This is a genomic window from Lichenifustis flavocetrariae, assembly GCF_026130545.1.
Lineage (GTDB): Bacteria > Pseudomonadota > Alphaproteobacteria > Rhizobiales > Beijerinckiaceae > Lichenihabitans > Lichenihabitans flavocetrariae.
The window spans coordinates 1-56,528 of sequence record NZ_JAMOIM010000003.1; the positions used below are offsets into that span (position 1 = coordinate 1).

Genomic DNA, 56,528 nt, shown 5'->3' on the forward strand with positions numbered 1-56,528 from the left:
GACCTCGGCCGCGCCCTCGGCAAAAGCACCTACGGCCAATACCTCCTGCGCCTCGCCGAAACACCCGCAAACTGAGCTGGTGAGGCCGGTCAGCTCAAGGACGACCGACGACAGTTCGAGCAATCAGGCGGAGCTGTAAGCAGATTTCAGGGAGCCTCGACTTCGGTCCAAATGCCCCCGGCCGTCGATGAGCGAACGCAAGCCGCGATGAAGGCCATGCCCTTGAGGCCGTCCTCGATCGTCGGATAAGTGACGGCGGCGTTCGGTGTCGTGCCGGCTTCGGCTGCGCCGATCGCCTCGGCGGCCTCGCTGTAGATCGTCGCAAAGCCTTCGAGATAGCCCTCGGGATGGCCTGGCGGCAGGCGGGACACGCGCCGGCCCGCCTCCCCGGTGCCGGCACCGTTGCGGGTGAGGAGCTGTTTGGGCTCACCGAAACGCGTGAACCAGAGCTGGTTCGGATTCTCCTGATGCCATTCGAGACCCGCCTTGTCGCCGTAGACCCGCAGACTGAGACTGTTCTCCTGCCCGACCGCGATCTGGCTCGCCCACAACATGCCCTTGGCGCCGTCCGCGAAGCGCAGCAGAACCTCCACATTGTCGTCGAGCCGCCGCCCCGGCACGAAGCTCGTGAGATCCGCCAGGACCCGGTCGAGCGTCAGGCCGGTGACGAAGCTCAGCAGGTTGTAGGCATGCGTGCCGATATCTCCGATGGCGCCGCCCGCGCCTGAACGTTCGGGATCCGTGCGCCATTCGGCCTGCTTGGAGCCACTCGTCTCGGCCGCATTGGTCAACCAGTCCTGGGCATATTCGGCCTGGACGTAGCGGAGGCTGCCGAGCTCGCCCGCCGCGATCATCGCGCGAGCTTGCCGGATCAGCGGATAACCGGTGTAGTTGTGCGTGAGGATGAAGAGTTTCCCAGACGACTTCACCGCGCGGGCCAGCGCCCTGGCGTCGTCGGTCGTCGCCGTAAGCGGCTTGTCGCAGATGACATGGATGCCGGCGTCGAGAAAGGCTTTGGCGGCCGGGTAATGCATGTGGTTCGGCGTCACGATCGCGACAGCCTGGATGCCATCGGGCCGCGCGGCTTCCGCCTTCGCCATCGTTGCGAACGAGTCGTAGATGCGGTCCGGGGCGAGACCCAGCGCCGCGCCCGACTCCCGTGACTTCTCTGGTGTCGACGAGAGGGCCCCGGCGACGAGGTCGAAGCGGTCGTCGATCCGAGCGGCGATGCGATGAACGGCGCCGATGAAGGCCCCTACTCCGCCTCCCACCATGCCGAGGCGGATCCTGCCGCCAGCGGTCGGGGCGGCGCTTGCTTCGATGGCCATGCGGATCTCCCTAGATGCCCAGAATGCGACGGTTGGCGGCCTGATCCGTGCCCCCGGAGGCAAAATCGTCGAAGGCCTTGCCGGTCACGGGGATGATGTGGGCCGCAATGAACTCCGCTCCCTCACGTGCCCCGGTCTCGGAGTCCTTCAAGGCACATTCCCATTCGAGCACGGCCCAGCCATCGAAATCGTTGGCGGCCATCTTGGCGAAAATGGCGGCAAAGTCGACCTGACCGTCGCCCAGGGAGCGGAACCGGCCGGCCCGGTCGACCCACGAAGCATAACCCGAATAGACGCCCTGGCGCCCGGTGGGATTGAACTCGGCGTCCTTCACATGGAAGGCCCGGATGCGCGTGTGATAAATGTCGATGAAGGCCAGGTAATCGAGCTGCTGGAGCACGAAGTGGCTTGGGTCATAGAGGATGTTGGCCCGAGGGTGATTGCCGACGGCTTCGAGGAAACGCTCGAACGTGGCGCCGTCGAACAGATCCTCGCCCGGATGAAGCTCGTAACAGGCATCGACGCCGTTTTCGTCGAAGGCGTCGAGGATCGGACGCCAGCGCGTCGCGAGTTCTTCGAAGGCGGTGTCGATCAGTCCGGCCGGACGCTGCGGCCACGGGTACACATAGGGCCAGGCGAGCGCGCCCGAGAATGTGGCATGCGCCTTGAGGCCGAGCCGGCCGGACGCCTTGGCGGCGGCTTTCATCTGCGTCACGGCCCAGGCCTGGCGCGCCTTTGCGTCGCCGCGCACGCGCTCAGGCGCAAAGCCATCGTACATCGTGTCATAGGCGGGATGGGTGGCGACCAGCTGGCCTTGGAGGTGAGTGGAAAGCTCGGTGATCTCCAAACCATGCGCCGCGACCCGACCCTTGATGTCGTCGCAATAGCCCTGGCTTTCGGCTGCTTGGTCGAGGTCGAACATTCCCGGCACGAAGGTGGGGATCTGCACGCCCTTGTAGCCGAGTCCCGCCGCCCATCCGCACAGGCCGTCGAGCGTATCGAACGGCGCAGCCGCGCCCGCGAACTGCGCCAGGAAGATGCCCGGTCCCTTCAAGGTCTTCATGTTTTCCATTCCTCCCTCGGGTTGTGTTCAGCCCTTTACGGCGCCGGCCGTCAGTCCGGCAACCATCCATCGCTGCGCCGCCACGAAGATCACGATGGCGGGCAGGATGGTCAGCGTGATGAAGGCCAGGACCAACTGCCAAGCGGTCGAATACTGGCCCTGGTAATCCATCAGGCCGAGCGGCCACGGATAGAGCGCAGTGCTGTTGAGCAGAATCAGCGGCACGAGATAGTTGTTCCAGCTGCCCACGAAGGCGATGATACCGACCGTCGACAGGATCGGGCGCGACAGCGGCAGCGTGATGTAGAGGAAATAGCGGATATAGCCGCAGCCATCGATGCGGGCGGCATCGAGCAGTTCCGACGGCAGCTGACGGAAACCGTTGCGCAGCAACAACGTCGCCATGGCGAGGCTGAAGGCCACCTGGGGCAGCACCACGCCCGTATAGCTGTCGAGCAGCCCCAGGTCTCGCACCTGGATGAAGAGCGGCAGGATGGCCGCGGCAGCCGGGAACATCAGGCCGAGCGTCAGATAGGTCAGTAGGAATTGCTCGCCGAAAAAGCGCAAATGCGCGAACGCGAAAGCCGCCATGCTGGAGAGCCCGAGCGTGAGGGCGACAGTGGCGGCCGCGACGATCAGCGAATTGCCCAGCACCTGCCAGTAGCGCGCACCCGACAGGATCGCCCAATAGTTCTCCCAATGCCAGACATGGGGAAGCCCGAGCGGGTTGGTCCGCAACTCACCGACCTCCTTGAAGCCGCCAAACGCGGTGGCAAGCAGGGGCAGCAGCACGATTGCGGCGACCAGGAGTAGGACGGTCAGGCGGAAGGGAGGGTACAGGTCGAGCGTTGCCCATCGGCGCGGCTTGGCATCGCGACCGACGAGCCCGTAAGGGGACTGAAGGGTACGAAGCTCACTCATGGCGCATCAGTAGCCGCTGGTAGCCGAAGGCGAACAGCACCGAGACGGCGAACAGGACGACGCCGACGGCCGAGCCGAAACCGATCCGCATGCGGCCCATTCCGAAGCTGTAGAGAAACGACACCATCGTATGGGTCTGGTCGAAGGGTCCGCCTCCGGTCAGCGGGATCACCATGTCGAAGAGCTGCAGTGCGCCGATGATCGAGAAGAACACCGACAGCTTCAGCATCGGCGCAAGCTGCGGCAGCGTCACATGCCAGAAGCGTTGCCGCGCCTTGGCGCCGTCCATGGTGGCGGCTTCGTAGAGCGAACGATCGATGCCTTGCAGGCCGGCGATGTAGAGCATCATGTGAAAGCCGAAATATTTCCAAACGATGACGATGATCAGCGCCGTGAAAGCCGTGCCGGGGGCGGCCAGCATGTAGAGCGGCCCGAAGCCGAGCTGCTGGGCAAGGCTCGAGACGGGGCCGTAGTCGCCGTCAAAGATGAAGCGGAAGATCAGGCCGGCCGCGACATCGGCCAGGATGTAGGGCAGGAAGAAGATCATCCGGAAGGCCACGGAGCCGATTTCCCGCCGCGCCAGCAGCAACGCCATGCCGAGCGCGAGCGGCAATTGAATGCCGATCGAAGCCACGATGATGAGCAAATTGTTGAGGGCCGCCTGGCGGAACGTCGCATTGGCGAAAAGCTGGAGGTAGTTCTTGACGCCGATGAAGGCCTTCGGCACCCCGTAGCCGTTCCAGTTGTAGAAACTGTAGCGCGCCGCCTCTCCCATCGGCACCACGACGAAGAGCGTGAAGAGCAGAACGGCCGGCGGCACAAAGACGGCCGCAGTGACCAGCATGGCACGTGGTCGCCTCGGACGGCGCCGGGGAAGCACGAGGGCCGTCACGACCTCACTGCTCGTCGAAGGCTTGCTGCAGGGCCTTGGCGCCATCTTCCGGCGTCATCTGGCCGGCTGGGATCGCCACCGAGATGTCGTTGACCACCCGACCCACGGACGGCCCGAGATCCTGATCGAAGAAGATCTGCAGGGCGGTCGCGTGGGCGAGATCCTCTGCGACAGACTTGGTCACGGGGTTGGACACATCCGCGCCCGTGCCCACGATCGCGGGAATGTAGTAGCCCTTCGCGGCCGCCTCTTTCTGGTATTTCTCCTGGCTGAAGAAGCGAAGGAAGTCCTCGGCCTCCTTGGGCGCGTTCTTGCTTACCAGGAAGCCGTTCACCCCGCCGAGCGCGTCGGTCGCCAGTCCCTTGCCGCCTGCGACGGTGGGGAACGAGAACGTACCGATGTTGTCGTCGGAGAGGCCCTTGCTGTCGGCCGCGTTGTTCTTTTGCGTGTTGACGAGCCAGTTGCCCATGAGTTGCATCGCGCCCTTGCCGTCACCGAACAGCCCGGCCGCTTGGAGGTGCAGCGTCCCCTGGTAACCCGGCTGGAACGGATCGAGCTTCGCCAGTTCTTGCAGCTTCTTGCCGGCATCGACGAAGACCGGACCCGTGAATCCACCGTCCTCACCCGCCTTGGCCCGTTTCAGGATGTCGGCTCCGCCCTCGCGGAGGACCAGATAGGACCAGTAGAAGTGCATCGGCCATTTCTCGCCGGCGCCCACCACGATCGGGGTGATACCGGCCGCCTTGATGGTCTTCACGGCCGCCAGGAAGTCGTCCCAACTCTTGATGTCGGCGGCCTTGACGCCGGCCTTGGCGAACAGTGCCTTGTTATAGAAGAACGCCACCTTGCTCATCAGCACCGGGACGCCGAGCGTGTCACCGCCGCTCTGGAATGCCTTCGCGGCGGTCGGAACCAGGGATGCGGCGAAGGGCTGCACGGCCGCCGTGATGGGTCGGATAAAGTCGGCTTGCTGCTGCGCCAACATGACGCCGCCACCCCATGAAAAGATCAGGCTCGGCGGGTCCTTGCTTTGCAGCATGGTCGGTAGCTTGGCCTTGAAGGCTTCGTTCTCGATATACTGGAACTGAACCGTGATGTCGGGATGTTGCGCCGTGTAGTCCTTGCCGATGCGGTCCCACAACGCCCGCTCTCCGGGGTCCGTTTCGACATGAACGGCCGTCAGGGTCGTGGCGAAACCCGAGCCCGTCAGAGCCAAACACAAGGAAACGCCCAACAGCAGCGGCTTCAACATGGTTCCTCCCGAGAACAACGCGTCCGCTTTTGTTTTCTGCGGCTCACGGATTTAATCTCGCGTGGTTTTGAGAGGCAAGTCAAGTCTACAGGAGAGGATACGGCGTGTCCGAGGTGTTGATCATGATTGACAGTACCCTTTCCAAGCCGGATTAATGCGGAACCCGTAATAAAGCGGGAGTCACGCGCACCGGTCTCCATGAAAACCGCCGACCCTGAATTGATGCGCGCCATCAACCGCTTCCATGTCATGGATGCGGTGCGCCGCTTCGGGCCGATCGCCAGGGTCGAGATCAGTACCCGCACGGAGCTGAGTCCGACCACAGTCTCGGCCATCACGGCGGCGCTGCTCGAAGACGGCCTTATCGTCCCGCGCCAGATGGGCGACCTGCGGGATGCCGCGCGTGGTCGTCCCCGGGTCCTGCTGGAACTCAATCCCGAAGCCGCCCAGGTGGTGGGCGTCAAACTCGCACCCGACCGCATCACCGTGGTGCTGACCAATTTTCGCGCCGATGTCCTGGCACAGCTTGCCTTGCCGATCCGCCTCAGCCGACAGGCCGCCGCCGTGGTGGCCGACCTCGTCGAGGACGGCATTCGCCAATGCGTGGCGGATGCCGGATGTCCCCTCGAGAACGTGCGGGGCATCTGCGTCGGTCTGCCAGGGGTCGTGGAACATGGCGCAGGTATATGCCGCCAGAGCCCCGTCTTCACCGAGTCCGATGTGCCCTTCGCGACCGAGTTGAGCCGTCGGCTCCAACGTCCCGTTTCCATCGACAGCGACGCGAACCTCGTGGCCCTGGCGGAATCCTGGTTCGGCGCCGCACGCGGGCTCGACGACTTCCTGGTGGTCAGCGTCGAGCATTCGCTCGGGCTCGGCATCATGCACAAGGGCGAGCTGTTTCGCGGCGCCGGCGGCCTCAGCCCGGATCTCGGCGACATGCTGGTGCGTCCGGCGGGCCGTACCGATGGGACCCGGCTGGCCGATATCGCGTCCGAGGCGGCGCTACTCATCGAGGCGCAGGCGGTGCTGACAGCCCCCGAAGATCAACAATTATTCCGGGCCGGGCGGGGGCTTGGTCGCGTTCTTGCGCTGGCCGAGGCCGGCGATGCCCGGATGACCGGGCTGCTCGGGGAGGCCGGTGAGGCGCTCGGCTTCGCCATCGCCAACCTGATCGCGCTCTTCGCGCCGCCCAAGGTGATCCTGGCCGGAGCGTTGATCCAGGAGGGCGCACCGTTGCTTGACGCCTTGCTCCGCACTGTGGCGGCGCTGCTGCCCCCGAGCCTCGCGGGTGTGGCCGAGATCGTCACCCATCGCTCGACGGACACCATTTGGGCGCGCGGCGCCGCCGCGATGACGCTGCAGGAGCTCTACGGAGCACCTTGGAACACGACGGGCCCGGCGCTTCGGGCCTGAATCATAACGAACCTAATGAGACAGGGAGAACCATCCATGAACCGCGTCGGCATCGGCATCATCGGCTGTGGCAATATCAGCCCGGCCTATCTGAAGGCGGCCAAGACCTTCCCGATCCTGGACATCCGCGCCTTGGCGGACGCCAACCCGGGCGCCGCCGAGGCGCGCGGTGCAGAATTCGGCATCCCGGCCGTCACGGTCGAGCAGCTGCTGGCTGACCCGGCGATCGACATCGTTGTCAACCTTACCATCCCCAAGGTGCACGTCGAGGTCGGCCTCGCCGCCGTGCGGGCCGGCAAGCACATCCATTCGGAGAAGCCACTCGGCGTCACGGCGGCAGAGGCCCGCAGGCTGATCGCAGCCGCGGCCGAACGCGGCGTGCGGGTCGGCTGCGCGCCCGACACGTTCCTGGGCGGTGCGCATCAGACCTGCCGGGCGCTCGTCGACGAAGGCGCGATCGGCCAGCCGGTGGGCGGCACGGCCTTCTTTCTGTGCCCCGGTCATGAGCGCTGGCACCCGAACCCCGGCTTCTACTACGCGGAGGGCGGCGGCCCCATGCTCGACATGGGCCCCTACTACATTACGGACCTCGTCAACCTGCTCGGCCCCGTGGCCCGCGTCGCAGGCATGACGAACCGGCTGCGGAACGAGCGGACGATCACCAGCGAGCCGCAGCATGGCGAGCGCATTCCCGTTGCCGTCGCGACCCATGTGGCGGGCACGCTGCAATTCGTGTCCGGCGCGGTGGTGACGGTCGCCATGAGTTTTGACGTGCCCAAGCACAAGCACGTACCGATCGAGCTCTACGGCACGGAAGCGTCGCTCGTGGTGCCCGATCCCAACTTTTTCGGCGGCCAGATCGAGCGCGCCGCTGCCGGCGGCGATTGGACGGACGTGGAGACGCGGCATTCCTATGCCGACGGCAACTACCGGTCCATCGGGGTCGCCGACATGGCTCATGCGATCCGCTCGGGTCGCCCCCACCGCGCCAGCGGTGACCTCGCTTTTCACGTCTTGGAAGTGATGGAAGCTTTCGGCCGCTCGTCTGACGCAGGCACATTCATCGACATCGGGAGCCGGCCCAAGCAGCCCGCGCCGCTGCCGGTCGGGCTCGGGCCGGGCATGCTCGATTGAGCGTCATCAACACCACAAAAGGGAGGATCACATGCGCGAAGCCTTGATTGTCTGGGGCGGGTGGAGCGGCCACGAGCCCGAACAGGGGGCGAAAATTGTCGCCGCCATGCTCGAGGAGGAAGGGTTCAAGACCTATGTCGAGGCCACTACCGAGGCCTTTGCCGATCCCGCGATCGCGGACATGAGTCTGATCGTGCCGATCTACACCATGTCCAAGATCGAGAAGGAGGAGCTCGACAACCTCAACCGTGCCGTGCAGGGCGGCGTGGGCCTGGCCGGATACCACGGTGGCATGGGTGACGCCTTCCGCGACGCCGTCGAGTACCAGTTCATGGTGGGCGGCCAATGGGTGGCGCACCCGGGCAACATCATCGACTACACGGTCGAGGTCACCCGGCCCGACGACCCGATCATGGCCGGGATCCCGGCGAGCTTCCCATACCGCTCCGAGCAATATTACATGCACGTCGACCCTTCGAACGAAGTGCTGGCCACGACGCGCTTCACGGGCGAGCACGCCTCCTGGATCGATGGCGTGGTCATGCCCGTGGTGTGGAAGCGGCGGCACGGCCTCGGAAGGGTGTTCTATTCCTCGCTCGGCCACGTGGCGTCGGAGTTCGACGTGCCCGAGATGCGCACGATCCTCAAGCGCGGCCTGCTCTGGGCGGCGCGTCCCGCTGCGTGACGAGGCTGGCTTCGCTCTCGCGATCGAAGATGTGCAGATCGGCGGGGTCGAAGCCGATCTGCATTGGGTCGCCCAACGTGACGTCGAGACGCCGCGCAAGGGTCATCACCATGGCTTGCGACGCGACCTTCAGCTTGACGAAGGTCGTACTCCCGGTGGATTCGATATGGTCGACGACACCGTCGAACCGCGCTCCGCCCTCTTGGCTGAGGCGCAGATGCTCTGGACGCAGTCCCAAGAGCACCGGCCGTCCCGGCTCCAGAAGCATGGGGAGCGACAAGAGCGGCCCTTCTGCACCGTCAAGCCGCGCCGCCCGGCCCGACGGATCCACCGTGCCGGGCAGGATGTTCATGGCCGGAGAGCCAATGAAGCCCGCCACGAAGCGGCTGGCCGGGCGGTCGTAAAGATCGAGCGGCCGCCCTTGCTGCTCGATGCGCCCGGCTCGCATCACCACGACATGGTCGGCCATGGTCATGGCCTCGATCTGGTCATGCGTGACATAGACCGAGGTCGCCGCGAGACGGTCATGCAGGTCACGCAACTCGCCGCGCATGTGAACCCTGAGCGCCGCGTCGAGGTTCGACAGCGGCTCGTCGAACAAAAAGACCTTCGGGTCGCGCACGATGGCGCGCCCCATGGCGACGCGTTGTCGCTGGCCGCCCGAGAGCTCGCGCGGGTAGCGGCCGAGAAGCGCTTCGAGACCAAGGGTTGCCGCGGCCACCTGCGTGCGCCGCGCGATATCGGTTCTGTTGAGCCGCCGCAATTTCAGCGCGTAACCCATGTTTTCGGCGACCGTCATATGCGGATAGAGGGCATAGGACTGGAACACCATGGCGACGTCGCGTTGGCGCGGAGGTCGTCGCGTGACGTCCTCACCGGCGATGCGCAAGGTACCGGCGGAAATCGCTTCGAGGCCCGCGATGGTCCGCAGCAGCGTGGATTTCCCGCAGCCGGAGGGACCGACCAGAGCCACGAACTGCCCGGCCGGCACCGCAAGATCGATGCTCTTGAGCGCGTGATACGTCCCATAGTGCTTCTGGAGACCATCGAGGGTGATCTGCATGGCGGGACTCACTTGATGGCGCCAGCCGTGAGGCCGGCCACGATGCGTCGCTGAAGGAGCACGAAGATGATGAGGATCGGCGTCACATAGATGGCCGAATAGGTCATGATGCCGTGCCAGTCGCTCGTGTTCGGACCCAAGAAGGCCGACAGGCCGACTGTCGCGGTCTGCAGTCCGTCGTCGCTGATCATGGAACGGGCGAAGACATATTCGCCGAAACTCTGCAGGAACACGAGGACGGCGGCGACCAGGATGCCGTTGCGGGCGAGCGGCACTGCAATATGGAAGAAGGCGGCGAGGCGCGAATGCCCGTCGACGAGCGCGGCCTCCTCCAAGTCCCGCGGCACGCCCGCGAAGCTGGCCCGGCAGATCACCACGTAGAACGGCAGCGCCTTGGCGGTCTGGGCCAGGATCACGGCGAGACGCGGGGTCCCCAGAAGTCCTGCGAGGTTGAAGCCCACGAAAAGCGGTGTGACGACCAGCGAGGAGGGCAAGACCTGCATCATCAGCACGAAGAACAGGAGGGCATCGACCCAGCGGCCCCTTGCGCGACCCAGCACATAGGCGCAGCCGGTGCCGAGCACGATCACGAGGGCCGTGACCCCCACCGCCACCACGAGCGAATTCCACAGATAGGAGGGCATGTGACGGCCGAAGAAGACCTCACCGACGTTCCAGAACGGGCGTTGGGGAACGAGCGTCGGGGGATACTGGACAATCTCGGCATCGTCCTTCAGCGCCGTCGCATACATCCAATAGAGGGGAAACAAGTAGGCGCCGGTGATCCCGATCCCGATCGCGGTGAGGAGGTAACGCTTCATGCCCGCCCCTCAGCCTATTTGCTCGTGCCGCGTCGAGCGGACGTAGAGGGTCGCGACGCCGATCACGACCGCGATCATCAGCACCGCGATCGTGCTGCCGCCGGCGATGTCGTAGGTCTGGAACGACAATTGCCAGGACCAGAACTGGGCCACGTTGGAGCTGTTCGAGGGGCCACCCTGCGTCATGCCGGCAAAGAGGTCGAACTGCTGTAGGGTGAAGATGACCGACAGGGACACGAGCGCCCCGAGGGTCGCGCGCATCATCGGTAGCGTGATGGAGCGGAAACGCTCGACCGGCCCGGCCCCGTCGAGTTGCGCCGCTTCATAAAGATCCTTCGGAATGGCCGCGAGACCGACCGACAGGAGAAGCATGTTGAAGGGAATGCCGAGCCAGATGTTGGCGATCGTCACGGCATAGAGCGAGGTCGCCGGGTCCGACATCCAGAAGATCTTGGTCGGGTGCAGGTGCGTGACGGCGAGCAGGGAATTGACCACGCCGTTGTCGCCCGCGAGCATCCAGCGCCAGATCCCGCCCACCACGAGGCCGGGCATGATCCACGCGGCGAGGAAAAGGCCGCGCATGATGCCCGCACCTGGAAAGTCCTGCTGGAAGAAAAGGGCGAGCGCGAAGCCGAGAACGAGTTGGCACGCGACCGACAGCGCCACGAAAACCAGAGTATGGCGCGCCACCATGCCGGCCTCGGGGCGGGTGAGGACGTCGACGTAGTTGGCGAAGCCGACGAAGGGCCGGCTGAAGTCGCCGAGCGTGAACATGTCGACCTGCTGAAGCGACATCAACACGGTGTAGAGGATCGGCGCGAGGCCGAAGACGATCAGATAGACGAGCGTGAGCAGAACCAGCAGGGCGTCGAGGCCACGCCCGTCGCGGAATGTATCGAACACGGACAGGCGCATCGTTGATGCGGTGGGGTCTGGCAGGGCAGATACCGCAATGCGCCCCGGTCTGCTCGTCTGGCCGCTGATCTTCATGCCACCTCGCAGTATAGGTTCACCCGAGACCTGGACGGCTGGAGGGGCCTATTTCTTGAGGACCCGGTCGATCTGAGCCTGTGCGGTGTCGAGCGCCGTCTTGGCGTCGGTCTGATGCGTGAGGGCAGCCTGAACAGCGGTCTGGATGGGCTTCGAGATCTTCACCCAGTCGGGGCTCGGGCCACGCACCTTCGCGTCTTCCAAAGCCGTGGCGAAGACCTTGTAGGCCGCCGGCCATTTCGGATCGGGCACATCGACCTTGGAGGCCGGCAGGAACCCGAAGTCGTTCCACACGGTGGGCATCCGGGCATTCATGAAGGAGATCATCGCGAAGGCCTCCTTCGGATGCTTGGCCTTCGTCGGGATGACGTTGGTGCCCTCGCCGAGAGCCGAGGCACGCGGGCCGCCGGCCGTCTTGACGGGCAGCAACGCGACACGCCAATCGAACTTGGCGTCGCGGCTCATGCGCGGCAGTTCCCACGGGCCGGAGACGACCATGGCGGCGTTGCCGGCATTGAACGTGCCGGTCGAATCATACTGCCCGCGCACGAGAGTGTCGGGCGAGGCGACCTTCTCGTCGATCAGCTTCTGCCAAAACTGCAGAGCCTCGACGGCGCCCGGCGTGTTGATGTGGTCGTAATTGCCGCCCGCCATCTGCACCCAGGGCAGGAACTGGAACGTGCCCTCCTCGGAATTCGCGGCCGAGAAAGCCAAGCCGTAGACGTTCTTGGCCGGGTCGGTGAGCGTCTTGGCGGCGGCGTAGAATTCGTCCCAAGTTTGGGGCGGGTGGTCGGGGTCGAGCCCGTGGGCCTTGAACATGTCGGCGTTGTAAAAGAGCGCCAGCGTATTGGCGCCGCGCGGCACTGCATAGACCTTGCCGTTCACCGACGCGGCGCCGCGCGGGCCGGGGTAGAAGCTCTCCATGTCGATCGTCTTGTCGGCCGCGATCATGCCGGTGAGGTCACTCAGCGCCCCCCGGGAGGCGAGCAGCGCCACGTCCGGATTGTCCACGTAGCTGATATCCGGGACGTTGCCGGTCATGGCCGCGCGGGCGAGATCGTTCACCATGTCGGGAAACTGCACGCGGCGGACATTCACCTTGATGTCCGGGTGCGCCGCCTCATAGGCCTTCGCCATGCCGTAGGCATATTGCCCGTCCTGGTCGACCGACCAGAAGTCGAGCGTGAGCGGCTCCGCCCGCAAGCTCGATCCACAGACCCCCAATAAGGCCACAGCGGCCAACGCCGTCGTTTTCATCATGGTTCTCCTCCCTATAGTGTCGTCCGGCCCTCTGACGGGGCCGTGGCGGTTCGGTTCAGGCGGGGTTCGGCACGAAGCTGCCACCACGGCTGAGCTTGAGATGGTTGAGGGCCGCGACCTGCCCGGTCATCTCCAGGGCGTCACGATAAACCGGATCGTGCCAGCCTTCGATATCGATCGAGCCGCGATAGCCTCCGAGGCGCAATTCGGAAATCACATCCGTCCAATTGGTGTCGCCGAAGCCGGGCGTGCGCATGAACACGAACGGCACCTTGCCGAACACTCCGTGGCGGCGGATCACGTCCCACCGGACGGTCGCGTCCTTGCCGTGCACGTGGAAGATTTTCGTGGCCCATTCGCGGATCTGCGGCACGGGGTCGATGAGATAGACGAGCTGGTGGCAAGGCTCCCATTCGAGGCCGAGGTTGTCGTCCGGCAGCGAGTCGAACATCAGCCTCCAGGCGTCCGGATTATGCGCGATGTTCCAGTCGCCAGCGGCCCAGTTGCCATCCATGGCGCAATTCTCGAAGGCAATGCGCAAGCCGCGGTCGGCGGCGCGCCTGGCGAGATCGCCCCAGACTTCCCTGTAACGCGGGAGGCTGTCCTCGATGGGCTTGCCGCGCACCCGACCCGTGAAGCCACAGATGGTTTTGGCGCCGAACAGATGGGCATTGTCGATCAGCGCCTTCCAGCCTTCGAGGGTCTGACGGTCGAGATCCCGGTCCTCCAGCGGGTTGCCGAACATGCCGAGCGTCGGGATCGTCACGTCGCGGTCGCCGATCGCATCCTTCAGGCCGTCGGCCAGGCGCGTGAGGTCGGTCCCGCCGGTCGTCTGCCAGAAGAAGGGTTGCAGGCTCTCGAAGCCGTGCGGCAGGATCTGCCGCACGTAGCCCGCGGGGTCGGGTGCGTTGCACTTGATCATTGTGCCGATGCGGAAAGCCCTGGTATCGGCCGGTGCGGATGCGTCGCTCACGCGGAAAGCTCCATGACGTCGTTATAGGTGACCCGATGCCCCGTTTCGGCGCTCCGGATCGCGCCCAGCACCATGGCCAGGCTGCGGATGTTGTCAGTGCCCGGACATTCCGGGGTACGGCCGCCGCGAAGTGCATCGAGGAAATCACGAATGACACCCTCGTGGCCGCCGATGCGGTCGCCGGGATCAAGTGGTGGGATCTCGATCGAGGTCTCCTCCGAAAGCAATCCGGTGCGCCCGATTGGCCGTTCCGCCGCAAACCCGTCGGCGCCATCCCAGGTGAGCGTGCCGTTCTCGCCGACCAGGCGCCACACGCTTTCCCAGCTCGTGCGCAATCCTTCGGCCGCCCAGCTGCCCCGATAGGTCAGCACCACGCCACCCGACATCTCGAAGATTGCATTGGCGGCGGCGCCGGTGCGGTACCACGAGCCTTTGGGGTTGGTCTCATGGCAGTAGACCGCCTTGGGCACTGCGCCCGAGACATAGCGGGCCGCGTCGAAAGTGTGGATCGCCATGTCGAGCAGCAACACGTGATCCATGTCTTCGCGGAAGCCACCGAAATGCGGTCCAATGAAGAAGTCGCAGTGAACGGCCGTCAGCGCCCCGATGGCACCGCTCTCGACAAAGCGCCGCAAGCGGCGGATGCCTGCCAGGAAGCGGCGGTTCTGCACTACCGCATGCACGCGTCCCTTGGCGGCGGCGAGATCGATGAAGTGGCGCGCGTCGGCGAGGCTCGTCGCCATGGGCTTCTCGGTCAGCACGTGGCAGCCGTGCCCTATAGCCGTCTCGACAACCCCATGCCGCGCCGCCGGGACCGTCACGTCGAAGACGATGTCCGGATGCGTCGCTTCGAGCACGGCGGCGAGGTCCGTGCCGCAGAGGACATCCGCCAGCTCGAATGCCGCGGCCTGCCGCTTCGCGGCCGCCAGATCGAGATCGACCAGTGCCACAATCTCGAGGTCGTCGATTTTGGCGCATGCGTCGAGCCAACCACGGCTCATCTGCCCGCAGCCGACTAGGGCCACTTTCATGATCGGCGCCTCCCGTTTCGCCAGCTTTTGCCGGTCTCACTTGCGTCCGTAAACGTTTACGATGGTGGACGGCCCGTGTGAAGCTGTCAAGAACCCCGGGGGAGGAAAGTTCGTGACGGCGAATCGGACGATCGGCATTCGGAGATTGGCGGCCGAACTGGGGATCTCAATCGGCACCGTCTCGCGCGCCCTGAACGACCGCACCGATGTGAACTCCCAGACGCGGGCGCGTGTGCGCGAAGCCGCCGAACGGCTCGGCTACGTGGCCAACCATTCGGGCCGCAGCCTCCGGCAGGGGTCGACCGGCACGGTGGGGGTGCTGTGGCGCGTGTCGGAGAGCCTGGAAACCCATGGTGATCCGTTCTCGGTTGCCCTGTTCGACGGCATGCAGACGGAACTGGCCGCGCAGGGACGCGACCTTGTGCTGCTGATGACCCAACCTCATGAACAGCTCGACCGAGTGCGCCGCGTCGTCGAACGCCGCATGGTGGACGCGCTGATCCTGCCGTGGACGGAAATCGACGATCCTCGCCTCGATCACGTCGCGGCCCAGCGGTTTCCATTCGTGGCTCTCGGTCGCAGCCGTTCTGGCGGTGACCATGCCTGGATCGACTTGGACTTCGAGACCGCCGGGCGCACGACGATCGAGCGCCTGGCCGGCCTCGGGCATCGCCACATCGGCCTCATGGCGTCCAGCCGCGAGCTGATGCAGGGCGCGGTGCTGACCGAAGCCTGCCAGGCGGCTCTCGCTGCACTCGGCCTGCCCCCCGCGGCGGTTGTGCCCGACAGTCTGACCGAAGCGGGCGGCTATCTCGCGAGCGCTGCTTTGATGGAACGCCATCCCCGGCCTACCGCGCTCATCGCCAACAGTGAGCGGATGGCCGTGGGGGCCTACAGACTTGCGGCGGAGCGCGGTTTCGTCGTCGGCCAGGATGTCGCCGTGATTGCCATCGCGTCCGACAATGCCCTGTGCCGCTACCTCAGTCCCTCACTGACCTGCTTCGACCCGGCCCCCTTCTCGCTCGGGCGTCGACTCGCTGAGGTCGCCCTGGACCAGCTCGTCGCACCGCTCACCCGGAAAACAGAGCAGCTCTGGCCCATGCGGCTCATCGAACGGGAAAGCGATGGCGCGGCACGACCCAATGTGTGACCACCGTCAAGGTCGATGCTGAAGCGGCCCGGCGCGCGCAGGGATTTCTCTTCCTGGTCTCCCCGGATCAAAGCCGATGTTCCGTTTGCATGAAGCGGCGACCGGCACCTGTCATGACACTGCTGAAGGTGAGATCCGGAGCGGGCGGGACAAGGGCTCGCGTGCCGTTTCGTTGGCCAGCACAAGAAGCCGGGGAAATAGTGCTGTTCCCTTCCTACCGCCGCGCCCGGCTGACGCGCTCCGGATCTCGGGGCGAAAATGCCGGCCGACGCGAGAAGGTTCAGCGCTGTGGCTATTTGTCATCGAGGTCCGGCCGGAACGGATCTGAACCTACTCTCGATGCAGCGCCCAGCGGCGTCGGGCACTCTGGATCAAGGATTGGGCGCGATGCCGAACAGGACGACTTGCCGGCGGATCTCGGCCGCAAGGGCCGGGTCACCGACGCGCCCTTCGGGCGATGGTGTCAGGGAGAGCAGTCCGTTCGGACAAGGGCGGTCGTCGTCCCAGCCAGGATGGTCAGCAATCGGGTAAAGGCACAATCCCTCGACCGGCACGCCCGCGTGTCGAGCGGCGCGGACTTCCACCCCCATGCCGGAGAGCCAGGACGCCCGGAGGTCGCCTTCGATCCCGGTTTCCGCCACGAAGATCGGCCGTCCATAGCGGGCGTAGGTCTCAGCCAGCATGTTGCGAAACGGCTTGTAGTCGCGGTGATCCGCCGCGATGGGGCCGGTTCCGTGGATCCACTGGTTGTTGAAGTAATAGTTCACGCCGACGATATCGAGATGGCGGGGCGTGCCGCCGAGCTGAGGCCATGCGTGACCCGCGATCATGTCCCAGCCCTGGTATTGCGCCTGGTGGTGGCCCGCCGCATGGGGGCGCTCGTGCGACCTCTCGGGGTGGACGATCACGTTGATCACGGGATCGGCGTGGACGAAACGGGCGCGCGGCTCGACATTCCAGATCGCGTCCATCGCGGCGATCGCCGTGCGGGCGAGTTGCACCTTGAGCTCATGGCCGCGTCCGCGAGCGAACGGGTTGAGATAAGCGGCATCGCCCCCGCCCCATGCGAAGAACGAAATTTCGTTGACCGGAGCATAGAACGGCACCCCACCCGTTTCCTCGCGCACCACCCGGGCGGCGGCGGCGGCAAAACGAGCGAAGCGATCGACGAAAGCGGGCCGCCAGATATCGATGTCGTCCGGCCAGCCGTAATGCAAGAGGTCCCAGATCACCTGGGTCCCAGTCTCCCGTGCCGCGCGCAGCATCGGCAGAAAGCTCGACCAGTCGTAGCGCCCCGGCGCTGTCTCGATGCGGTGCCAGCGCAGACCGTCGCGGACCGTCAGGATGCCATGCTGGGCGAGGGTTCGGTAATCGGCGGCGGCATGCGTGTCGTGAGCGATCGAGGCGATCACGTCCAACCGTCGCCCGTCATGCCGCCTGTGGGTGGAGGATTCGAAGCCGCCCTGCATGAAGGAGCGGAACAGGGTCGGCGGCGGTGCCGGAACGCGCTCCTCGAGCACCGCGGCAAAAAGAGCCGTCCATTGCGACACCACGGCGTCGACCGCGTAGTCGGCTTCAACTTTTGCCCGGAGCGCGCCGCCCAATCGTTGCCGCAAGGAAGGCTCATCGAGAAGGTGAAGCATAGCCTTGGCCACGGCCTCGGGGGCCTCATGCGGGACGAACAGTCCCGAAACGCCGTCGGTGATCTGCTCCAGCGCGCCGTTGTCCGGCGTCGCGATCACTGCGAGCCCGGCAGCACCGGCCTCCGCGATCACGTGCGGCATGCCTTCGTGGCGTGACAACCAGGCCAGCATGTCGAGCCCGGCCAGCAGCATCGGCACGTCTGGACGATCCCCCATAAAGCGAAGGCGGCCGTCGAGACCCAGAAGCGTTGCCTGGCGCCTCAGGGTGTCGGCATAGTCGGGCATGAAGGCATCGGGACCGCCGATGATCACAAATCGCGCGTCGGGCCGGTCCCGCGCCACCAAAGCGGCGGCGGCCAGGAAATCCTCAACGCGCTTCTTGCGATCGAGGCGCCCGACCCAGCCGATGACCGGTACCTCGGGACCGACGTTGAACTCGGCCCGCGCAAGGGCCCGGTCGCCTGGTCGGAAGGCCTTGAGGTCCACCATGGAAGGGATGACGAGCGCCTGCGTCTCGCGCCCCGGCATGCGGCCGGCTGCGGCGTCGCGGATCGAACGGCACACGCCGACATAGCGGGCCGTGAAATGTTTAGGCCCGGCCAAAGCCTCCTCGACGAGACCGCCATGCTCGATCAGCGGCGGCCGAAGGTGCAAGCGCTCGAGCGCCGGATAGACATCGGCGACGTTCTGCGAGGAGACGACGATGTCATAGGTCGGGATCTTGCACGCAAGATACGCGACCGTATCCTCGAAGGAGAGATGGTAGGGCGTCCTGTCGACATCGACGCCAAGCGCCTCCAATTGCCGGTGCGTCTGCTCCGGCATGCCGTCTTTGCGGAAACAGGCGACGACATCGACACGGAACTTGCGACGGTCGAGCGCCTCCGCCAGGAGCCGGACCTCCGTTTCCTCACCGCCGACCACCAGCCACGCGAACACCCAGAGAATGCGGACCGGCGGCTCCGCTGGCGCAGGCGATTGTTCTGGCATCAGCCCGCGCTCTTGAACACGATCTGCAGGAAGTCCGGCCGCGTCTCGACCAGAGTCTTGATGAAATCCGGCCCTTCGTCGAACGGCACGATGTGGGTGATCACGTGTTTCTTGATGTCGTCGCCGAAGCGCTCAAGCAGCGTGATCGTCTCCAGAGCCAGGCGTCGCCGGCTCCAAGTGAACCCCAGGCCGCGCGGTACGCGATTGATCTGGGCGCAGCGGAGAGACAGCCCATTGTGATGGAACTCCTCGCCCAAGCGTACCGCATCAGCGCCGCCCTGATAGAAAGCAAGATCGATCACCACGCCCTGCGGCCGCAGCGCTTTCAGCGCTGTCTGCAGCGCATCGGCATGCGCCCGCGTCTGAAAGACGACATCGGCGCCCCGGTCCCCGCCGCCGTGATGCCAGCGGGACTTGGCCAGGGACCAGGCCTCCGCCTCGGTTACTGCCTCCAGGCCGAGCCCCGCGGCCACTTGTCGACGGAATGGAGACGGATCGGCGATCACCACCTCCGCCGCGCCACAGTTTTTCGCGAACAAGGCCGTCAGAAGTCCCACGACACCGCCCCCGATCACAAGGACCGGCCGCTCCGCGATGCCCGCACCGAGCCTGGGAACATTGGCGCCGAAGAACTCGGCATCGGCATGCAAAATGCCATTGGCCGCGATCGGTCCCATCTGCGCCACGTAGATGCCGAGGATCGGATCGAGACCTGCCGGCAGCGGCACCAGCGTGTCGTGGAACGGATCGGCCGTATGGCCACTTTTGTGCGCGTAAGTCGTCGACACAACCTGGCCCGCCTGAAATGCGGGAGTGCGCGATTCGACCACGCGCGCCACCTCCATGTAACCCAGGAACGGCACGGGGAAGTGCTGTCCGGCTTCGCCTGAGATGAACACACCGCGTTCGCCATCCCAGCGCGAATGCAAGTAGGGGTTGGTGCCCTTGAAGAAGGTCAGCTCCGTGCCGGCGGAAAAGCCGGTATAGAGCGTCTCCAGCCGAACCTGTCCCTCGCCGGGCGGCCCCTCGTCATATTCGAAGAAAAAGCCCTGGCCGGGGCGTTCCACGCCAAGCGAGCGGATGCGACGATGCTCAGACATGGGCGGCCTCTGACGTGACTTCAGTGAGATTGATCGCCTGTCCGGTCTCGGCGGAACGGCGGATGGCATCGGTGATCCACAGGGTCTGCAGCGCGTCGGCGTAGGAGCATCGAATGCGGTTCTCGCCCCCGCGCACCGCATCGATGAAATCGCGATCCTGACGCCAGACAGGATCACCCTCCGCGCCCCGGAAAGGCCGACCCCGGCCGATATCGACCATCAGATCGTGGTCGGTGAGTTCCACCGCGAGCCCGTCGGCGAAGATGTGCAGCCCGACGCGATGGTTCCAGCGCAGCAGGCAGGTCGAGCCGATGTTGCCCACCGCGCCGGATGCGAATTTCAAACTGGCGGTGCTGACGGTCGCGACGTCGAGGCCTGGAAAGTCATCGCGGCGCTTGTGGGCGGTGAGGCCGAACACCTGCGAAATCGGCCCAACGAGATATTGTGCGAGATCGATGATGTGCGTGGTCTGCTCGTTCATCTGGCCACCCGACTGGGCCTGTTTCCACCACCAGTGCGGCGGCGGGGTCGAATCGAGCCAGTAACCCGATAGGAACTGGGCAGGATTATCGCCCAAGAGCCCGCGAACTTCGTCGACCGTATCGAGGTAGCGCCAGTGATAGCCGACGCCCGTGATGAGCCCCGCCTCCTTCACCTCGCGCGCGATCGCCTCGGCGAGAGACGTATCGAGAGCAACGGGCTTTTCCACGAAGAAGGGCAACTTGTGTGCGAGCGCGGCCCGCTCGGGACGACCGTGGGCAAAAGGCGGCACGCAAATAAAGAGGGCATCGAGCGCATGGGCATCGAGCATCGCATCGGCCTCGGCATAAGCATGGGCCCCGAAGCGTTCCGCGGCCTCGCCCGCACGCTTGATCGCCGGGTCCGCGAAGGCGACGATCTCGACATCCTCAAAGGTTTCGAGCACACCCAGGTGCCGGTGCGCGATGCCGCCTGCGCCGATGAAGCCGATGCGGGTGCGAGACCCTGGGCCGCCAGTCATAGTCTGTCTTCCTTGTTGCCGCAGCGGTCGGGCGAGCATGGCGCCGTAGAGCCGGGAGGTGTCGGCCGCCATCCGGTCGGCCGTGAAGGTGTCGAGATAGCGCGCCCGTCCCGCCGCGCCCATGGTTCGCGCGAGGATCGGTTGACCGGCGAGCGATGCAATGGCCGCCGCGAGTGCGAGTCCGTCTCCCGGTGGAACCAGCAAGCCGGTTTCTCCGGGGATCACCACCTCGTCGGTGCCGCCAACGGCCGTCGCCACGATGGGCAGGTGCGCCGCCATGGCCTCGATGGCCGCGAGCGGGAGCCCTTCGAACCGAGACGGGAGCACGAACACGTCAGCGCCCGATAGCAGGTCGGGCACATCGTCGCGTTGCCCGAGGAAGCTGACGACATCGTTGAATCCGAGTGCCGCAACCTGGGCTTGAACCGCGGGTTCGGTCGGGCCGGCGCCGGCAAGCCAAAGGCGCGCTTCGGGCACATGTCGCAACGCGCTGGCGAATGCGTCGATCAGAGTGGCGTGGTTTTTCTGATCCGTGAAGCGCGCCGTCGTGATGAGGACGCGGTGACTGTCATTGCAGCCCAGGCGACTTCGCACAGTCGCCCGATCGACCGATGGGTGACGCTCGGGCATGCCATTGTGAACGACGGAGAGGCTTTCGACATCAACACAGGCCGCGGCGAAGCTCGCTCGCGCCGCGTGGGAGACGCAGATCACACCATCGACAAGCGCCAAGCCCTCCGCGTGGGCGCGACGCTGTTCCGCATCCGTGATGACATCAGGAAGATGCTCTGTCCTCAAGATCGCCCGGATGCCCGCCGCACGCCCCGCTTCCGCGAGCCCATGTCCCTCCCAGCCGATCCCGGCATGGACGTGCAGCAAGTCGAAGGCGGCGCCGGCCAGCCAGCGGCGCACGGCATCTCCATCGTCTTCCAACCGTTTGACGCCAAGCCCTAGCCGGGCGGCACGGCCCAGGAGCGCCGATCCGCCTGGGCTCGCGGGGCACGCCAGGACCAGAGCATAGAAGGGCGACAGAGCCTCGCCGAGCGCCAGCATATGCTCGCCGACGCCGGAGGGCTCCAGACTGTCTGTCGCAAGGCACACCTTGGGACGCATCGTGGCGTCAAGCCATCGCTGCCGCGTTCGGTTCGCCGCTGGCGGGCACGTCTGCCGCCTCGACCACGCCGCGCTCGACCAGCTTGCGCCAGGTGGCAAGTGCCTGTCCAACCACCTGGTCCATGTTGTAATAGCGATAGGTCGCCAAGCGACCGACGAAGCTCACATCCGGCCGTGCCAGGGCGAGAGCCTCGTAGCGTTTGTAGAGCGCCTGGTTCTCTGGGCGGGGAATTGGATAATAGGGATCACCCACGTCGCTCGGGATCTCGTAGGTGATGCTGGTCTTGGGGCCGACCTGCCCGGTGAGGTGCTTGTATTCTGTGATCCGCGTGTGGGGCACGCTCTCGTCAGGATAGTTGATCACCGCCGCCGGCTGAAAGCGCCGGACCGGATGCGTCTCGTGCCGAAATTCCAAGCTACGGTAAGGCAGCGGGCCATAACGATGCTCGAAATATTCGTCGATCGGCCCCGTGAACACGGTGTGGCGCGCGATGCGCTCCCGCATCACATCTCCAAACTCCACGCCGGTTTCGACGGTAATCCGGGGATGATCGAGCATAGCCTCGAACATCCGCGTGTATCCATCAGCCGGCATCGCCTGGAAACTGTCCGTGAAATAGCGATCGTCGGTGCTGGTGCGCGTGGGAACCCGCTGCGTCACAGCCTTATCGAGCTCCGACGGATCGAGGCCCCATTGTTTGCGCGTATAGCCACGAAAGAACATCGCATAGAGTTCGCGCCCCACCTGGGAGATGACCGCGTCCTCAGCAGTTCGAATGACCGCCACCGGCTCGGCGCGGGCGGCGAGAAAAGCGGCCGCCTCAGACTCCGAGGTGAGATTCAGGCCGAAGATGGCATTCAGCGTTGTGCGGTTGATGGGCATCGGAACCGTCATGGCGCCGACGCGCGCGAGCACTCGATGCTCATAGGGCCGCCACCGCGTGAATCGCGACAGATAGTCGACGACGTCTCGGCTGTTCGTGTGGAAAATATGGGGACCGTAGCGGTGCACCAGGATGCCGGCGGCATCGACCGCGTCATAGGCGTTGCCACCGACATGAGGGCGGCGGTCCACCACCAATACGCGACAGCCTGAGCCTGCCGCCAAACGCTCGGCCAGCACGGCACCCGCGAATCCGGCGCCCGCCACAACCACGTCGAATGGTTTGCGACGTCCGCCAGGGCGTATGAAAGGCGTCTTCAAGACTTGGCCCATGCTTGGCGTTGCCGGTCGGTTGGCCGCCTCTTCGAGGAGATCGCGCATCCGGGCAAAGGTATCGTCCCACGATCCAGCCGCCAGGACCGCGTCGGCTTCGGGCCGCCATTTGTTCGGTTCACGTGAGAGGTCAAGCATCTCGGCGCATGCGGCCGTGAAGGCGGCCGGCGTGCCCGCGATGGCAACACCGGCCAGACGCCCATAATGCCGCTCCACATCGACAATGGGTGTCGAGACCACGGGCCGTCCTGCAGCGAGGTATTCGGGCGTCTTGGTCGGACTGATGAAGCGGGTGGCCTCGTTGATCGCGAAGGGCATCAGACACACGTCCCACCCTGCAAGATAGGCGGGCAGCGCGTCGTATCCCTTGTTGCCAAGGTAGTGGATATTGTCCCGTCGCGGCAGTTGCGCCGGATCGATTTTCACGACCGGGCCGACGATCACAAGGTGCCAGTCCGGCCGCGCCGCCGCGACGGCATCCAAGAGAGCGAGGTCCATTCGCTCGTCGACCACACCATAAAAACCCAAGCGCGGACGGGGTATCGCCGCCTGATCGTCCGGCTCGGCTGTCACCAGTTCCGCCTGGGCGAAATGGGCGACATCGACGCTCGACGGGAAGACATGAATGTTGTCGTGTGCGCCGCGCTTGGCGTCGAATAGGCTATGTCCGCCTGTGAAGACGAGATCGGCCCGCTGCATCAGCTCGACTTCGAGGTTCTTGAGGGAGGACGGGGCATGCCGAAAGGCGGAGAGTTCGTCCATGCAGTCGTACACGACCGACTGTGCCGCGACATGGCGCGCAAAACCGAACATCATCGGGGTGTAGAACCACAGCACCGGAGGGATGCCGCCGCAAGTTGTGGCGATCAGCATGTCCAGAAGCTCTCTAAGCGCCGTCTCCTTGCGGGCGTCATCCCACCAATGCGGCAGGCGTGGACGCAGCGAAATCACATCCTGTTCGGGAAACGGGTGGTGCTCAAGGTAGGGACGGCCGTGGTCGCAGGGGATCGCCTCCTCGAACACAAAAACGCGGCGCTTACGGGCGAAGCGCGTCATCAGGTGCTGTGGGCGTTGGCACACAAAGTCCCACCTCAGGTGGGAGAAGCAGATGATGGTGGAAGTTGAGGGAAGCTCGAAGGCAAAGCTGGCGGCGGGATTTGGCGTAGCCTTCAAACTGATCTCCTGATGCCACTATTTGCCATATATGTGGCAGATCACTCTAACGCGCTTATTGGCGGAATGGCTGCATCGATCAGTGATCTATGTCGAAGCCGAGCGTGCGACCTTTTGGAGTGTCTGCCATGACAGACATCAAGCGTGCGACACTATGCGGCCATGTCCAGCGGGACAGCACCGTTTCGCGGGGCGAGAAAGTGGCTGCGTCCTCGACGATCCGGGCGAGGGCTTGAGCAAAAGAGGATTCGTCGGCAGTTCGGCCCGCGGCAGGGAGAATGTACTGGAGCCCGCAGCGCAACCCGGCATTCGCGAGGACAGGAAGGCCGGCCAGCATGTATTCCGTCAGGATCGCCGGAGCACCATCGTCGACGCCGCACACTACCCCGACTTTCGCGAGGTTCATCAGCCGATTGACCTCGGTGAAACCGACGCCGGGCGGCCCGACGAAGTCGACGTCGAGGTTTCGCTCCTCGGCCTGCCGACGGAGTTCATCGGCCATCTCACCGTAACCGAAGACACAAAGCGCCCGCATCCTGCGCGGCGCTTGCGCCAGGGCGTCGAAGAACAGATCGTGCCGCTTGTAGGGCTGGGCGGCGGCGACATAGACAGCATCGTAAGGCTTTTCGATCCCAAGCGGCCGAAACGTATCCGGATCTGCGAATTCGGGACCGATCGGCAGAACGGCGCACGGGACGGCAGGGTGCCGGGCGCGCACCTCGTCGGACTGCCATTCGGACGCCGTCAGCACGAGATCGAACCGGCCCGACACGGCGTCCGGTACCCGCAATGCCGGTGCGTCGATCGAGTTGTAGATCTTGAAACTGTCGGCACAGGCATCGAGCAGCGCCTCATCCACACCCAATCCCCACACGCAGAGGATGCGCGGTGCCCCGAACGCTTTGACGAAGCCACGCATGCTGTTGGAAGAGAATGGCGGATCGGTGCGGCTTATGCGGAAAGCGCGTCGCACGAGACCACAATCGTCGCGACGGGCCGTCTCAGGGTCGGCCGAAACCAGATGGTGCCACACTTCCGCCCTGTCGACGAGGCCCGCCCGGATGCATGCGAGCGGCAGTCGTTCGAGGTAGCCGCCACGCACCTCTGGGTGTGCGATCGTGTCGGGCAAGGGCTGCGGCGCTTGCCGCCAGAAATCAGCGGCAGCGTCGACGCTCGGCTCCAGGTCACGCGCCGGAGGCCAGCCTTCACGAAAATCGCTAATGGCGACGAGCGTCCGTCGAAGCGAAAAGGGCACAAAACCTCGGGTACTCGGTGTTACCTGTGTCCCTTAAGCCCAACCCGCATCTTCATAAAGGCGCCGACGTGTCGCATCCTGGTAGCGGATGCGAGCTCTTGACCACGAACCTACACTCCCTGCGCGAGCGAAAGATAACGGGATGCAAGGGACCCTGACTGGGTGAGCCCTCGATCGATCACGCGTGTTCGTTCTGGTATCAAGCTGCATTAGGTTCGACTGGGCACCCTTGGCTGGATACCGGGTTTTGCCCCTTCGCCCTGCTTGCGGCTACGGCATTCACACATCTCAGCGAAACTTCCTAGAATTCCCCTCTCCACAAGGGACCACAAGGGAGAGGGGAGAAACCGCACCAGGCCTTCAGACTATGTGTGAATCCGATAGCCGCGCGCGGGGCGAAGGGACACGCCACCGGTCGAGCCTCATACATGTTGGCATAAGCAAGATGGTGACGATCAGGCCACCTGAGCCAGCGCAGGGCCGAACTGTGCGAGATAGCGCAGGTTCACGGCGGCGAGCGGCATCACCGTGAACAGGTCGGTGGTTCCGAATTGGTGATCGACTGCGGCCTCGGTCGCGAACGTGCTTCCCATGCGCACATAGGCTTTGATCAGCGGTGGCAGGCTCGCGAGCGCTTGGCGTGGGTCGAAACTGCCCTTGTCCAGCCAATCCATCCGCGCCGCGCGGGCCGGTGTGGCCGCAACCTGCCAATCGGCCGGGCATGCGGCGTGGTGGAAGATGTAGCTCAACGGCATCGCAAGCATCTCGCTGCGGGTGCCTTTGAGGCTTGAACAGCCGATCAACACATCGGAGCCATGGTGAGCCGCGTAGCGGCCGATGCCTTGCCACAGCAGGTCGATGACCCGCCGCGACCGGAAATCCGGATGAACGCAGGAGCGGCCGATCTCCAGAAAGCGCTTATCGGCATGCCGCTCGAACAGCGGTTCGAGCAAGAACTCCGATTCACTGTAGAAGCCATCATGGTCGGCCGCCATGTCGCTTCGCAACAGACGGGTGGTGCCGACGACCTGCTCCTTGTGAAGCGGCCCCGGTCGCGACGTATCCACCACGAAGAGGTGATCGCAGACGCGGTCGAACGGACATGTGTCGCGCCGGAGCGAGGCCTGGTAGGCGTTGGGGATCGCATCGCCACGCTGGTAGAAAACGTCGTAGCGCAAGCGCTGCACCTTGCGGATCTGCTTCTTGGTTGTTGCGAGGCGGAGTTCGAGCGGTCCTGACCGGGCAAGCAGTGGAGGCAAGCCTTCGAGGTCACGAACGACCTTGGGGCCTTTGATCCACAGCCCCCGGCCTGGGACGTGAAGCCGCGGAAGATCAATGCCACTTTGATGCATGTCGGACTCTGCGTGGAGCGGCAACGCAATAGGCGGATTGCACGAAACCGACATGACGTTCAGGCGACGCTTTCGTCACATAGCTGAAGAACGACATTGCTACATCACGGCCGGCGTCGAACGGGTGGTCGGATGGCTGGTGTCCGGTTGGGACTGATTGCAGTGTGGTTGGTCGCCCTCGCGCTCGTGACCGGACCGCTGGGCTGGTTCTGCCGGGCGGGATCGCCCGTGATTGAGGGCTTGGCGCGCCGAACCTGCCGGTTTCTCCTCGCGGTATTGCGCATCAGAGTGCAGGTTCTAGGTCGACCTGGGCCGGAGCAGACGGCACGCCTTGTCGTGGCCAATCACGTGTCGTGGATCGACATCCTGGTCCTCGGCAGCCTTGAGCCGCTCTGCTTCCTGGCCAAACGAGAAGTTGGGCTCTGGCCGATCATCGGCACATTCGCGCGTCTGAAAGGAGCCGTCTTTGTCGACCGGACACGACGCCGCTCGATCCCGGCCGCCAATGCCGCGATGGCCGACCGCCTGCGCACCGGCCGAAGCGTTGTCCTGTTTCCCGAGGGGACCACGCATGATGGCACGCAGCGCGGTCGATTCCTGACCTCGCACCTCGCCTGCCTTCGGGACCGCTCTCGCTTGGAGCCAAGCCTGGACGCGTCTGAGGTCCAGGCAGTGGCGCTGGCCTATTCCGACCCTGTCGCGTCCTGGATTGGTGACGCGAGCCTTCTTCCGCATCTCTGGGCGGTCGCGAGCGGGCGAGGTTTCGCGTGTGCCGTGGTGTTCGGGGCTCCGATGACGGTTCGGCCCGGCTACGATCGCAAGGCGCTGGGCCGGGATTTGCAATCCCAGATGGAAGTGTTGGTCTCCAGGGGGTCGACCCTCAACGCCGTCGGCCGAGTTCGCACGGAGCATGAGCCCAGTCCGGCCGAGATCGGCGGTCCGGTCTTCGGGGCCATGAAGACCGAAATTCAGGACAGGATGTAGAACAGTCCCGCCGAGAGCGCGACCGTCGCCGGCAGGGTGAGAACCCAGGCGGCCCCGATCTGCCAGAGCGTGGTGCGCTGGATGCCGGCTCCCGACCCGACCATCGTGCCGGTGATCCCGCCCGTGACGACATGTGTGGTGCTGACCGGAAATCCGGAGAGACCCGCGCCCCCGATGAGGGTCGCGGCCACGAGTTCGGCGGCCGCGCCCTGCGCCGGCGCCAGATGCTGGTTGCCGAGCCGCTCGCCCAGGGTGGTCACGATCCGCTTGTAGCCGATCATCGTCCCGGCGCCCAGGCAAAGTGCGCTCAGCACGCGAACCCACCAGGGAGCATATTGCACCGAATGCATGAGATCCTCATGGATCGATTTGGCCTGCTTCTTGTCGTCTTCCGATATCCCTTTGGCTTCTTCCACGGTCTTCAGTTCCGACATCACGCGGTTCAGGTCGTTGCGAATGGCCGGGCGCTCGCGATCAGGAATGTCGGACGCCTGCTTGGTCTGTCCGAAGACTTGGCCGATGTGCTGGGCGGCCGTGACGCCAAGTTCCTTCTGGTCATCGCCGTAGCGACCGATCAGGCCAGCCGCTGTCGCCATAGCCTGGCCGTCATGAGCCACTTGCTCCGTCGTCATCGTGGTGTTGAGCGCGTAAGTGGCCGGCAGCAGGCCGATGATCGTCAGCATAATCAGGCCGATGCTTTTCTGGCCATCGTTGGTGCCGTGGGCGAATGAGACGCCTGTGCAGGTGAGGATCAAGATGCCGCGCATCCACCAGACGGGCGGCTTATCTTCCTTGGGGGGTTCGAACAGGGCCTTGTCGTGAAGAAGGTGTTTGATGAGTTGGAACAGCAGCAGCGCGCCGGCAAAGCCCAGGATGGGCGAGACGAGCAGCGACGCCAGAACACTCCAGATCTGATGCCAGTCCACTCCCTCATGAAGGCCGCGGCCATGGGTCAGTGCGTTCTCGACCGAGATGCCGACGAGGGCGCCGATCAGAGCATGGGAACTCGAATTGGGAAGGCCGAGCCACCACGTGCCGATGTTCCAGAAGAGGGCTGTCAGGAACAGCGCCGCCAGCATGCCGACCGCGATACCCCCGTTCGGGGGAGACAAGACATCGGCGGGAATCAGTTCGACCAGCGCGTAAGCGACCGCGATGCCACCCAGGATGACACCGAGAAAGTTCATCAAGCCGGACCAGATCACAGCGGGAATCGGCTTCAAGGAATGAGTGTAGATGACGGTGGCGACGGCATTGGCCGTGTCGTGAAAGCCGTTCGAGAATTCGAACGCGAGAGCCAGAACCAGGCAGACGACAAGAAACGAGAGGGTCGCCGGGGACCCAGGCGCGAGAAACGCGAGCATGCCTACTCCTGCGGGATTTCGAAGGTGCTGCGCGTAGGAAATCCGGTCGGACGAAAGCTGGGCCCCCGCGCCTATGCGGGGCGTGGCCCCAGCTCTCGCGGGTCCGGAGAACTCTGGTAGAACGGGTCCGTATCAGCCCACGATTTCGAGCGCCGTCGTTCCCCTGACAGTGTCGCCGTATTCGGTGAGCGCCGTCACGGTGAGCCGATGTGTTCCGGCCGGCAGCGTGGCAGGAAGCCGGGCGGTCCAGACATGGGTCGAGGGCTCGGCCTTGATCCAGGGCTTCTTGACGGCCTCGTTGCGATCGAAGACGTCCTCGACAAAGGGGTCAGGTCGGCGGTTGCGGGTCATGGGGATCGGCTCGCCCGAACCGATCCGCAGCGTCACTTGCGTCTTGGGGCCGCCATCGAACACATTGGCCACCAGCGTGGTCGAGCCTACCGCCGCTCGCTGGACCGGCGACTGGATCAACTGGCCGAGACGGAAGTCGCGCATGACTTCCTTCACGCCGCCGTGGAAGTGGCTCTCAAACGACAGGCGCACCTGACGGGCATTCGGCTCCTTGGCCGGCACGAAGCGCGTCTTATAGCTGTTGCCGTCGACCGACAGGATATGGAACCCGTTCGGCGTCCCGTCACGGCTGTCCGCGACCGCGACGCCACGATGGTCGTAGGGTCCACTCCACCACGAGCCCGAGACGGCGGTCATCACGTGGTGATGGTGCGGCACAGGCGACGGCCAACCATCGGCCTGCGCGAAATAATGATGCTCCGTCGTATGCGTGTGCCCCGACAGGCTGAGCGTGAAACGGCGGCCCTCGAAAAGCTGGAACAGGTCGGCCCGGTTCGTGAGGTTGTTTTCGGGCGTCGCGTCGAGGTCGTTCTTCAATGGGATATGCAGAACGATCACGATCAGCTTGTCGTCCGAGACGTGGGCCAGGACGTTGCGCACGAACGTGAGCGTGTCGGGCTCAAGCTTGCCGAAATAGGGCGCCTTGCCCTTGGGACGATCCGGGTCGGGGCCGAGATATTCGACATCGTCGAGCATCAGGAACACGGCATCCGCATACGCGAAGGCATGATTGGGCGGCCCGAACACGCGCTTGAAGGTTTCACGCGAATAGCGGCGGCCGGGCGCTTCGAAGTTGAAATCGTGGTTGCCGCCGACGTTGTACCACGGAATGCCGATCGTCCCGATGATGCGCGTCAGGCGATCGTAGAGGGACAGGTCGTCGAACATGATGTCGCCGGACGTGAGCCCGAATTTGGCGCTGGTGCCGCTGAGGGCTTCGACGACGTCTTCGCGGATGAAATCGACTTCGGCGTCGGACTCGGGCTGCGGATCGGTGAACAGCACCACCTCGAAGGCCTTCGGCTCGTCCTGTCGATGCAGTTCGAAATCGATCGAGGACGGCAAGGGCCCCGTCGGGGCGATGCCTTCAAAGGTCAGGTTCAGCGACGCGGGCGAGCCTTGCGGTTGATGAATGTAGTAGAAGCGCGGCAGTTGGGTCACGGGATCGACGGGCGTCATGAACCCGGCCGGCTTGATCACGAACACGACCGTCTCGTCGCTTACCGGCAGGGTGTAGCGTCCGTCACCATCCGTCACGGTCACATCGCGACCGTTCGACACGAGAACGCCTGGAACTCCTTTGCGTACGCCGGCCTCGGTCTCGAAGACCAGGCCCGCCGCGACCGTGGGCGCGTCGGCAGCGGCCTGAGCAGCACCTTCCGGCAGCGCCGCGGCGATGCCACTCGCCGCAGCGGCAAGCAGCATATCTCGTCGTGTCACCTTGACCTGGGTGTCCGGCATAGCTGCGCTCCGTCGGTGCAAATCTGGCCGACGGAATATCCACGCCGTGTGACGGTTGGGTGACCAACGTGTTTCGCCCCCGGCAGCGTCACCTCACACTGCCTGGTTCCCACCGATCCGAAGGTCGGCTCACACCAGGCACCCGTCGAAGTCAGGCGGTCAGAAAATGCGGGCGGGCGGTCGCCGTGTGCTCCTTCAGAACCGCCCCGGTGGCCGGATCGATCTCCCGCAGCGACACATCGTAGCTCCAGAGATCGGCGAGGTGCTGCAACACGTCGCGGGTCTCGCGCTCCTGCAGCAGGATGCCGTTCAGCACATTGTGCTGCAGCATCAGACGCCGATCGCCGCCAAGATCGACATCGACGACCTGGATATCGGGATCGGTCCACGACACGTCGTATTGGCGGCTGAGGGCGCGCCGCAAGTTGCGGTAGCCCCGCTCATCATGAATGGCCTCAACCCGTAGCGCCTTGGCTTTCTCGCCGTCGTCGACCACCTGGAACAGCTTCCATTGTCGGATCAGATGCGGACTCAGGAATTGCGACACGAAGCTCTCGTCGCGGTAATTGGCCCAGACATGCGACAAGACGCCGAACGGATCACCGACGCCAGCGATCTCAGGAAACCACTCGCGGTCCTCATCGGTCGGCTTGGTGGCGATCCGCTCGATATCCTGCATCATGGCGAAGCCAAGCGCATAGGGGTTGATGCCACTGTAGCGCCGGTCATCATATTCGGGCTGCATCACCACATTGGTGTGCGACTGGAGGAATTCGAGATAGGACCCTTCGTTGATCTGCCCTGTGTCGAACAACCGCCCCATGATGCGGTAGTGACAATAGGTGGCGCAGCCCTCGTTCATCAGCTTGGTCTGGCCCTGCGGATAGAAATACTGGGCGATGTGGCGGACGATGCGCAGGATTTCGCGTTGCCAAGACGCGAGGCGAGGCGCCGTCTTTTCCAGGAAATAGAGGATATTCTCCTGCGGCAACTCGAGCAGGGCGCGGCGCCGCTCCTCGTCGCCGCCGCTGACCTTGGCCTTGCCGGTAACCGGCACGGTGCGCCAAAGGTCGTTGTAGATCTTCTCCTGATGGAGCCGCCGGTCGCGTTCGCGCCGGTCCTCCGACGCGAGGTCGGGCTTGCGCTTGCGGGGATAGCGATGAACGCCATGCGTCATCAGGCTGTGGGCCGCATCAAGGGTGCGTTCGACCGCCAGATGGCCATAGCGTTGTTCACATTCGGCGATATAGGTCTTGGCGAAGTCGAGATAGTGCAGGATGCCGTTGGCGTCGGTCCATTGCTTGAAGAGATAATTGTTCTTGAAGAAGTGGTTGTGCCCGAAGGCCGCATGGGCGATGACGAGCGTCTGCATCGTCACCGTATTCTCTTCCATGATATAGCTGATGCAGGGATCCGAATTGATCACGATCTCATAGGCGAGACCGCGCAGGCCCTTGCGATAGCCCATTTCATGATGGGCGAATTGCTTGCCGAAACTCCAATGCTTGTAGAAGAGCGGCATCCCGACGGACGAATAGGCGTCGAGCATCTGCTCGGTCGTGATGATTTCGATCTGGTTGGCATAGGTATCGAGTTTGAATTCACCATGTGCGATCACCGCGATCGCATCATGGATGCGCTGAATCATCGCGAAGTCCCAGTCGTTGCCCTCGTAGAGCAGCGACGGGCGGGTGATCGTCGTGCTCATGCAGGTTCACCCTGTGCGCTATGGCCCTTGCGCTCGAAGAGTCGCCGGAACACGGGATAGATTTCGTTGCGGTGGTTCACCTTGCACATGGCGAAGCGTTGCCCACCCTCGGCAATGGCCTCATAGGTGCGCCAAAGCTCGGTGGCTCGCGGAATGAACCCCATTTGGGTCGCCTCGGATTCCCGCCCCACTTCGAGATAGGCGAAATACTGGCAGAGCGGCAGCACGCCTTGCTGCAGCAGCGCGGCAGAGCGCGTCGTGTCACTCGCGGAATTATCGCCGTCCGAGGCCTGGGCCGCGTAGATGTTCCAGTCTTCCATGGGGAAACGCAGCTTCGCGATGCGGACCATCTCTTCGAGTGCGCTCGACACGACCGTGCCGCCCGTCTCGGCGGAATGGAAGAATGTGTCCTCGTCGACCTCTTCGGCCTCGTGCGTGTGTCGGATGAAGACGATCTCGACATGGCGGTAGCGGCGCTTCAGGAAGATATAGAGCAGCGCATAGAAGCGCTTCGCCAGATCCTTCATGTGCTCGGTCATGGAGGCGGACGTGTCCATGAGGCAGAACATGACCGCCTGGGCCACCGGCCGTGGGACCGCCTGAAAGCGGCGAAACCGGATGTCGATCGGGTCGATGAACGGCACACGCTTGATGCGGGCCAGAAGATGGCTGAGCGTCGCTCGGAGCTCTTCAAGCCGCGCCGGATCGTCGCCCTCGGTGGCAAGCGCTTCGATTTCGGCTTCGAGCGCCTGCAGATCCTCGCTCTTCGGGCGGTTCAACGCGACGCGCCGAGACAGGCTGTTCCGCATCGTGCGTGTCAGCGACAGGTTGGCGGGCGAGCCTGACACCGAATATCCGGCGCGATGCAGGCTCGTGCTTTCCGTACTGGCCAAGGTCTTCTTGGCGAGGTCGGGAAGCTCCAGGTCGTCGAAAAAGAGGTCGAGGTATTCGTCCTGCGACAGGACGAAGCGGAAATCGTCCTCCCCGTCCCCATCTTCGGCGCCCTCGGCGCCGCTGCCCCCGCCGCCCTGCTTGTCCTTTGGGATCGTGTCGCCCTGCACGAACTTCTTGTTGCCGGGCAGCAGACCTTCTCGATGTCCCCCGGTCGGGGCGCGGTGCAGGCGAGGTTCCCGCAGGCTGTCGACCGGGATCTTGATCTCGCCACCCTGGTCGAAATCCTTGATCGAGCGATCCTTGGAATGGTTGCGCACGGCCTTTTGGGCCAGCGCCTTTGCCCGCCTGAGGAACCGTTGCCGGTTCGCGAGGCTCTTGCCGCCCGAATTCAGGCGTCGGTCGATGATGTTCATCGCATCTCGCTTCCGGAACCGGCGCGGCTCATCCTGCCTGCTTTGCTCTCATATACCATTCGACGAGCCTGCGGACCTGTCGCTCAGTATAACCCCTTGCAACCATGCGTTCGACGAATTCGCCATGTTTCTTTTCGGTGTCGCTGTCGCGCTTCGACGAGAAGCTGATGACCGGCAGCAATTCCTCGACCTGGCTGAACATGCGTCGCTCGATGACTTCCCGGATTTTCTCATAGCTGGTCCAGGACGGGTTGCGGCCCCCATTATGGGCCCGGGCCCGGAGCGAGAATTTGACCACCTCATTGCGGAAGTCCTTCGGGTTGGCGATCCCGGCTGGCTTCTCGACCTTGGTGAGTTCCTGGTTCAACAACTCCCGGTTGAGCAACTGCCCCGTGTCGGGATCCTTGAAGTCCTGGTCCTCGATCCAAGCATCCGCGTAGTCGACATAGCGATCGAACAGGTTCTGTCCGTAGTCGTGGTAGGATTCCAGATAGGCCTTCTGGATCTCGTGACCGATGAATTCCGCGTAGCGCGGCGCGAGGTCGGCTTTGATGAACTCGCGGTAGCGCTTTTCAGTGTCCTGCGGCAGCTGTTCGCGGCGGATCGACTGTTCGAGGACGTACATGAGATGCACGGGGTCCGCCACGACCTCGGCCGTGTCGTGGTTGAACGTCGCGGCAAGAACCTTGAACGCGAACCGGGTCGAGATCCCGTCCATGCCCTCGTCGACACCGGCCGAGTCCTTGTATTCCTGCATCGAGCGGGCGCGCGGATCGACCTCGCGCAAGCTCTCGCCGTCATAGACGCGCATCTTCGAGAACAGGTTCGAGTTCTCGTGAACCCGCAGCCGGGACAGCACCGAGAAACGGGCCAGCATTTCGAGCGTGCCGGGCGCGCAAGGGGCGCCGGCCAGTTCGGAGTCGCGGATCAGCTTCTCGTAGATCAGCTTTTCTTCCGTCACCCGCAGGCAATACGGCACCTTGATCACGTAAATACGATCGATGAAGGCTTCGTTGTTCTTGTTGGTGCGGAAGCTCTGCCATTCGGCCTCGTTCGAGTGCGCCATGATGATCCCGGTGAACGGGATCGCGCCGATGTTCTCCGTGCCGACGTAATTGCCCTCCTGGGTCGCGGTCAGCAGCGGATGCAGCATCTTGATCGGCGCCTTGAACATCTCGACGAATTCGAGCATGCCCTGGTTGGCGCGATTGAGGCCACCCGAATAGCTGTAGGCATCCGGATCGCTCTGGGACAATGTTTCGAGCCGCCGGATGTCGACCTTGCCGACCAGGGACGAAATATCCTGGTTGTTCTCGTCGCCCGGCTCGGTCTTGGCGATACCGATCTGCCGCAGCCGCGACGGTGGCATCTTGACGACGGTGAACTTGGAAATGTCGCCGCCGAACTCGTCGAGCCGCTTCAGGCACCATGGGCTCATCAGACCCGTGAGGCGGCGGCGCGGAATGCCGTAGCGCTCTTCCAGCACCGGTGCCATGCGCTCCGGGTCGAAGAGGCCGAGCGGGCTTTCGAAAACGGGGCTCACCTCGTTGCCGGCCTTCAGCACATAGATGGGATGCGCCTCGATCAAGGCCTTCAGTCGCTCCGCAAGCGACGACTTGCCACCCCCGACGGGGCCGAGCAGATAGAGGATCTGCTTGCGCTCCTCCAGCCCCTGCGCGGCATGCCGGAAGAAGGACACGATGCGTTCGATCGTTTCTTCCATGCCGTAGAATTCAGCGAAGGCGGGATAGACCCGGATCGTGCGGTTCATGAAGACCCGGCCAAGGCGCGCGTCCTTGGCGGTATCAATCATCGTCGGCTCGCCGATCGCGGCCAGGATCCGCTCTGGCGCGCTCGCGTACATCATCGGGTCGGATTTGCAGGCTTGAAGATAGTCGGCCAGCGACATCTCGGCTGCTTTGCGAGACTCGTAGGAACGCGAAAAGCTCGTGAAGACGTCATCCATCGACATACGGTCCTTCCCTCCGAGAATGCTCGGACTGCCGGAAACCCTGATGCCCACGGGCGCGCCCCACGTTCCCCATGGGCTGACCCGAGTCTTGCACAAATCGGGCCGGAAACCAGCATGACACTCGGTCGCCGTGGCGGCGATGTGGCAGTTTTGCGAAACTTCTCGAATCCGCGCTGCGACGTATTTTTGCAACGCAGCATCCACGCCACAACGACAGGCGATTAGCCTGCCTCCGCAGTTCGTCAACACTATGTTAACCATGCTATGCGATAAGGCGCCGGACGAAATCTTGCCCGTAACGCATATGATCGAGAGCGGGATCGAGCAGGGTGCCGACGGCACATCGTTGTCTGAAAACGGCACGAGACAGGCGGCGTACCGAAGTCTCTCGATGACTGCTACCGCACGCTGAGTCGAGCGCCTCAGACCGAGGAACGTTCCTTCAGCGCGTAGACATCCGTCGGATGAGCCACTCCAGGCAGCGAGAGCGCACCCAAGGGTTCGAAATCCGGATGGGCTCCGGCCAAAGCCACGAAGGCGCCGGACAGCAGCACCCCATGCCCGACTGTCTTGGTCAGCGTTTCCAATCGAGACGCGACATTCACGGCTGGTCCGATCACCGTGAAGTCGAGTCGACGACGCGACCCGATATTGCCGTACATCACATCCCCGACGTGAACCCCGGTGCCATAAGCCAGCGGATCCAGACCACGCTGGCCCCGATCGACATTGAGGGCCGCCATCGCGACCCGGGCCTCGGTCACGGCCCGCAGCGCCTCGGCGGGTGCATCTGGGGACTTCAGCGGGAAGATCGCCAGGAGGCCGTCACCCATGAACTTCAGAATCTCGCCGCCGTGCTGCGCGATTGGGTCCGACATCGCATCGAAATACTCGTTGAGCATGGCGATGACGTCATCGCGCGGCCAGAGTTCCGACAGCGCCGTGAAGCCACGGAGGTCGCAGATTACGATGACGGCCTCCACGGTCGTGCCACTTCCCCGCCTTGTGGCGCCAGCCAGGATCTGTTCGCTGGCATGCGGGCCGACATAGGTTTCGAGGAAGGTGCGAGCGAGACGACTGCGCAACCGGATCTCGGTCAACAGCGTGATCGCGGGGATCAGGTCGGCCAGATGCGCGATGTCGGCGGGCAAGAAGCCTTCAGGTCCGTCGGCCGCGAAACTCAGAGCGTGACGTTCGCCACGAGTGAACACGAGGGGCCAAATCACATAGTCGGTCAGTCCGATCTCACGGAGATCGGCCAGCAGCGGAAAATCGTCGGTTCGCGGGTCGAGCGCGTGAAGCTGACGCCGGATCATCGGCTCGCCGTCCAGCACCGCCTTGAGGGGGCTCTGCAGATAGGATTCACGGACCAGGACGTCATAATCGACGGTCCGGATCTCGGCCTCAGTCAAACCAACGCGCCACAACATGCGGGCTCCCATCCACTCGGGATGGTTGGTCCTCACAACCATCAGCGACCGGGCGACCGGGACGCCTTCCTGGCGCAAACGCGTACAGAACTCCACCAGCAAATTGTCGATGAAGGGCTGCGAGGCCGTGTCCTTCATCAGCCAATCCAGAATGGCTGTTCTGGATCCGGGCCAATGGCCTGACACGATTTCGTTCATCGGCGTTGGTCCCTGGATCGCGCGGGAACCGACAGAACCGGCGATACCCGACCATCCATGTCACATAAGACCTCTAAGGTGATGCGAAAAGTGCAGGGCTGCTCACATCCGGCGGAGCCGCATTGCAACACGGCCAGCAGTCTTTTAGACGGAAGACCATGCGCACCATCACCTATGCGATCGGCGATATCCATGGCCGAGCGGATCTTCTTGATCAACTTCTTGTCCTGATCGAATCGGACGCGTCTTCCAAGCAGGCGCATGCCAAGGTCGTGTTCACCGGCGACTTCATGGACCGGGGCGCCGATTCGTTCGGGGTGGTCGAGCGGCTGATCGCCGGACCCCGCCGAGCCGGCGATACGTTCTTGCCGCTGCGGGGCAACCATGACGATCTATTCGTCCGCGCCTCCACGCACGGCCGTGACGTTCCGGAATGGGCCTGGCACCTCTTCTGGCACACGATCAAGAGCTATGGACTGCATCAGGATCGGACGTGGAAGGGCAATTCGCAGCTTGGGCGGCATGGAGATTTTCTGGCGGGCCTGCCGCTGACCCACGATGACGGGCGCTACCTGTTCGTGCATGCCGGCATCCGTCCCGGCGTTCCTATCGCGGAGCAGACCGAATACGACTTGCTGTGGATCCGCGACGAGTTTCTTCACCATGAAGATCTTCTGCCGCGTCGGGTCGTGCATGGTCATACCATCATGGGGGACAAACCCGCGATGCGGCCGCACCGGGTCTCGATCGATACGGGCGCCTATCGCTCGGGAATTCTGACGGCTGCGGTGCTCGACGACGCGGAGGTGACGTTTCTGCAGGCGATCGGGGAGCCCGACCGTGGGGCGCTCGTACGCGAGGCACTGCTGATCGAAACCATCGCGGGTCGATCGGTCTCGGCCGCGATGCAGCGGGCGTTCGACGCCTTTGTGGCACGGGAAATCGATGCAGCCGAACTCGATCGTCGTCTGGGACGCGCGGCCTGAAGACTGTGGCTGGGCTAGCTGGCCGCGGCCAGAAGAAGTGCGGCACCCGCGCCGAGTGCCAGGATAAGCCGGAGCCGCCCAAACCACGCGGGCGCCATGCCGCGGTGCACGAGATCGCGATCGGTGATCCCGAGCGCAATGATCAGAACCGCGAGAACGGTAAGCCGCCAAGGATCGTTGAGAGCCAGCGCCGACCAGCCAAGCAACTGGGGCAGCACCGCGACCGCATAGTCGCGTGCTGCCAGACGCTGGTTGTCGGCCTTGGTGGCCAAACCCCAGCGAATTCCACCGAGAAACGATACGATCGTGGCCGCGTAGGTGGCAAGTGCAGTGGCCGAGGCGGTCTGGCTCTCGCCAAAGGTGATGTCGGTCCCATGTGCCAGACAGAGGCCCCAGAACGGAATCAATCCGGCGAAACCGAGTCCAAACGGCACCCACGGGTCTTCAGCCTTCATCATCGCTCGTTCCACATCGCCACCCCCTCGGCTGCGGCGCCGCTCAAGCAGCCAAGGCTGAAGCTGTCCGCGAGACATCCGCCACCAAGACCCACCCGCAGCCCATGGGCATCACGCATGTTGCCGCAGCCCGCAGATCGCAGGATCTCTCCGACCTTGTGATGCGTGACGAATCTTTGCACCGCGCCCTTTTTGACCACAACACGCATTGGGTCCGTTGCCACAATGCTACAGACGACCAACGCCAAAAAAGTTGAAGGACCGTGGCGCTTCGGCCTTAGTGCTTTCGTGATCGAGGGCTGCGGATCCCCACCTTGGGGCCGCTACCGGCCTGGTCGAAGCCGACGAGGATCACATAGTCCTCATCGGGATGAGCCACGAACGGGACCGAAAAGGGCTCGGACACGTAGGTGAAACCGGCCTCGTTGCTGCCGGCCGACACCGAAGCCGAGACACGGGCGAGGGCCGAATATTCCACTTTGTCAGTCGCATCGTTGCGCACGGCAATTCGGATCGGAACCGCAAACGTGCCGGGCGCGCCGACCGGACCAAGCAGCACCCGGCCTTCGGCCCCCACCTTGAGCACCAGCCTGTCGCCATTCTTGGAGCATTCGCGCGCAATATCGCCAAGCGAAAAGCCGTAGCGAACGTTCTCGTTGGTTTGCGCGCCCGCATAGGTGCGGATGGAAGCCGTTCCGTCCTGCACTTCGATCGTCGGGCATTCCACAGTGGCTTCGGTTTGCGGCAACGGCGCCGATCCCGGGAACAACTTATTGAAGGCCACCAGATTGGCCAGCTTCGACAGCGAATAGCCGCTGCTCTGTTCCGCGGGTTCGAAGCCTGGAGTTCCCGCTGCTCCACAACCGGCAAGCGCGCCGCACGCGAGGAGACCCGCGACCCCTAAGCCGATCCGATGCGCCATGTGCCGCGCCATTCTCATCTCCTCCAGCCGTCGCATGCCCGCGCGTTGCCCTCGGGCAATCCGGCGGACTTCTACCAAGCAGGTGTGAAATGCCAAGCCTCATCGACCGGAAGCTTTGCCGTGCACCGCCGGCGAGCCCATGGACAAGGCATGAGGCACCCCCTAATCGTCCGCCTCGCGCGTCTCCGAACCAAGGAATACGATGCCATCTTCCACCTCGACCCGGCTCGCGTTAGCGATCGCACTGGCGGCTTTCGTGACGATCGCCATGGCCTGGGGTTTCCAATGGGCCGGCTATGCGCCCTGCGAGCTCTGCCTGAAGGAGCGTCTGCCCTATTATGCCGGGGTTCCGCTTGCCTTGCTGGTGGCGTGGATCGCCTGGAGCGGCCGTGCCGGCGTGGTGCCGGCCGGGTTCGTAGCCTTGGCATTGATCTTTGCCGCAGGGGCGGCCTTGGGCATCTACCATACCGGCGTCGAATGGCATTTCTGGCCCGGACCGACGAGTTGCACCGGCTCGCTCGATCACCCGGCGGCCGTAAGCGATTTCCTGCACCAGTTGCAAACAACCCAGGTGGTGCAGTGCGACGCTCCCGCCCTGCATGTTGCGGGGCTCTCCCTGGCCGCCTGGAACGTGCTCGTCTGCATGGGACTGTTCGCGGCGGCGGCCACTGGATTCACTGTCAGCGACCGACCCCGGCGCTGACGGATTCGGCCAGAGCGGTCCGATTTGGCGAAACGGAGCCCGGAATAAACGCGTCGAAGGCGGCCCAGAACTGGTCCCGCAATTCGTCGCGCTCCATCAGGATTTCGTGCCTCGCGCCAGGAATCGTGATGCAGGTCCCACCCTTGAGCTGGCGCCCGAACCGCTCCATCGCGGAGACGGAGACGACCCGGTCGTGCCCTGGAACGACCATCAAGATCGGCACCGCGATCCGGCTCGCGAAATCGGCCGCGGCGAACGGAACCATGGCGTCGAGGGCGGCGCGGAACCAGGCGATCGTCGGCGCATCGATCGTCAGACGCGACTCGACCCGCCCCACTGCCATCATGTCCGCGAAACGGACAGGATCCGAGGTCAGAACATTGTCGTCGAACCCGTTCTCCAACACGGCGGTGCGGTCGCCGCGCGGCACAAAGGCCGATCCGAGCCCGACAAGCGCCAACACACGCGACAAGTGATGCAATGCATCGGGGGCCGGCAGCTTATGGATGGCGATCATCGGCGCCGACAGCACGATACGCTCGAAAGCGCACCCGCCGCTCCTAGCGTGATGGAGCATCACCGCACCGCCCATCGAATGAGCGAGGGCGAAAAAGGGTCGCGGACATTCGGTCTCGAGAACCTCCTCGATGACGGCCGTGAGATCCGCCTCGAATTGTTTGAAGTCGTCGACATGGCCCTTCCGGCCGTTGCGCAGGGCCCGGGACGACATCCCCTGCCCGCGCCAGTCGAACACCACGACCGCGAAGCCGCGCGCCAGCAGATCGGTAGCGACTTCGAAATATTTCTCGATGAACTCGCCTCGGCCCGTGCAAATGAGAACCGTGCCGCGAGTCTTCACTCGCGCATCCGGGTGCCATCTGGCGGTGCGCAGACGGGTTCCGTCCTTGAGCGTCAGAAGCCGGAGGCGCGCGCCCGGAGGGGCGGCGCGCTGAACGAGGTGAACGAGCGTCGCCGGCTCGAAGGACGTCGATTGTATCATCCGCATATCATGCTGCGCCTGTTTGACCGCGCAACATGCGCCGGCCGGTTGGCCCGAACCGGCACAACTGCAGCGTGGTTAAACGCGTCTGACCAGCCGGAGCAAGAGCAACAGGATGACGGCTCCAATGAAGGCGTCGATCACGGCCCCGACAAACCCCACACCGAGATGCACTCCGAGCCGAGGAAGCAGCAGCCCTGAAATGAACGCGCCGACGATGCCGACAACAATATCGCCCAGCAGACCGAACCCCGCACCACGCACCACAAGGCCGGCGAGCCATCCCGCGATTGCACCAACGATGATCCAAATCAGAATTTCCGAAGCATCCATCCGCCCTGTCTCCTTTGTTCAAGCCGTCGTGCAACGTCCGGAGATGCGCATGGTTCCGCTTAAGGTTGAAGGCTTAATCGGTCGATCGAATGGCGACGGATGGGAAGCGGGGCACGCGGGTATCAGGCGATGATGTCGGGCGTGGCCTGATCGTCGAGAAACGCGATGCGGTCGCGGAGCACGAGCTTGCGCTTCTTGAGCCGCTGCAATTGCAGTTGGTCCGGCGTCCCCAGGTGGATCAAGGCCGCGATCGCGGCATCGAGGTCGCGATGCTCCTCGCGCAGACGCTCCATATCCCGTTCCATCTGGGTGCGCTCTTCAGGACTCACTTGCTCGATCATGAGCGGCCAATTTCTCCATGACCCATCGCGGCGCGTGATTATGGCTGTGTCAGGGGGCCGCATCAAGCGACGGAGACACGGCGAATGGGATTGTGTTCAAGGTTTTGGCCAGACGGGAGCGGACGCGCTTTAAATGGCAGCCGAACTCCCGTAAGACCCGGCGGTCTTCTCCACGCCTGCTGCGATGAAAGCTCCCGACCTCCCTTATTTCAAGATGAACGGCATCGGCAATTCGATCCTTGTCGTCGACATGCGGTCGGCCGGGCGCCCGCTGACGCCCGCGGCCGCGCGCGCCATCGCGGGAGAGGTCGGGCTCGGCTTCGATCAACTGATGACGATCAGTGCGCCGCTTTCCGGCGGGACCGACGCCTTCGTGGACATCTTCAATGCTGACGGATCGCGAGCGGAAGCTTGCGGCAACGGCACCCGCTGCGTGGCGTGGGTGCTGATGCGAGGCTCCCCGTCCCATCACCTCGTCGTGGAGACGGCGGGCGGTACGCTCATCTGTGATCGGCTTGGCCCGACCCGGTTTTCGGTCGACATGGGGCCGCCTCGCCTCGCTTGGAGCGACATTCCCCTGGCGGAGCCCGAAGCCGATACGGCGCATGTCCAGTTGCGCCATCTGTCCGGGCTTCCGGACGATTTCCAGACCTTTTCGGCCGTGAACATGGGCAATCCTCATGCGGTCTTCTTCGTGCAGGATGCAGCCACCGTGCCGCTCGCGGAGGTCGGTCCGTTGATCGAACATCACCCCATGTTTCCCAAGCGGGCCAACGTGTCCTTCGCCGAGATCACAAGCCGCGCCTCCATTCGCCTGCGGGTTTGGGAGCGAAGCGCTGGCGCCACGCTGGCCTGTGGCTCGGCTGCTTGCGCGACCCTCGTGGCGGCCGCGCGCGACGGTCTGACAGAGCGAAGGGCCACGGTTTCGCTGCCAGGCGGCGATTTGATGATCGAGTGGCGCCCCGCGGACGGTCACGTCGTGATGGCCGGCGACACGCAGATCGAGCACGAAGGCCTGTTACCGGCCGTCCTGTGGGACATTGCCGCGTGACGAATGCCGCGCGTGTCGACGTCGTGACCTTCGGGTGCCGGCTCAACATCGTCGAATCGGAGGCGATGCGCCGTCAGGCGCTCGCCGCCGGTCATCGCGATCTGACGATCGTCAACACTTGCGCGGTGACGGCTGAAGCCGCCCGGCAGGGGCGGCAGGCGATACGCCGGGCTTACAAGGAGCATCCGGGCGGCCGGCTCGTGGTCACCGGCTGCGCGGCGGAGATTGACCGTGCCGGTTTCGCGGCTCTTCCCGGCATCGACCGGCTGCTGCCGAATGCCACCAAGGAGAAGGACGAGAGTTGGCCGTCGCTCGACAATGGAGCGGAACGTGTCCCGAAGATCTCGGCCCCGGGCTTCGGGCCCGAGGCCGCGAATCAGCATACGCGCGGGTTCGTCGAGATTCAGAACGGCTGCGACCATCGCTGCACGTTTTGCGTTATCCCCTTCGGAAGAGGCGCTTCGCGCTCGGTTCCGATCGCGCAGATCATCGACCGCGTGAAGGAGCTTGTCGCGGCGGGGGCGCGCGATGTCGTGCTGACCGGCGTCGACATCACCTCCTACGGCGACGACCTCGATGACCGGATAAGCCTCGGGACCCTTGTGACGCGCGTGCTGCGGGCCGTGCCCGACCTGCCGCGCCTGCGCCTGTCTTCGCTCGATTGCATCGAAGCCGATCCCGCCTTGCGGGACGCGATCGGCACCGAGGCGCGGCTGATGCCCCATCTCCATCTATCTCTGCAATCGGGATCGGACCTGATCCTGAAACGCATGAAGCGCCGGCATGGCCGGGAAGATGCCATCGCGTTCTGTACCGATCTTCGGCGGCTGCGCCCTGAACTTGTGTTCGGCGCCGATCTCATCGCGGGCTTTCCAACCGAAACCGAGGCCATGTTCGCCGAGACGATGGAGCTTGTGGAAGCCTGTAATGTCACCCACGTCCACGTCTTCCCGTTTTCACCCCGACCGAATACGCCGGCGGCCCGCATGCCGCAGGTCGCCGGGGACGTCACCCGAGATCGGGCCCAGCGGCTGCGCGCACTGGCGGAGCGGCAGTTGCGGTCCCACCTGGCCGGTCAGACGGGGCGGCGCCTTACGGTGCTGACGGAGCGGAACGGCAAGGGCCGCAGCGAGGATTTCACCCTCGTCCGGTTGCCGGACAATCCGCCTCCAGGCCAGCTCCATTCGGTCGTCATCTCAGGACACGACGACCGTTCTTTGATCGCTGCCGCGGAGGCGGCCTGACGTTTGACACCGCCGCGTCACCGCGCGCCGGTTAGGGGTAAGATCGCGCCCGAATCAATTGATGGAGAGAGGATCTGCATGGCTGACGCTTGTACCGGAGGGCTCGACACGGGCTTTGTGTCGCTGGGCTATGCGAAAGTCGCGGTGCTCGGCGTCGTTCAGGGTCTGACCGAACTTCTGCCCATCTCGTCGACAGCCCACATGCGAATCGTCCCGGCTCTTTTGGGCTGGCAGGACCCGGGCTCGGCCTTTTCGGCATCGATGCAGCTCGCGGCCCTGGCGGCGGTGGTGTCGTATTTCTGGAAGGACGTGCGGGGCGTTCTCGTGGGATCGCTCTCGGCGATCCAGCGTCGGGACTTCCAGTCCTGGGATTTCCGTTTCGCGGTCTGGATCATCCTGGCCACGATCCCGGGTGTGATCGGCGGCGCTCTCCTGAAATCCCACCTGAACACCTGTGGCTCCAGCCTGCGGAGCCTGGAGGTGATCGGGGTCGCCTGCATCGTCATGGGTGTTCTCCTGGCGATCGCCGAAATCTATTGCCGGCACCGGCGCGTTCTCGCCGATATGACCCTGCTCGATGCCATGATCGTCGGTATCGCCCAGGTGGGCGCGCTGGTGCCCGGCGTCTCCCGTTCGGGCTCGTCGCTGACGGCGGCACTCTTCCTCGACCTCAAGCGTGAGGAAGCGGCACGCTTCTCCTTCCTGCTCGGCCTGCCCTTCATCGCTCTCGCGGGGCTCTACGAGCTGCTGCAGCTCCTCAAGGCCCACCTCGACGGGCATGGTTGGTCGATTCTGCTGGTTGGTCTCATCGTCGGATCGATCTCGGCGTTCGCGGCCATCTGGGGCCTGATGCGCATCCTCGAACGCTTCTCGGCCTGGCCATTCGTAATCTACCGGATTGTGATCGGCATCGTGCTTCTCGCGGGCGCCGGGATGGGCTGGCTCGCCTAGCCCGCATCGCGGGCGCCGCGAGAGCGACGGCGCGCCGCCTAGCCAAAGAGGCGACGCTCCACAGCCTCCCAGGACGGCTCGGCGGACTCGGCGCCATGTTGCAGGAGAGCCCGGTCATGATCGGGCTGAATGTGGCTGCCGCCTAGAAAGCCGATGGCCCGCATACCGGCCGACTTCGCGCCCTGGACGCCGTAAATCGAGTCCTCGATCACGACGGCACGCTCGGGCGCCACATTCATCTGAGCGGCAGCAAACAGGAACAGGTCAGGCGCGGGCTTGCCGTGCTTGACCTGCTGGGACGAGAACACGGCGTCGCCGAAGAACCGGTCGAGCCCCGTGCGTTTCAGGCTCAGATGGATCCGCTCCAGGCTCGAAGACGACGCCACGCAGCGGGGCCGGTCTCCCAGGCGCTCCAGAAAGTCCGCGATGCCGGGCATTGGCTGAAGCTCCTGCTCGAACAAGAGCCGGGTCGCGGGCCAAATGCGGTCGGCGACATCGTTCGGCACCACGACGCCAGTCTCGCGCGAGACGATCGCCAGGATGTCGGCCTGCTTCATGCCGAAGCAGCGGCCGATCATGGCGTCCGTCGCCGGAACTCCGGCAGCCTCCAGAACGCCCCGCATCGCCCTGACTGAGAGCACCTCACTGTCGACAAGGACGCCGTCGCAGTCGAATACCACCAACTCGATCATGACCCGACCTGCCCGTACCGACTGCCAAAATGCTTCATTATGCCCTCCCTTCGGCTGCGATCGGCCGTAGAGCGGTCCGCGCGGCTCGAGCCTCACGGATCGATTTGCTTTTTCCAAGCAGAATCAATGCCGCTTTTTCCTATGAGAGGAAGCAGACTTGAAAGCGCCTGCCGGACCCATGCAGCGTCACACACTTTTGCGCAAGGCCGACCGACGCTTCGATCACGATCCGCGGAGACCGTGACCCCTTCAAGATGGGGACAGCTCATGGTCACCGCTCCCTGGAGAACCCGCGGAACAAGGCTTGCGAATGACAGCTGCGGGCTTTGTACAAAAGTTTCTGACTGTGAACAGAAGGCAGGGTAATTGACACGGGCATGCATGTCACTTGCCGCCCAGATCAGAAGTGCAGTCACATGAAAGAAGTCAGAGCCGAATCCCAGGGGCTGCAGACCGGCCGGAAGAGGACATGATGGGAAGCGGCGACGCGTTCGATCTGGAGACGGATATTCGCACCCGGGCGGCTTGGCTCTACTACATGGAAGGGATGACGCAAGACGCCGTGGCCCAGGTGCTCGGGATGACACGGGCGCGGGTCCTGCGGATCCTCGCCTCCTGCCGCGAAGACGGCACCGTGCAAATCAGCGTCACTTCGCCTCTCACGCGCTGCGTCGCGCTTGAACGGCGCCTTGAAAGCGGGCTCCGCATGGAGCGCGCGATCGTCATCCCACGCCCGCAAGGGGACGTCGATCTGGGCGCCCTGATCGGCGCCGCGACTGGAAGCTACGTCAGCTCCATTCTGACGGAAGGCATGACGATCGGTCTTGGATGGGGTCGCACGCTCAGCGCCAGCCTATCGAGCCTGCCGCAACGCGCCTTCAACAAGCTGACCGTCGTCTCGCTGCTCGGCGGTCTCACGCGTGCCTCACAGTTCAATCCGTCCGAATTCGCCTGGCGTTTCGCCGACCGGCTCGGTGCCGAATGCTTCATGATGGCGGCGCCGGTCTATGCGCCCGATGCCAGGACCCGTGAGGCGCTCGTCAATCACTCCGGCATGGAGGATGTGTTCAGCCATGCCGAACGGCTCGATCTCGCGTTGGTCAGCGTCGGCGAATTGTCACCCGGCTCGACCCTCAGCCGCTACAATCTGGCCAGCAAGGAGGAGCTCGCGTCGCTGACGCGGGCGGGTGCCGTGGGAGACATCCTCTGCCGGTTCATCGATGCCGAGGGTCGGCTGCTTGACCACCCGCTGAACGACCGCGTGATTTCCGCGCCACCCACGATGCTGCGTAAGGCGCGGCGCATCGTCCTGGCGTCCGGCGGCTGGGAAAAGACGGCCGCGATCCGGGCGGCGATCCGGCTGCTGACGCCGGAGGTCCTGATTACCGACGAGACTGTGGCCGAAGCGCTGGTGGACGCCTGAACGCTTCGGGAGAAAGGCCACCACCCGCTTGTGAAGGTATGAAAACCTCCTTACGAAGGCGTCGACTTCAGCGAACCCGCGCCCTATGTTGCACACGAACGCTCGAGGCCACGACCAGGCCATAGCATTCTCTCGCGACCCTTTCACGGTCGCGTCTTCTCAACCGACGGACTTTCCCATGTTCGCTTGCACCGGCTATGCCGCTGAAACCAGCAGCGCGCCTCTCGCGCCATTTTCCTTCGAGCGCCGCGATCCGGGCCCGAAGGACGTCCAGATCGATATCCTCTACTGTGGCGTCTGCCATTCGGATCTGCACCAGGTTCGCAACGAATGGCACAACACCGTCTACCCCTGCATTCCGGGCCACGAGATCGTCGGCCGCGTTACGGCAGTCGGTGGCAGCGTCACAAAATTCAAAGTCGGCGATCTCGCCGGTGTCGGCTGTATGGTCGACTCGTGTCGCACCTGCCCCAATTGCAAGGATGGCCTTGAGCAATATTGCGACAATGGCTTCGTGGGCACCTACAACGGCCCCGACAAGATTTCGGGCGGCATGACGTTCGGCGGCTATTCGAAAGCGATCGTGGTCGACGAAGATTTCACGCTGCGCATCCCGGCGAACCTCGACCTGAAGGGGGTCGCCCCGCTCCTGTGCGCCGGCATCACAACCTATTCACCCATGCGGCACTGGAACGTGACCAAAGGCCAGAAGGTCGGCGTCGTGGGCCTGGGCGGCCTCGGCCATATGGCGGTCAAGATCGCCCATGCGCTGGGTGCCGAAGTGTACCTCTTCACGACCTCCCCCGGTAAAGCGGAAGACGCCAAGCGGCTCGGGGCGACCGGCGTGGTCCTGTCGAAAGACGCGGAAGCCATGGGCAAGCATGCCGAAAGCTTCGACTTCATCATCGACACGGTCTCGGCCGACCACGACATCAACCCCTATCTCAACGCCATCAAGCGCGACGGCACCCTGTGCCAGGTCGGCGCCCCGACCGACCCGCTGAAGGTCGCGGCCTTCAGCGTGATCTGGAAGCGTCGCCAGTTCGCGGGCTCGCTGATCGGCGGCATCGCCGAGACCCAGGAGATGCTCGACTTCTGCGCAGAGCACGGCATTACGTCCGATATCGAGATGATCGCGATCGCGGATATCGAGACCGCCTACAAGCGCATGCTGAAGAGCGACGTGAAGTACCGCTTCGTGATCGACATGGCCACGATGCCGTCGGCGGCCTGACCTAGTATCTGTAGTCCTTCGTATCGGCCGGACCGCGACGTGTCCCGGCCGATATGAACTTCTAGCCACCCCACGAGCTTGAAACCCGTTCAGGCCTTCCGCTTCGGCCCGCGCGCCTTTTTCGGCACGCGGTTCGGCCAGGTGACGATGTAGCCTTGCAGGTTTTCCGGCGGAACCTCGGTCTCGTGAGCGGCAATCTTTCCCCGTACCGAAACCCCGGCCTCGACGACGGTTTCCGGACGTCCTGACACGAGCGGGTGCCACCACGGCAGGTCGCGGCCCTCACGCACGAGCCGATAGGCACACGTCGGCGGTAGCCAGTTGATCGCCCGCACAGCCTCGGGGGTCAACCGGATGCAATCCGGCACCTGTGTCTGCCGATGGATGTAATCCGAGCAGCGACAGGTCCCTGCATCAAGCAGTTTGCACGCGACATCTGTGTAATAGGTGTCCCGCGTGTCCTCGTCCTCCAACTTGACGAGGCAGCAGCGCCCGCAGCCGTCGCACAAGCTCTCCCATTCGGTTGGCGAAAGGGCTTCGAGCGGCTTGCGCCAAAATGGGTCAGCCGCGGTCGGTGTGTTCGCGTCTGTGTCTTGGTCTGTCATGAAATGGTGAGGCGATCGTGGTTTGCGCCGAGGAACCCACCGGCATGGCGCTTGCGTTCATTAGGGAAACGTTAACTTCCGCACTTGCGCTTTTGCGGCGCGAGCGTCAAGGGAGGGAACGCGGTCTCGAGTGAAGCGCAATCCGTCGGCGGCGGCGGATTGGGAGGCGTCGCAGGGTGAGTCAGAGCGTCTGGTTACGGAATTTTGGCAAGCGGGTCTCCCGTACCCTTCTCGCCGCGGATGCCTGGATCGATTCGTCGATCTACGACATCGGCCGGCGCAGCGCGGATTTCTATGCGCGAAGCCAGGCTTGGTCCGATCACGTCACGGTACGCGGCTGGCGCTGGTTCGCGGTGGATATCGCCTGCGAGGGTCTGAATGTCGGCCTTGTCGGGGCGGTCGTGCTGCTGGCCCTTGCTTTCCCGGTTTATCAGAACATGTCCGACGATTGGCTCAAGAAGTCCGATCTCGCGGTGACGTTCCTGGATCACACCGGCAAGGAGATCGGCCGGCGCGGCATTCTGCACGATGACAGTGTGTCGCTCGATCAGATGCCCTCCTATCTTCCGGAGGCGGTGCTGGCCACCGAGGACCGTCGCTTCTACAGCCACTTCGGCATCGACGTGATCGGCACGATGCGAGCCCTGACCGTGAACGCGCGCGCCTCTGGCGTGAGGCAGGGCGGCTCGTCGATCACGCAGCAGCTCGCCAAGAACCTGTTTCTCTCGAATGAGCGCACCGTCGAGCGCAAGGTCAACGAGGCCTTTCTGGCGCTCTGGCTCGAGACCCATCTCACCAAGCGCGAGATCCTGCAGCTCTACCTCGACCGCGTCTACATGGGCGGCGGGACATTCGGCATCCAGGCGGCGTCGCAGTTCTACTTCGGCAAATCGGCGCGCGACGTGAGCCTGGCCGAAGCCGCCATGCTGGCGGGCCTGTTCAAGGCGCCGACAAAATATGCCCCGCACGTCAACCTGCCGGCTGCCCGCGCCCGGGCGAACGATGTGCTGAGTAATCTTGTCGATGCCGGCTATCTCAGCGAAGCGCAGGTCTACGGCGCCCGCCTCAATCCAGCGTCGCCGGTCGACCGCAGCCGCGATGTCTCGCCCGACTGGTATCTCGACTATGCCTATGACGAAGTCCGCAAGCTCGTCCAAATCGGCAAGCTTGGGGACAATCGTGTTCTCATCGTGCAGACCGCCCTCGATACGGAATTGCAGAAAAAGGCGGAATCGACGATCGAGGATCAGCTGCGGCAGAACGGACCCGCCTATCACGCCAAACAGAGCGCCGCCGTCATCATGCAGCCGGACGGGGCCGTGCGGGCGATCGTCGGGGGACGGGACTATGGGTCGAGCCAGTTCAACCGCGCCACCGACGCGCAGCGCCAGCCCGGCTCCTCGTTCAAGCCCTTCGTGTATCTGACCGCGATCATGAGCGGCAAGTTCAAGCCGTCCACCACCGTGGTCGACGGACCCGTCTGCATCGGCAATTGGTGCGTCCACAATTACGGGGGCAATTATCGCGGCGCACTTCCTCTACAGACCGCGCTTGCCCATTCGCTGAACACGATCGCGGTGAAACTGTCGATCGCCATCGGCAACGGCAATCCACGGCTTGGTCGCGCCCGCATCATCGAGACGGCCCATGCCATGGGGCTGACCACCCCCCTGCCCGACACGGTCTCGTTGCCGGTCGGCGCCGACGAGGTGACGGTGATCGACATGGCGACGGCCTATTCGGCCTTTGCCAATGGCGGCAAACGCGTGTCCCCCTTTGCTGCCGTCGATATACGCAATGGCAAGGGCCAGGTGATTTACCGCCACGACCTCGACGGACCACAGCCTGTGCAAGTGGTGCCGGCCGCCGACGTCGCCACCATGAACAACATGCTGACCCATGTGATCAACGAGGGTACCGGCACCCATGCCAGACTCGACAACGTCCAGGTCGCCGGCAAGACTGGCACAACCAACAATTACAAGGATGCGTGGTTCTGCGGGTTCACAGGCAACTACGTCGGCGCCGTGTGGTTCGGCAACGATGACGACAGTTCGATGAATGAAATGACCGGCGGAACGCTGCCTGCCCGGACCTGGCATGACATCATGGCTTTCGCGCATCAGGGCATCGACGCGAGGCCCGGCTATGGCATCGAGACCGGTGCGAGCGCTGACAAGGTCGCCGCAGTCACGACCTCGAACGGCATCGTGCAGGTCTTGTCGCCGGCCCGGCCAGCCGTCCTGTCCCTCCGCTCCTTTGCGGTGATTGACAGCATCGGCCAGTTGGCCGGCCAGCGCGGCAAGAGCCAGGCCCGCCTCGGAGCCCCAGACCGCGTCGCCGATGAGGCTCCGGTTCCGTCGGTTCGGTCGGTTGGCGGCCGCTTCAGCGTGCAATGATCAGCGCGGAGCGATAAAGTCGCCTCATGCTGCATCGCATGCCGGTGGCCAGGGTGCGCCGTCCTTCCCAGCCGCCAGCCCGGATCGTCGTCGCCGGAGCCTGGAAGCGGCGGTTGATGCTGGTGCTCGCGGTGCTGGCCGCGATTGGCACTGGCATGATCGTCGGCGCCGGCTTGACACGTCTCAGCACCAGGACGGAAGCAATCGGCTCCGTTGGGCAAGGTCCGTGGCGATTGCTCGTCGATGCCGGCACGCCCGCCATCAATCCCTACCTGCGAGCTTATTTTGCAAGGACCGGGCAAGTTCCGCTGGCTGCCGCGCAAGGCCTCACGGCAGTCGCGCGACGCGATAGCGCCGGACGGCTTCTCAAGCGGAACTGCGCCTATCGCGTAACCGGCCCGGTCCCGCCTGCCCTCTTCTGGACGCTCGAAGCCGCCGATACGCACGGAGTGCCGTTCGAGACGCCCGCGCGCCGGCAAAGCTTCACGTCCGAAGACATCTTGCGGGACAGCACCGGGAAGTTCGCGATCCAGATCGCGCCGCGCGTCCAGTCAGGCAATTGGTCGCCGATCGCTGGCTCCGGTCCCTTCCTGCTCGTGCTGCGCCTCTATGAGACCCCAATGTCCGGAGCCGGGCTCCCGATCTCGCACGACATGGCCTTTCCGACAGTCGAACCACTGTCATGCCCGTGACGCCGGCTCTCTCCCCCGCGATCCTGGTCCAGCTGGTGCTACTGACGGCAGCCGTGACCGGCATTTCACATGTGGTGACGCTGTTGGAGCTCCCCTCTCACAGCCGGGACAACGCCTTCGCGCGGATACAAGCGACAGTCCCGCTGGATAAGCAGGTCGCCTTGTCCAATAGTGGCTCAGGTCCAGCGTCCCTGCCGTTTGGCGACCCCGCGATGGCGACCGCCGTGTGCCGCTTCGACCTCCGGCAGTCGCCGTTCCAGGTCGCGATCTCGCCCTTCGACACCGGGTTTGTCACGATCGGCTTCCACAGCCGAAACGGTCTCGCCTTCTACGGCCTGACCGTTCATGCCGCTGATGCCACCCGCCTTGATCTCGTGGTCAGCGACAAATCCGAGGCGCGCGGCGATCCATCCGACTCTGCCACGGCAACGGCCAATCATGCGGTTGCGGTCGTGTCGCCCGACCCGGAAGGATTCGTCCTGATGTCGACGCCGCTTGGCGATGGCATAGGCCGCGCCGAAGCCGACGAGCGGCTTGCCCATATCGGATGTGGCGCCGGTTCCACCGCGACGCCGTAGTCAGCCTTTATTGCGGACGTCAGGCGATTTCCAGCGGCGGAAGCGCTTCGCAGTCAGTTTGCTCGGGCTCGGGGCCTGACTGTTGAAGATCCACTGTCTCCAACTCCCGCACGTATCGCACGCCCATGAAGAGCAGGATCGTGGCATTGTCCGTGGTCTGAACCGGGGCCGACCGCCTCCGGCGCGGCGGCGGAAAAGTGACAATGATGCCCATCTCGGTGTCTCGCTACGAGGTCCTTACGCGATCGGCCCTGAACTCCGGCCTCAATTTGATTAGGGCGGCCGAAGGTTAAAGTTGTATCAATCTAATGGCGTGAAACTCGGGTTTGGTGGCGGCTTCCGGCTCTGGCGGCTCCTACCAGATGACGTCGATGAACAGTGTTGCCGATAGAGCACGGGCGTCTTGGCCCCGCGCGATCCCGGCGGGACGGCGTGGCGTCGCAACCGAGGCCATGCATGCTCACCGACGATCTCCCTGCCACACTCGACCGCTTGGTCAATCTTGGCCGGACTCCTGACGTCAACATTCGGCCGGTCTTGTTGCGGGTGCTGGTCGATCTCTTCGTCAGCAAGCCAACCCATGGGCCGGAGGCGGTCAGGCAATTCGAAGAAATCGTCTCGCGACTTCTCCAGGAGGCCGACGACACGGCCCGGCTGATCGTGGCCGAGAAGCTCGCCAACCACGCTCAGACCCCACCTGCACTGCTGCGCCATTTGATGGCCGACCGTGGCGCGATCGCGGCCAAGATCTTGTCCTGCGCGGTGCTCGACGCGCAGACCTTGCAGGCGGCCGGGGCCTTGGGGGCACCCGAAATGGCGCTGGCAGTGGCCAGCCGCAGTGACCTCGATGGCGCCACCATCCGGGCCCTTGCGGAGCGCCCGGAGCCCGAGATCGTGGCCGCTCTCGTGGATAATTCCGCCCTGACCATCGATCCTGGTCTCTATCGCTATCTCGTCCGACGCGGTCGCGACAACAAGGCGCTAGCCCGCAAGCTTCTGAAGCGTCACGGCGATCCGGCAGAGCTCGGCGCGCTCTTCCTCGCCGCCGACCGGAAGCAGCGCGCCGATATCCTGATGGCGATGCGGCGTCACGATCTCGGACTTCCGCGTTCTGAGCCCGTTGCCGGGGCGGAGGCGGCGCTCGCGCAGATTTCACGCGTCGTCTTGCTGCCCGGGATGGACGGGCTCGACCTGATCCTCTGCCAGGCGTTGAACCTCCCGGCTCCGTTGGCCGAACAGATCATCGACGATACCACCGGTGAGCCCATGGCGGTCGCGCTCGCGGCCCTTGGGGCTTCGCCGGAACTCGCCGCACGGGTGTTCATCCTCGGACCGCCGACGATCGGCCATGTCTATGCGACCGTGAAGTCTCTGGTCGGCCTCGTCGAAACCCTATCTCCTGGGATCGCACGCCGTCTCATGGCCAGCATGACCGGCGAGGCCCTCCCGGTCCGCCGACCGTCCCGCACCACCACTGCGGCGGCCGACCTCGGACGGCCGATGACGCGTCCCGAGGCACGTCCGGAACGGCGGGAGACCACCGAACCTGGACGCGACATCCGCAAAGCCAGCTGAGCCGTGCGATCCCGAAGGGGCGGCTCGGCTCAACCTGCACGCTTAGGATACCCCGGCGCGGGCCGTCGGAGCGGCATCAACCCCACCGCGAAAATGCGCAGAGCCACCAGGAGAACAGCAAGGTAGACGAAGCCTCCCAGCGCCGTGATGGCTGCCGCGTGGATCTCGTTGCCGAAATGGCGTCCGAGCGTCAGATCGGCCAGGCGGGGTTCGGCCACGATCGCCGTCACGGCAAGGGCCACGGCGGCGATATCCACCGCCACGGCAACCTTTACCAAAGTGTCGTCGAACCGCATCGTGCCTTGGCGCAGGGCCAGTCCGACCAGGATGAGCAAATTGATCCACGCCCCGGCGGCCGTGGCGGTCGCGAGGCCGACGGCGCCGAGCGGTTTGAAGAGCAGGAGCTTGAGGCCAAGATTGCAGCCGACCGCGATCAGGGAGGCGGCCATCGGCGTCCTGGTATCGCCGCGTGACTGAAAACTTGCTACCGCCGAGCGGATCAGCACAACGGCCAGGATGCCGAAGCCGTAGGCGGCCAGAACGGCGCCTGAGGCACGCGCGGCCTCGGCCGTAAAATGACCCCGCATGAAGACGCCGCGCATGATCGGCTCTGGGATCAGGATGAATGCCAAGAAGAACGGAGCCGAAAGCGCCAAGGTCATCGCCATCGTGCGGTTCTGGGCGGCGATCGCCGCGTCCGGCCTGCCTTGGGCGAAGAGCCGGGTCATTTCCGGCAGCAGCACGGTTCCGGCCGCGATGCCGATCACACCGATCGGCAGTTGGTAGATGCGGTCGGCATAGTAGATCGATGACAGGCCGCCGGTCGGGAGCATGGAGGAGATGATCGTATCGGCAAAGATCGCGATCTGCACGCCGGCAGAGCCTATGACGGCCGGACCGAGCGCGCCGAAGAACTGACGCACCTCCGGGGTCCAGCGGGGACGCACCGGGCTTTCCAGCAGCCGATGCCGACGTGCCGTCAGCATCATCGAACCGAGTTGGAGGACGCCGGACACTGTCACGCCGACCGCCGAGGCCACAGCCGCATTGGGAAACACGAAGGCGATCCCCAGGAAGGCGATCATGACGAGGTTGAGAATCACAGGGTTGAACGCCGCCGCCGCGAACAGCCGGTTGGCATTGAGGGTTCCGCTATGCAGTGTGACGAGCGTCACGCACAAAAGATACGGGAAGGTGATTCGCGTGAGGAACACCGCAGTGTCGAATTTCTGCGGATCGGCCTCGAAGCCATGCGCCAACAACCGCACCAACGTCGGCGTGAATGCGAGAGCGAGCGCCAGCAGGATGATTTGAGAGACCAGCAGGATCGAAAAGATCTGGCTGGAAAAGACCTTGGCCTTCTCGGGCCCTTCGGTTTCGAGCACCCGCGCGTACGACGGCACGTAAGCCGAATTGAAGGCGCCCTCGCCAAAGATCGTCCGGAAATGGTTGGGGAGGCGGAATGCGACGAAGAACGCATCCGCGAGCCCTCCGGCACCAAGGATCGCGCCGAGGACGACATCCCGGATGAAGCCGGTCGCGCGGGACAGAAGCGTCAGGCCGCCGACGGAGAGAAAATGCTTGTACATCGGCCCGGCGCGAAACCCCCGCGCCGGGGAATCAGGTCGGGGCGCCGGCGCGCCCTCTTGTGGTTGCTCAGCCCGGGCCGGTCAAGCGCAAGAGACGCCGGCGACCGGCAGCTTTACTTCGCCGCGTGGGTGTAGAGTTCCTCGACGTAGTCCCAGTTGACC

50 protein-coding genes (1 of these 50 running past the window's edge) are annotated in these 56,528 nt (G+C 64.3%); 16 read left to right on the forward strand and 34 right to left on the reverse strand.

From position 1 onward, the window contains the following. Positions 1-146: 146 nt before the first annotated feature. The 5 genes from M8523_RS05475 to M8523_RS05495 are packed head-to-tail and all read right to left on the reverse strand — an operon-like array spanning position 147 to position 5,456. Entirely contained in the window at positions 147-1,328 is a 1,182-nt protein-coding gene (locus M8523_RS05475; protein ID WP_282583839.1) for a Gfo/Idh/MocA family protein, read from the reverse strand. 10 nt (positions 1,329-1,338) lie between these two features. Next, positions 1,339-2,391: a sugar phosphate isomerase/epimerase family protein gene (locus tag M8523_RS05480; protein WP_282583840.1), complete on the reverse strand. Its 1,053-nt coding sequence runs from the start codon at positions 2,389-2,391 to the stop codon at positions 1,339-1,341. Between the two features lie 27 nt (positions 2,392-2,418). Then, complete coding sequence (locus M8523_RS05485; RefSeq protein WP_282583841.1) at positions 2,419-3,312, reverse strand: carbohydrate ABC transporter permease; 894 nt, start codon at positions 3,310-3,312, stop codon at positions 2,419-2,421. Beyond that, positions 3,305-4,249 (reverse strand): carbohydrate ABC transporter permease, encoded by a 945-nt coding sequence (locus M8523_RS05490; RefSeq protein ID WP_428349890.1) that lies wholly within the window; start codon positions 4,247-4,249, stop codon positions 3,305-3,307. The genes M8523_RS05485 and M8523_RS05490 overlap by 8 nt, the downstream gene beginning before the upstream one ends. Then, the gene (locus M8523_RS05495; protein ID WP_282583843.1) at positions 4,209-5,456 is read right to left on the reverse strand and encodes an ABC transporter substrate-binding protein; all 1,248 of its coding nucleotides are present in this window, start codon (positions 5,454-5,456) and stop codon (positions 4,209-4,211) included. The genes M8523_RS05490 and M8523_RS05495 overlap by 41 nt, the downstream gene beginning before the upstream one ends. A gap of 198 nt (positions 5,457-5,654) precedes the next feature. Here M8523_RS05495 and M8523_RS05500 point away from each other — a divergent pair, with 198 nt between their 5' ends. Genes M8523_RS05500 through M8523_RS05510 form a run of 3 tightly spaced genes read left to right on the forward strand, consistent with a single transcriptional unit; the run spans position 5,655 to position 8,688 of the window. After that, positions 5,655-6,869: an ROK family protein gene (locus tag M8523_RS05500; protein WP_282583844.1), complete on the forward strand. Its 1,215-nt coding sequence runs from the start codon at positions 5,655-5,657 to the stop codon at positions 6,867-6,869. A gap of 36 nt (positions 6,870-6,905) precedes the next feature. Next, on the forward strand, positions 6,906-8,003 hold the full coding sequence (locus tag M8523_RS05505) for a Gfo/Idh/MocA family protein (protein WP_282583845.1): 1,098 nt from the start codon (positions 6,906-6,908) through the stop codon (positions 8,001-8,003). A 31-nt stretch (positions 8,004-8,034) separates the two neighbouring features. Continuing rightward, complete coding sequence (locus tag M8523_RS05510; protein ID WP_282583846.1) at positions 8,035-8,688, forward strand: ThuA domain-containing protein; 654 nt, start codon at positions 8,035-8,037, stop codon at positions 8,686-8,688. Here M8523_RS05510 and M8523_RS05515 read toward each other — a convergent pair. The 6 genes from M8523_RS05515 to M8523_RS05540 form a co-directional block, all read right to left on the reverse strand. After that, positions 8,648-9,751, reverse strand: a complete 1,104-nt coding sequence (locus M8523_RS05515; protein ID WP_282583847.1) for an ABC transporter ATP-binding protein — start codon at positions 9,749-9,751, stop codon at positions 8,648-8,650. The two genes, M8523_RS05510 and M8523_RS05515, sit on opposite strands and share 41 nt — an antisense overlap. Before the next feature lie 8 nt (positions 9,752-9,759). Next, complete coding sequence (locus tag M8523_RS05520) at positions 9,760-10,572, reverse strand: carbohydrate ABC transporter permease (protein WP_282583848.1); 813 nt, start codon at positions 10,570-10,572, stop codon at positions 9,760-9,762. Positions 10,573-10,581: 9 nt separating this feature from the next. Then, entirely contained in the window at positions 10,582-11,487 is a 906-nt protein-coding gene (locus M8523_RS05525; protein WP_282584202.1) for a carbohydrate ABC transporter permease, read from the reverse strand. Between the two features lie 123 nt (positions 11,488-11,610). Then, entirely contained in the window at positions 11,611-12,822 is a 1,212-nt protein-coding gene (locus tag M8523_RS05530) for an ABC transporter substrate-binding protein (RefSeq protein ID WP_282583849.1), read from the reverse strand. A gap of 55 nt (positions 12,823-12,877) precedes the next feature. Then, on the reverse strand, positions 12,878-13,744 hold the full coding sequence (locus M8523_RS05535; protein ID WP_282584203.1) for a sugar phosphate isomerase/epimerase family protein: 867 nt from the start codon (positions 13,742-13,744) through the stop codon (positions 12,878-12,880). A 47-nt stretch (positions 13,745-13,791) separates the two neighbouring features. Beyond that, positions 13,792-14,826, reverse strand: a complete 1,035-nt coding sequence (locus tag M8523_RS05540) for a Gfo/Idh/MocA family protein (protein WP_282583850.1) — start codon at positions 14,824-14,826, stop codon at positions 13,792-13,794. Positions 14,827-14,938: 112 nt separating this feature from the next. On the opposite strand from M8523_RS05540, the gene M8523_RS05545 reads away from it, so the two are divergent. Further along, positions 14,939-15,976, forward strand: coding sequence for a LacI family DNA-binding transcriptional regulator (locus tag M8523_RS05545; protein WP_282583851.1), 1,038 nt, complete (start codon positions 14,939-14,941; stop codon positions 15,974-15,976). Between the two features lie 371 nt (positions 15,977-16,347). Here M8523_RS05545 and M8523_RS05550 read toward each other — a convergent pair whose 3' ends face one another. The 6 genes from M8523_RS05550 to M8523_RS05570 all read right to left on the reverse strand — a co-directional run bounded on the left by M8523_RS05550 (position 16,348) and on the right by M8523_RS05570 (position 26,818). Then, positions 16,348-18,609, reverse strand: coding sequence for a glycosyltransferase family 4 protein (locus tag M8523_RS05550; RefSeq protein WP_282583852.1), 2,262 nt, complete (start codon positions 18,607-18,609; stop codon positions 16,348-16,350). Next, the gene (locus tag M8523_RS36565) at positions 18,609-19,709 is read right to left on the reverse strand and encodes a zinc-binding dehydrogenase (RefSeq protein ID WP_345894225.1); all 1,101 of its coding nucleotides are present in this window, start codon (positions 19,707-19,709) and stop codon (positions 18,609-18,611) included. The genes M8523_RS05550 and M8523_RS36565 overlap by 1 nt, the downstream gene beginning before the upstream one ends. Further along, on the reverse strand, positions 19,702-21,822 hold the full coding sequence (locus M8523_RS05555) for a glycosyltransferase (RefSeq protein WP_345894226.1): 2,121 nt from the start codon (positions 21,820-21,822) through the stop codon (positions 19,702-19,704). The genes M8523_RS36565 and M8523_RS05555 overlap by 8 nt, the downstream gene beginning before the upstream one ends. A 7-nt stretch (positions 21,823-21,829) precedes the next feature. Next, complete coding sequence (gene glf / locus M8523_RS05560; RefSeq protein ID WP_282583853.1) at positions 21,830-24,094, reverse strand: UDP-galactopyranose mutase; 2,265 nt, start codon at positions 24,092-24,094, stop codon at positions 21,830-21,832. 196 nt (positions 24,095-24,290) lie between these two features. Continuing rightward, positions 24,291-25,466 carry a glycosyltransferase family 4 protein gene (locus M8523_RS05565; protein ID WP_282583854.1) on the reverse strand — a complete coding sequence of 392 codons (1,176 nt, stop codon included), beginning with the start codon at positions 25,464-25,466 and terminating at the stop codon, positions 24,291-24,293. 455 nt (positions 25,467-25,921) lie between these two features. Continuing rightward, positions 25,922-26,818: a GNAT family N-acetyltransferase gene (locus M8523_RS05570; RefSeq protein WP_282583855.1), complete on the reverse strand. Its 897-nt coding sequence runs from the start codon at positions 26,816-26,818 to the stop codon at positions 25,922-25,924. A gap of 132 nt (positions 26,819-26,950) precedes the next feature. On the opposite strand from M8523_RS05570, the gene M8523_RS05575 reads away from it, so the two are divergent. Then, positions 26,951-27,802, forward strand: coding sequence for a lysophospholipid acyltransferase family protein (locus M8523_RS05575; protein ID WP_282583856.1), 852 nt, complete (start codon positions 26,951-26,953; stop codon positions 27,800-27,802). On the opposite strand, the gene M8523_RS05580 is transcribed toward M8523_RS05575, so the two are convergent. The 6 genes from M8523_RS05580 to M8523_RS05605 form a co-directional block, all read right to left on the reverse strand. Next, a complete protein-coding gene (locus M8523_RS05580; protein WP_282583857.1) occupies positions 27,787-29,166 on the reverse strand; it encodes an inorganic phosphate transporter in 1,380 nt (459 codons plus the stop codon). The two genes, M8523_RS05575 and M8523_RS05580, sit on opposite strands and share 16 nt — an antisense overlap. A 132-nt stretch (positions 29,167-29,298) precedes the next feature. Beyond that, entirely contained in the window at positions 29,299-30,978 is a 1,680-nt protein-coding gene (locus M8523_RS05585) for a calcineurin-like phosphoesterase C-terminal domain-containing protein (RefSeq protein ID WP_282583858.1), read from the reverse strand. A gap of 151 nt (positions 30,979-31,129) precedes the next feature. Then, on the reverse strand, positions 31,130-32,686 hold the full coding sequence (locus M8523_RS05590) for a SpoVR family protein (RefSeq protein WP_282583859.1): 1,557 nt from the start codon (positions 32,684-32,686) through the stop codon (positions 31,130-31,132). After that, positions 32,683-33,993, reverse strand: coding sequence for a YeaH/YhbH family protein (locus tag M8523_RS05595; RefSeq protein WP_282583860.1), 1,311 nt, complete (start codon positions 33,991-33,993; stop codon positions 32,683-32,685). Before M8523_RS05595 ends, M8523_RS05590 begins: the two co-directional genes overlap by 4 nt. Positions 33,994-34,021: 28 nt before the next feature. Next, positions 34,022-35,965 carry a PrkA family serine protein kinase gene (locus M8523_RS05600; RefSeq protein ID WP_282583861.1) on the reverse strand — a complete coding sequence of 648 codons (1,944 nt, stop codon included), beginning with the start codon at positions 35,963-35,965 and terminating at the stop codon, positions 34,022-34,024. A gap of 422 nt (positions 35,966-36,387) precedes the next feature. Beyond that, a complete protein-coding gene (locus M8523_RS05605) occupies positions 36,388-37,593 on the reverse strand; it encodes an adenylate/guanylate cyclase domain-containing protein (protein WP_282583862.1) in 1,206 nt (401 codons plus the stop codon). Positions 37,594-37,751: 158 nt separating this feature from the next. Here M8523_RS05605 and M8523_RS05610 point away from each other — a divergent pair, with 158 nt between their 5' ends. After that, a complete protein-coding gene (locus tag M8523_RS05610) occupies positions 37,752-38,579 on the forward strand; it encodes a metallophosphoesterase family protein (protein ID WP_282583863.1) in 828 nt (275 codons plus the stop codon). A gap of 14 nt (positions 38,580-38,593) precedes the next feature. Here the strand turns inward: M8523_RS05610 and M8523_RS05615 are convergent, their stop codons facing one another. The 3 genes from M8523_RS05615 to M8523_RS05625 all read right to left on the reverse strand — a co-directional run bounded on the left by M8523_RS05615 (position 38,594) and on the right by M8523_RS05625 (position 39,968). After that, a complete protein-coding gene (locus M8523_RS05615) occupies positions 38,594-39,037 on the reverse strand; it encodes a DUF3429 domain-containing protein (protein WP_282583864.1) in 444 nt (147 codons plus the stop codon). Further along, the gene (locus tag M8523_RS05620) at positions 39,034-39,216 is read right to left on the reverse strand and encodes a hypothetical protein (protein ID WP_282583865.1); all 183 of its coding nucleotides are present in this window, start codon (positions 39,214-39,216) and stop codon (positions 39,034-39,036) included. Before M8523_RS05620 ends, M8523_RS05615 begins: the two co-directional genes overlap by 4 nt. Before the next feature lie 95 nt (positions 39,217-39,311). Next, positions 39,312-39,968 carry a hypothetical protein gene (locus M8523_RS05625; RefSeq protein WP_282583866.1) on the reverse strand — a complete coding sequence of 219 codons (657 nt, stop codon included), beginning with the start codon at positions 39,966-39,968 and terminating at the stop codon, positions 39,312-39,314. Between the two features lie 190 nt (positions 39,969-40,158). Here M8523_RS05625 and M8523_RS05630 point away from each other — a divergent pair, with 190 nt between their 5' ends. Continuing rightward, positions 40,159-40,659: a disulfide bond formation protein B gene (locus M8523_RS05630; protein ID WP_282583867.1), complete on the forward strand. Its 501-nt coding sequence runs from the start codon at positions 40,159-40,161 to the stop codon at positions 40,657-40,659. Here the strand turns inward: M8523_RS05630 and M8523_RS05635 are convergent. The 3 genes from M8523_RS05635 to M8523_RS05645 all read right to left on the reverse strand — a co-directional run bounded on the left by M8523_RS05635 (position 40,637) and on the right by M8523_RS05645 (position 42,333). Next, entirely contained in the window at positions 40,637-41,659 is a 1,023-nt protein-coding gene (locus tag M8523_RS05635) for an alpha/beta fold hydrolase (RefSeq protein WP_282583868.1), read from the reverse strand. The genes M8523_RS05630 and M8523_RS05635 overlap by 23 nt on opposite strands. Positions 41,660-41,737: 78 nt before the next feature. Continuing rightward, positions 41,738-41,992, reverse strand: a complete 255-nt coding sequence (locus M8523_RS05640) for a GlsB/YeaQ/YmgE family stress response membrane protein (RefSeq protein ID WP_282583869.1) — start codon at positions 41,990-41,992, stop codon at positions 41,738-41,740. 122 nt (positions 41,993-42,114) lie between these two features. Continuing rightward, positions 42,115-42,333, reverse strand: coding sequence for a YdcH family protein (locus M8523_RS05645; RefSeq protein ID WP_282583870.1), 219 nt, complete (start codon positions 42,331-42,333; stop codon positions 42,115-42,117). 184 nt (positions 42,334-42,517) lie between these two features. Between M8523_RS05645 and dapF the strand changes: the two genes are divergently transcribed. From dapF to uppP, 3 genes are all read left to right on the forward strand, one after another. Further along, positions 42,518-43,384, forward strand: a complete 867-nt coding sequence (dapF, locus tag M8523_RS05650) for a diaminopimelate epimerase (RefSeq protein ID WP_282583871.1) — start codon at positions 42,518-42,520, stop codon at positions 43,382-43,384. Next, positions 43,381-44,628: a tRNA (N(6)-L-threonylcarbamoyladenosine(37)-C(2))-methylthiotransferase MtaB gene (mtaB, locus tag M8523_RS05655; protein WP_282583872.1), complete on the forward strand. Its 1,248-nt coding sequence runs from the start codon at positions 43,381-43,383 to the stop codon at positions 44,626-44,628. The genes dapF and mtaB overlap by 4 nt, the downstream gene beginning before the upstream one ends. 78 nt (positions 44,629-44,706) lie before the next feature. Then, positions 44,707-45,579: an undecaprenyl-diphosphatase UppP gene (gene uppP / locus M8523_RS05660; protein ID WP_282583873.1), complete on the forward strand. Its 873-nt coding sequence runs from the start codon at positions 44,707-44,709 to the stop codon at positions 45,577-45,579. A 38-nt stretch (positions 45,580-45,617) separates the two neighbouring features. Here uppP and M8523_RS05665 read toward each other — a convergent pair whose 3' ends face one another. Then, the gene (locus M8523_RS05665; RefSeq protein WP_282583874.1) at positions 45,618-46,271 is read right to left on the reverse strand and encodes an HAD family hydrolase; all 654 of its coding nucleotides are present in this window, start codon (positions 46,269-46,271) and stop codon (positions 45,618-45,620) included. Between the two features lie 469 nt (positions 46,272-46,740). Here M8523_RS05665 and M8523_RS05670 point away from each other — a divergent pair, with 469 nt between their 5' ends. Both M8523_RS05670 and M8523_RS05675 read left to right on the forward strand, forming a co-directional pair. After that, complete coding sequence (locus M8523_RS05670; RefSeq protein WP_282583875.1) at positions 46,741-47,694, forward strand: sugar-binding transcriptional regulator; 954 nt, start codon at positions 46,741-46,743, stop codon at positions 47,692-47,694. Between the two features lie 178 nt (positions 47,695-47,872). Continuing rightward, complete coding sequence (locus M8523_RS05675; RefSeq protein WP_282583876.1) at positions 47,873-48,928, forward strand: NAD(P)-dependent alcohol dehydrogenase; 1,056 nt, start codon at positions 47,873-47,875, stop codon at positions 48,926-48,928. 89 nt (positions 48,929-49,017) lie between these two features. Here M8523_RS05675 and M8523_RS05680 read toward each other — a convergent pair whose 3' ends face one another. Next, positions 49,018-49,533 carry a YcgN family cysteine cluster protein gene (locus M8523_RS05680; RefSeq protein WP_282583877.1) on the reverse strand — a complete coding sequence of 172 codons (516 nt, stop codon included), beginning with the start codon at positions 49,531-49,533 and terminating at the stop codon, positions 49,018-49,020. Between the two features lie 176 nt (positions 49,534-49,709). Between M8523_RS05680 and M8523_RS05685 the strand changes: the two genes are divergently transcribed. The 3 genes from M8523_RS05685 to M8523_RS05695 are packed head-to-tail and all read left to right on the forward strand — an operon-like array spanning position 49,710 to position 53,202. Continuing rightward, positions 49,710-51,932: a transglycosylase domain-containing protein gene (locus M8523_RS05685; RefSeq protein ID WP_282583878.1), complete on the forward strand. Its 2,223-nt coding sequence runs from the start codon at positions 49,710-49,712 to the stop codon at positions 51,930-51,932. A gap of 26 nt (positions 51,933-51,958) precedes the next feature. Next, a complete protein-coding gene (locus tag M8523_RS05690; protein WP_282583879.1) occupies positions 51,959-52,624 on the forward strand; it encodes a DUF1214 domain-containing protein in 666 nt (221 codons plus the stop codon). After that, complete coding sequence (locus M8523_RS05695; protein WP_282583880.1) at positions 52,615-53,202, forward strand: hypothetical protein; 588 nt, start codon at positions 52,615-52,617, stop codon at positions 53,200-53,202. Before M8523_RS05690 ends, M8523_RS05695 begins: the two co-directional genes overlap by 10 nt. Positions 53,203-53,221: 19 nt before the next feature. Here the strand turns inward: M8523_RS05695 and M8523_RS05700 are convergent, their stop codons facing one another. Beyond that, positions 53,222-53,416, reverse strand: a complete 195-nt coding sequence (locus M8523_RS05700) for a hypothetical protein (protein WP_282583881.1) — start codon at positions 53,414-53,416, stop codon at positions 53,222-53,224. A 242-nt stretch (positions 53,417-53,658) separates the two neighbouring features. On the opposite strand from M8523_RS05700, the gene M8523_RS05705 reads away from it, so the two are divergent. Continuing rightward, on the forward strand, positions 53,659-54,777 hold the full coding sequence (locus tag M8523_RS05705; protein ID WP_282583882.1) for a DUF2336 domain-containing protein: 1,119 nt from the start codon (positions 53,659-53,661) through the stop codon (positions 54,775-54,777). A gap of 29 nt (positions 54,778-54,806) precedes the next feature. On the opposite strand, the gene murJ is transcribed toward M8523_RS05705, so the two are convergent. Further along, positions 54,807-56,366, reverse strand: a complete 1,560-nt coding sequence (gene murJ / locus M8523_RS05710; protein ID WP_282583883.1) for a murein biosynthesis integral membrane protein MurJ — start codon at positions 56,364-56,366, stop codon at positions 54,807-54,809. A gap of 113 nt (positions 56,367-56,479) precedes the next feature. Continuing rightward, positions 56,480-56,528: the end of a superoxide dismutase gene (locus M8523_RS05715; protein ID WP_282583884.1), read on the reverse strand. It continues 551 nt past the right edge of the window; only the last 49 of its 600 coding nucleotides appear in the window; its start codon lies off the right edge, out of view; it ends in the stop codon at positions 56,480-56,482.

What these genes read in the sequence shown, in the direction of transcription:
- M8523_RS05700 (WP_282583881.1), bottom strand. Translation starts at nt 53,416, where the DNA reads ATGGGCATCATTGTCACTTTTCCGCCGCCGCGCCGGAGGCGGTCGGCC.
- M8523_RS05615 (WP_282583864.1), bottom strand. Translation starts at nt 39,037, where the DNA reads ATGATGAAGGCTGAAGACCCGTGGGTGCCGTTTGGACTCGGTTTCGCC.
- M8523_RS05550 (WP_282583852.1), bottom strand. Translation starts at nt 18,609, where the DNA reads ATGCCAGAACAATCGCCTGCGCCAGCGGAGCCGCCGGTCCGCATTCTC.
- M8523_RS36565 (WP_345894225.1), bottom strand. Translation starts at nt 19,709, where the DNA reads ATGTCTGAGCATCGTCGCATCCGCTCGCTTGGCGTGGAACGCCCCGGC.
- M8523_RS05485 (WP_282583841.1), bottom strand. Translation starts at nt 3,312, where the DNA reads ATGAGTGAGCTTCGTACCCTTCAGTCCCCTTACGGGCTCGTCGGTCGC.
- M8523_RS05600 (WP_282583861.1), bottom strand. Translation starts at nt 35,965, where the DNA reads ATGTCGATGGATGACGTCTTCACGAGCTTTTCGCGTTCCTACGAGTCT.
- M8523_RS05520 (WP_282583848.1), bottom strand. Translation starts at nt 10,572, where the DNA reads ATGAAGCGTTACCTCCTCACCGCGATCGGGATCGGGATCACCGGCGCC.
- M8523_RS05495 (WP_282583843.1), bottom strand. Translation starts at nt 5,456, where the DNA reads ATGTTGAAGCCGCTGCTGTTGGGCGTTTCCTTGTGTTTGGCTCTGACG.
- M8523_RS05625 (WP_282583866.1), bottom strand. Translation starts at nt 39,968, where the DNA reads ATGGCGCGGCACATGGCGCATCGGATCGGCTTAGGGGTCGCGGGTCTC.
- M8523_RS05540 (WP_282583850.1), bottom strand. Translation starts at nt 14,826, where the DNA reads ATGAAAGTGGCCCTAGTCGGCTGCGGGCAGATGAGCCGTGGTTGGCTC.
- M8523_RS05500 (WP_282583844.1), top strand. Translation starts at nt 5,655, where the DNA reads ATGAAAACCGCCGACCCTGAATTGATGCGCGCCATCAACCGCTTCCAT.
- M8523_RS05530 (WP_282583849.1), bottom strand. Translation starts at nt 12,822, where the DNA reads ATGATGAAAACGACGGCGTTGGCCGCTGTGGCCTTATTGGGGGTCTGT.
- dapF (WP_282583871.1), top strand. Translation starts at nt 42,518, where the DNA reads ATGAAAGCTCCCGACCTCCCTTATTTCAAGATGAACGGCATCGGCAAT.
- M8523_RS05680 (WP_282583877.1), bottom strand. Translation starts at nt 49,533, where the DNA reads ATGACAGACCAAGACACAGACGCGAACACACCGACCGCGGCTGACCCA.
- M8523_RS05605 (WP_282583862.1), bottom strand. Translation starts at nt 37,593, where the DNA reads ATGAACGAAATCGTGTCAGGCCATTGGCCCGGATCCAGAACAGCCATT.
- M8523_RS05535 (WP_282584203.1), bottom strand. Translation starts at nt 13,744, where the DNA reads ATGATCAAGTGCAACGCACCCGACCCCGCGGGCTACGTGCGGCAGATC.
- M8523_RS05570 (WP_282583855.1), bottom strand. Translation starts at nt 26,818, where the DNA reads ATGCATCAAAGTGGCATTGATCTTCCGCGGCTTCACGTCCCAGGCCGG.
- M8523_RS05630 (WP_282583867.1), top strand. Translation starts at nt 40,159, where the DNA reads ATGCCATCTTCCACCTCGACCCGGCTCGCGTTAGCGATCGCACTGGCG.
- M8523_RS05525 (WP_282584202.1), bottom strand. Translation starts at nt 11,487, where the DNA reads ATGCGCCTGTCCGTGTTCGATACATTCCGCGACGGGCGTGGCCTCGAC.
- M8523_RS05505 (WP_282583845.1), top strand. Translation starts at nt 6,906, where the DNA reads ATGAACCGCGTCGGCATCGGCATCATCGGCTGTGGCAATATCAGCCCG.
- glf (WP_282583853.1), bottom strand. Translation starts at nt 24,094, where the DNA reads ATGACGCGCTTCGCCCGTAAGCGCCGCGTTTTTGTGTTCGAGGAGGCG.
- M8523_RS05590 (WP_282583859.1), bottom strand. Translation starts at nt 32,686, where the DNA reads ATGAGCACGACGATCACCCGCCCGTCGCTGCTCTACGAGGGCAACGAC.
- M8523_RS05705 (WP_282583882.1), top strand. Translation starts at nt 53,659, where the DNA reads ATGCTCACCGACGATCTCCCTGCCACACTCGACCGCTTGGTCAATCTT.
- M8523_RS05575 (WP_282583856.1), top strand. Translation starts at nt 26,951, where the DNA reads ATGGCTGGTGTCCGGTTGGGACTGATTGCAGTGTGGTTGGTCGCCCTC.
- M8523_RS05670 (WP_282583875.1), top strand. Translation starts at nt 46,741, where the DNA reads ATGATGGGAAGCGGCGACGCGTTCGATCTGGAGACGGATATTCGCACC.
- M8523_RS05580 (WP_282583857.1), bottom strand. Translation starts at nt 29,166, where the DNA reads ATGCTCGCGTTTCTCGCGCCTGGGTCCCCGGCGACCCTCTCGTTTCTT.
- M8523_RS05635 (WP_282583868.1), bottom strand. Translation starts at nt 41,659, where the DNA reads ATGATACAATCGACGTCCTTCGAGCCGGCGACGCTCGTTCACCTCGTT.
- M8523_RS05490 (WP_428349890.1), bottom strand. Translation starts at nt 4,249, where the DNA reads ATGGCGCCAAGGCCCTGCAGCAAGCCTTCGACGAGCAGTGAGGTCGTG.
- M8523_RS05555 (WP_345894226.1), bottom strand. Translation starts at nt 21,822, where the DNA reads ATGCGTCCCAAGGTGTGCCTTGCGACAGACAGTCTGGAGCCCTCCGGC.
- M8523_RS05695 (WP_282583880.1), top strand. Translation starts at nt 52,615, where the DNA reads ATGCCCGTGACGCCGGCTCTCTCCCCCGCGATCCTGGTCCAGCTGGTG.
- M8523_RS05665 (WP_282583874.1), bottom strand. Translation starts at nt 46,271, where the DNA reads ATGATCGAGTTGGTGGTATTCGACTGCGACGGCGTCCTTGTCGACAGT.
- M8523_RS05585 (WP_282583858.1), bottom strand. Translation starts at nt 30,978, where the DNA reads ATGCCGGACACCCAGGTCAAGGTGACACGACGAGATATGCTGCTTGCC.
- M8523_RS05480 (WP_282583840.1), bottom strand. Translation starts at nt 2,391, where the DNA reads ATGAAGACCTTGAAGGGACCGGGCATCTTCCTGGCGCAGTTCGCGGGC.
- M8523_RS05690 (WP_282583879.1), top strand. Translation starts at nt 51,959, where the DNA reads ATGCTGCATCGCATGCCGGTGGCCAGGGTGCGCCGTCCTTCCCAGCCG.
- M8523_RS05475 (WP_282583839.1), bottom strand. Translation starts at nt 1,328, where the DNA reads ATGGCCATCGAAGCAAGCGCCGCCCCGACCGCTGGCGGCAGGATCCGC.
- M8523_RS05515 (WP_282583847.1), bottom strand. Translation starts at nt 9,751, where the DNA reads ATGCAGATCACCCTCGATGGTCTCCAGAAGCACTATGGGACGTATCAC.
- M8523_RS05610 (WP_282583863.1), top strand. Translation starts at nt 37,752, where the DNA reads ATGCGCACCATCACCTATGCGATCGGCGATATCCATGGCCGAGCGGAT.
- murJ (WP_282583883.1), bottom strand. Translation starts at nt 56,366, where the DNA reads ATGTACAAGCATTTTCTCTCCGTCGGCGGCCTGACGCTTCTGTCCCGC.
- M8523_RS05675 (WP_282583876.1), top strand. Translation starts at nt 47,873, where the DNA reads ATGTTCGCTTGCACCGGCTATGCCGCTGAAACCAGCAGCGCGCCTCTC.
- uppP (WP_282583873.1), top strand. Translation starts at nt 44,707, where the DNA reads ATGGCTGACGCTTGTACCGGAGGGCTCGACACGGGCTTTGTGTCGCTG.
- M8523_RS05645 (WP_282583870.1), bottom strand. Translation starts at nt 42,333, where the DNA reads ATGATCGAGCAAGTGAGTCCTGAAGAGCGCACCCAGATGGAACGGGAT.
- M8523_RS05510 (WP_282583846.1), top strand. Translation starts at nt 8,035, where the DNA reads ATGCGCGAAGCCTTGATTGTCTGGGGCGGGTGGAGCGGCCACGAGCCC.
- M8523_RS05640 (WP_282583869.1), bottom strand. Translation starts at nt 41,992, where the DNA reads ATGGATGCTTCGGAAATTCTGATTTGGATCATCGTTGGTGCAATCGCG.
- M8523_RS05595 (WP_282583860.1), bottom strand. Translation starts at nt 33,993, where the DNA reads ATGAACATCATCGACCGACGCCTGAATTCGGGCGGCAAGAGCCTCGCG.